Annotated in this window: 52 protein-coding genes and 4 tRNA genes (2 of these 56 running past the window's edge); 23 read left to right on the forward strand and 33 right to left on the reverse strand. The window is 61.8% G+C overall.

Features of this window, described 5'->3' with window-relative positions; all coding sequences use genetic code 11:
• Both KYT97_RS26265 and KYT97_RS26270 read left to right on the forward strand, forming a co-directional pair.
• A protein-coding gene (locus KYT97_RS26265) for a glycoside hydrolase family 13 protein (RefSeq protein ID WP_219111052.1) crosses the window boundary here: on the forward strand, positions 1-502 show its final stretch. It extends 1097 nt beyond the left edge of the window; 502 of the gene's 1599 nt are visible here — the last part of the coding sequence; its start codon lies beyond the left edge, outside the window; its stop codon occupies positions 500-502.
• The gene (locus KYT97_RS26270) at positions 490-1398 is read left to right on the forward strand and encodes a DMT family transporter (RefSeq protein ID WP_116102831.1); all 909 of its coding nucleotides are present in this window, start codon (positions 490-492) and stop codon (positions 1396-1398) included. Before KYT97_RS26265 ends, KYT97_RS26270 begins: the two co-directional genes overlap by 13 nt.
• On the opposite strand, the gene KYT97_RS26275 is transcribed toward KYT97_RS26270, so the two are convergent.
• The 6 genes from KYT97_RS26275 to KYT97_RS26300 form a co-directional block, all read right to left on the reverse strand.
• Entirely contained in the window at positions 1399-2049 is a 651-nt protein-coding gene (locus tag KYT97_RS26275) for a DUF8010 domain-containing protein (RefSeq protein ID WP_219111056.1), read from the reverse strand. It abuts the gene before it with no gap.
• Positions 2042-2461 (reverse strand): acyl-CoA thioesterase, encoded by a 420-nt coding sequence (locus tag KYT97_RS26280; RefSeq protein ID WP_033232832.1) that lies wholly within the window; start codon positions 2459-2461, stop codon positions 2042-2044. The genes KYT97_RS26275 and KYT97_RS26280 overlap by 8 nt, the downstream gene beginning before the upstream one ends.
• On the reverse strand, positions 2458-7305 hold the full coding sequence (locus tag KYT97_RS26285) for an NAD-glutamate dehydrogenase (RefSeq protein WP_219111058.1): 4848 nt from the start codon (positions 7303-7305) through the stop codon (positions 2458-2460). Before KYT97_RS26285 ends, KYT97_RS26280 begins: the two co-directional genes overlap by 4 nt.
• Positions 7306-7389: 84 nt before the next feature.
• Positions 7390-7800 carry an acyl-CoA thioesterase gene (locus tag KYT97_RS26290; protein ID WP_033232828.1) on the reverse strand — a complete coding sequence of 137 codons (411 nt, stop codon included), beginning with the start codon at positions 7798-7800 and terminating at the stop codon, positions 7390-7392.
• A 3-nt stretch (positions 7801-7803) separates the two neighbouring features.
• Positions 7804-9483: an energy-dependent translational throttle protein EttA gene (gene ettA / locus KYT97_RS26295; protein WP_033232826.1), complete on the reverse strand. Its 1680-nt coding sequence runs from the start codon at positions 9481-9483 to the stop codon at positions 7804-7806.
• A gap of 51 nt (positions 9484-9534) precedes the next feature.
• A complete protein-coding gene (locus KYT97_RS26300) occupies positions 9535-11367 on the reverse strand; it encodes an ABC transporter ATP-binding protein (RefSeq protein ID WP_175393700.1) in 1833 nt (610 codons plus the stop codon).
• A 90-nt stretch (positions 11368-11457) separates the two neighbouring features.
• Between KYT97_RS26300 and KYT97_RS26305 the strand changes: the two genes are divergently transcribed.
• Positions 11458-11919 carry a MarR family winged helix-turn-helix transcriptional regulator gene (locus tag KYT97_RS26305; protein ID WP_219111060.1) on the forward strand — a complete coding sequence of 154 codons (462 nt, stop codon included), beginning with the start codon at positions 11458-11460 and terminating at the stop codon, positions 11917-11919.
• Between the two features lie 2 nt (positions 11920-11921).
• Here KYT97_RS26305 and KYT97_RS26310 read toward each other — a convergent pair whose 3' ends face one another.
• The 4 genes from KYT97_RS26310 to KYT97_RS26325 all read right to left on the reverse strand — a co-directional run bounded on the left by KYT97_RS26310 (position 11922) and on the right by KYT97_RS26325 (position 14681).
• Positions 11922-12344, reverse strand: coding sequence for a single-stranded DNA-binding protein (locus KYT97_RS26310; protein ID WP_219111062.1), 423 nt, complete (start codon positions 12342-12344; stop codon positions 11922-11924).
• 166 nt (positions 12345-12510) lie between these two features.
• Positions 12511-13218 carry an SDR family NAD(P)-dependent oxidoreductase gene (locus KYT97_RS26315; protein ID WP_033232818.1) on the reverse strand — a complete coding sequence of 236 codons (708 nt, stop codon included), beginning with the start codon at positions 13216-13218 and terminating at the stop codon, positions 12511-12513.
• A complete protein-coding gene (locus tag KYT97_RS26320) occupies positions 13218-13547 on the reverse strand; it encodes a hypothetical protein (RefSeq protein ID WP_092808716.1) in 330 nt (109 codons plus the stop codon). Before KYT97_RS26320 ends, KYT97_RS26315 begins: the two co-directional genes overlap by 1 nt.
• A gap of 36 nt (positions 13548-13583) precedes the next feature.
• Positions 13584-14681, reverse strand: coding sequence for an aromatic ring-hydroxylating dioxygenase subunit alpha (locus KYT97_RS26325; protein WP_045066921.1), 1098 nt, complete (start codon positions 14679-14681; stop codon positions 13584-13586).
• 101 nt (positions 14682-14782) lie between these two features.
• On the opposite strand from KYT97_RS26325, the gene KYT97_RS26330 reads away from it, so the two are divergent.
• Positions 14783-15358, forward strand: coding sequence for a TetR/AcrR family transcriptional regulator (locus KYT97_RS26330; protein WP_033232812.1), 576 nt, complete (start codon positions 14783-14785; stop codon positions 15356-15358).
• Positions 15359-15362: 4 nt separating this feature from the next.
• On the opposite strand, the gene KYT97_RS26335 is transcribed toward KYT97_RS26330, so the two are convergent.
• The 9 genes from KYT97_RS26335 to KYT97_RS26375 form a co-directional block, all read right to left on the reverse strand.
• Entirely contained in the window at positions 15363-17399 is a 2037-nt protein-coding gene (locus KYT97_RS26335) for a bifunctional copper resistance protein CopD/cytochrome c oxidase assembly protein (RefSeq protein WP_045066920.1), read from the reverse strand.
• A gap of 46 nt (positions 17400-17445) precedes the next feature.
• Entirely contained in the window at positions 17446-18639 is a 1194-nt protein-coding gene (locus tag KYT97_RS26340) for a vWA domain-containing protein (protein WP_045066919.1), read from the reverse strand.
• On the reverse strand, positions 18636-19226 hold the full coding sequence (locus KYT97_RS26345) for an SRPBCC family protein (RefSeq protein ID WP_116102826.1): 591 nt from the start codon (positions 19224-19226) through the stop codon (positions 18636-18638). Before KYT97_RS26345 ends, KYT97_RS26340 begins: the two co-directional genes overlap by 4 nt.
• Complete coding sequence (locus tag KYT97_RS26350; RefSeq protein WP_219111064.1) at positions 19223-20095, reverse strand: AAA family ATPase; 873 nt, start codon at positions 20093-20095, stop codon at positions 19223-19225. Before KYT97_RS26350 ends, KYT97_RS26345 begins: the two co-directional genes overlap by 4 nt.
• Positions 20092-20976, reverse strand: a complete 885-nt coding sequence (locus KYT97_RS26355) for an XdhC family protein (protein ID WP_219111066.1) — start codon at positions 20974-20976, stop codon at positions 20092-20094. The genes KYT97_RS26350 and KYT97_RS26355 overlap by 4 nt, the downstream gene beginning before the upstream one ends.
• 30 nt (positions 20977-21006) lie before the next feature.
• A complete protein-coding gene (locus tag KYT97_RS26360; protein ID WP_116102823.1) occupies positions 21007-23394 on the reverse strand; it encodes an aerobic carbon-monoxide dehydrogenase large subunit in 2388 nt (795 codons plus the stop codon).
• Positions 23391-23864 carry a (2Fe-2S)-binding protein gene (locus tag KYT97_RS26365; RefSeq protein WP_092808723.1) on the reverse strand — a complete coding sequence of 158 codons (474 nt, stop codon included), beginning with the start codon at positions 23862-23864 and terminating at the stop codon, positions 23391-23393. The genes KYT97_RS26360 and KYT97_RS26365 overlap by 4 nt, the downstream gene beginning before the upstream one ends.
• Position 23865: 1 nt before the next feature.
• Positions 23866-24738, reverse strand: coding sequence for an FAD binding domain-containing protein (locus KYT97_RS26370; protein ID WP_219111069.1), 873 nt, complete (start codon positions 24736-24738; stop codon positions 23866-23868).
• A 91-nt stretch (positions 24739-24829) separates the two neighbouring features.
• On the reverse strand, positions 24830-25969 hold the full coding sequence (locus KYT97_RS26375; protein WP_219111073.1) for an XdhC family protein: 1140 nt from the start codon (positions 25967-25969) through the stop codon (positions 24830-24832).
• A gap of 92 nt (positions 25970-26061) precedes the next feature.
• Between KYT97_RS26375 and KYT97_RS26380 the strand changes: the two genes are divergently transcribed.
• Positions 26062-26137, forward strand: a tRNA-Arg gene (locus tag KYT97_RS26380).
• A 10-nt stretch (positions 26138-26147) separates the two neighbouring features.
• On the opposite strand, the gene KYT97_RS26385 is transcribed toward KYT97_RS26380, so the two are convergent.
• Both KYT97_RS26385 and KYT97_RS26390 read right to left on the reverse strand, forming a co-directional pair.
• A complete protein-coding gene (locus KYT97_RS26385) occupies positions 26148-27674 on the reverse strand; it encodes an HNH endonuclease signature motif containing protein (RefSeq protein WP_219111076.1) in 1527 nt (508 codons plus the stop codon).
• A gap of 66 nt (positions 27675-27740) precedes the next feature.
• On the reverse strand, positions 27741-28031 hold the full coding sequence (locus tag KYT97_RS26390) for a putative quinol monooxygenase (RefSeq protein WP_141486159.1): 291 nt from the start codon (positions 28029-28031) through the stop codon (positions 27741-27743).
• Between the two features lie 138 nt (positions 28032-28169).
• Here KYT97_RS26390 and KYT97_RS26395 point away from each other — a divergent pair, with 138 nt between their 5' ends.
• Positions 28170-30347: a glutamine synthetase III family protein gene (locus tag KYT97_RS26395; protein ID WP_092808728.1), complete on the forward strand. Its 2178-nt coding sequence runs from the start codon at positions 28170-28172 to the stop codon at positions 30345-30347.
• Between the two features lie 74 nt (positions 30348-30421).
• Here KYT97_RS26395 and KYT97_RS26400 read toward each other — a convergent pair whose 3' ends face one another.
• A complete protein-coding gene (locus tag KYT97_RS26400) occupies positions 30422-31771 on the reverse strand; it encodes a glycoside hydrolase family 183 protein (protein WP_219111080.1) in 1350 nt (449 codons plus the stop codon).
• Between the two features lie 217 nt (positions 31772-31988).
• On the opposite strand from KYT97_RS26400, the gene gdhA reads away from it, so the two are divergent.
• Complete coding sequence (gdhA, locus tag KYT97_RS26405; protein WP_033232785.1) at positions 31989-33332, forward strand: NADP-specific glutamate dehydrogenase; 1344 nt, start codon at positions 31989-31991, stop codon at positions 33330-33332.
• A 137-nt stretch (positions 33333-33469) separates the two neighbouring features.
• Here the strand turns inward: gdhA and KYT97_RS26410 are convergent, their stop codons facing one another.
• The 3 genes from KYT97_RS26410 to KYT97_RS26420 are packed head-to-tail and all read right to left on the reverse strand — an operon-like array spanning position 33470 to position 35998.
• The gene (locus tag KYT97_RS26410) at positions 33470-33676 is read right to left on the reverse strand and encodes a hypothetical protein (protein WP_033232783.1); all 207 of its coding nucleotides are present in this window, start codon (positions 33674-33676) and stop codon (positions 33470-33472) included.
• Between the two features lie 14 nt (positions 33677-33690).
• A complete protein-coding gene (locus KYT97_RS26415; protein WP_045066911.1) occupies positions 33691-34863 on the reverse strand; it encodes a fatty acid desaturase family protein in 1173 nt (390 codons plus the stop codon).
• 31 nt (positions 34864-34894) lie between these two features.
• Entirely contained in the window at positions 34895-35998 is a 1104-nt protein-coding gene (locus KYT97_RS26420) for a ferredoxin reductase (protein WP_219111083.1), read from the reverse strand.
• 156 nt (positions 35999-36154) lie between these two features.
• Here KYT97_RS26420 and KYT97_RS26425 point away from each other — a divergent pair, with 156 nt between their 5' ends.
• Positions 36155-36787 (forward strand): TetR family transcriptional regulator, encoded by a 633-nt coding sequence (locus tag KYT97_RS26425; RefSeq protein WP_033232777.1) that lies wholly within the window; start codon positions 36155-36157, stop codon positions 36785-36787.
• 46 nt (positions 36788-36833) lie between these two features.
• Here KYT97_RS26425 and KYT97_RS26430 read toward each other — a convergent pair whose 3' ends face one another.
• Positions 36834-37187 carry a VOC family protein gene (locus KYT97_RS26430; protein WP_092808732.1) on the reverse strand — a complete coding sequence of 118 codons (354 nt, stop codon included), beginning with the start codon at positions 37185-37187 and terminating at the stop codon, positions 36834-36836.
• A gap of 159 nt (positions 37188-37346) precedes the next feature.
• Here KYT97_RS26430 and KYT97_RS26435 point away from each other — a divergent pair, with 159 nt between their 5' ends.
• The 3 genes from KYT97_RS26435 to KYT97_RS26445 all read left to right on the forward strand — a co-directional run bounded on the left by KYT97_RS26435 (position 37347) and on the right by KYT97_RS26445 (position 40424).
• Positions 37347-38567: an NAD(P)/FAD-dependent oxidoreductase gene (locus KYT97_RS26435; protein ID WP_219111085.1), complete on the forward strand. Its 1221-nt coding sequence runs from the start codon at positions 37347-37349 to the stop codon at positions 38565-38567.
• Between the two features lie 111 nt (positions 38568-38678).
• Entirely contained in the window at positions 38679-39518 is an 840-nt protein-coding gene (locus KYT97_RS26440) for an alpha/beta fold hydrolase (RefSeq protein ID WP_033232769.1), read from the forward strand.
• Between the two features lie 84 nt (positions 39519-39602).
• Entirely contained in the window at positions 39603-40424 is an 822-nt protein-coding gene (locus tag KYT97_RS26445; RefSeq protein WP_045066907.1) for an acyl-CoA thioesterase, read from the forward strand.
• Here KYT97_RS26445 and KYT97_RS26450 read toward each other — a convergent pair.
• Positions 40414-41775 (reverse strand): MFS transporter, encoded by a 1362-nt coding sequence (locus KYT97_RS26450; RefSeq protein WP_045066906.1) that lies wholly within the window; start codon positions 41773-41775, stop codon positions 40414-40416. The two genes, KYT97_RS26445 and KYT97_RS26450, sit on opposite strands and share 11 nt — an antisense overlap.
• 98 nt (positions 41776-41873) lie before the next feature.
• Between KYT97_RS26450 and KYT97_RS26455 the strand changes: the two genes are divergently transcribed.
• From KYT97_RS26455 to lysA, 5 genes are all read left to right on the forward strand, one after another.
• The gene (locus KYT97_RS26455; RefSeq protein ID WP_045066905.1) at positions 41874-42470 is read left to right on the forward strand and encodes a PadR family transcriptional regulator; all 597 of its coding nucleotides are present in this window, start codon (positions 41874-41876) and stop codon (positions 42468-42470) included.
• On the forward strand, positions 42467-44497 hold the full coding sequence (locus KYT97_RS26460) for an NADPH-dependent 2,4-dienoyl-CoA reductase (RefSeq protein WP_116102810.1): 2031 nt from the start codon (positions 42467-42469) through the stop codon (positions 44495-44497). The genes KYT97_RS26455 and KYT97_RS26460 overlap by 4 nt, the downstream gene beginning before the upstream one ends.
• A 19-nt stretch (positions 44498-44516) precedes the next feature.
• On the forward strand, positions 44517-45320 hold the full coding sequence (gene cmrA, locus KYT97_RS26465; protein ID WP_033232762.1) for a mycolate reductase: 804 nt from the start codon (positions 44517-44519) through the stop codon (positions 45318-45320).
• 126 nt (positions 45321-45446) lie between these two features.
• Positions 45447-45884, forward strand: coding sequence for a hypothetical protein (locus KYT97_RS26470; protein WP_095885875.1), 438 nt, complete (start codon positions 45447-45449; stop codon positions 45882-45884).
• Positions 45885-46008: 124 nt separating this feature from the next.
• Positions 46009-47352, forward strand: coding sequence for a diaminopimelate decarboxylase (gene lysA, locus KYT97_RS26475; protein ID WP_033232758.1), 1344 nt, complete (start codon positions 46009-46011; stop codon positions 47350-47352).
• A 20-nt stretch (positions 47353-47372) separates the two neighbouring features.
• On the opposite strand, the gene KYT97_RS26480 is transcribed toward lysA, so the two are convergent.
• Entirely contained in the window at positions 47373-49118 is a 1746-nt protein-coding gene (locus KYT97_RS26480; protein WP_116102808.1) for a helicase HerA-like domain-containing protein, read from the reverse strand.
• Between the two features lie 99 nt (positions 49119-49217).
• Here KYT97_RS26480 and orn point away from each other — a divergent pair, with 99 nt between their 5' ends.
• Positions 49218-49817, forward strand: a complete 600-nt coding sequence (orn, locus tag KYT97_RS26485) for an oligoribonuclease (RefSeq protein WP_219111088.1) — start codon at positions 49218-49220, stop codon at positions 49815-49817.
• An 84-nt stretch (positions 49818-49901) separates the two neighbouring features.
• Positions 49902-49974, forward strand: a tRNA-His gene (locus KYT97_RS26490).
• A gap of 137 nt (positions 49975-50111) precedes the next feature.
• Here KYT97_RS26490 and KYT97_RS26495 read toward each other — a convergent pair.
• Positions 50112-51326, reverse strand: a complete 1215-nt coding sequence (locus KYT97_RS26495; RefSeq protein WP_219113140.1) for a L,D-transpeptidase — start codon at positions 51324-51326, stop codon at positions 50112-50114.
• A 267-nt stretch (positions 51327-51593) separates the two neighbouring features.
• On the opposite strand from KYT97_RS26495, the gene KYT97_RS26500 reads away from it, so the two are divergent.
• The 3 genes from KYT97_RS26500 (at position 51594) to KYT97_RS26510 (ending at position 53349) form a co-directional block, all read left to right on the forward strand.
• Positions 51594-51666, forward strand: a tRNA-Lys gene (locus KYT97_RS26500).
• Positions 51667-51761: 95 nt separating this feature from the next.
• Positions 51762-53183: an amidase gene (locus KYT97_RS26505; RefSeq protein WP_162487737.1), complete on the forward strand. Its 1422-nt coding sequence runs from the start codon at positions 51762-51764 to the stop codon at positions 53181-53183.
• A gap of 93 nt (positions 53184-53276) precedes the next feature.
• Positions 53277-53349, forward strand: a tRNA-Lys gene (locus KYT97_RS26510).
• 64 nt (positions 53350-53413) lie between these two features.
• Here the strand turns inward: KYT97_RS26510 and KYT97_RS26515 are convergent.
• On the reverse strand, positions 53414-53635 hold the full coding sequence (locus KYT97_RS26515; RefSeq protein ID WP_033232750.1) for a DUF3618 domain-containing protein: 222 nt from the start codon (positions 53633-53635) through the stop codon (positions 53414-53416).
• 151 nt (positions 53636-53786) lie between these two features.
• On the opposite strand from KYT97_RS26515, the gene bcp reads away from it, so the two are divergent.
• Positions 53787-54260: a thioredoxin-dependent thiol peroxidase gene (gene bcp, locus KYT97_RS26520; protein ID WP_033232748.1), complete on the forward strand. Its 474-nt coding sequence runs from the start codon at positions 53787-53789 to the stop codon at positions 54258-54260.
• Here the strand turns inward: bcp and KYT97_RS26525 are convergent.
• Positions 54257-55624: a dipeptidase gene (locus KYT97_RS26525; protein WP_219111091.1), complete on the reverse strand. Its 1368-nt coding sequence runs from the start codon at positions 55622-55624 to the stop codon at positions 54257-54259. The two genes, bcp and KYT97_RS26525, sit on opposite strands and share 4 nt — an antisense overlap.
• 199 nt (positions 55625-55823) lie before the next feature.
• On the opposite strand from KYT97_RS26525, the gene KYT97_RS26530 reads away from it, so the two are divergent.
• Positions 55824-56546, forward strand: coding sequence for a TetR family transcriptional regulator (locus KYT97_RS26530; RefSeq protein WP_033232744.1), 723 nt, complete (start codon positions 55824-55826; stop codon positions 56544-56546).
• Between the two features lie 13 nt (positions 56547-56559).
• Here KYT97_RS26530 and acpS read toward each other — a convergent pair whose 3' ends face one another.
• Both acpS and KYT97_RS26540 read right to left on the reverse strand, forming a co-directional pair.
• Positions 56560-56952: a holo-ACP synthase AcpS gene (acpS, locus tag KYT97_RS26535; RefSeq protein WP_033232742.1), complete on the reverse strand. Its 393-nt coding sequence runs from the start codon at positions 56950-56952 to the stop codon at positions 56560-56562.
• Positions 56953-56963: 11 nt separating this feature from the next.
• Positions 56964-57671: the 3' portion of a type I polyketide synthase gene (locus KYT97_RS26540; RefSeq protein ID WP_219111094.1), read on the reverse strand. Its footprint extends 8598 nt past the window's final position; only the last 708 of its 9306 coding nucleotides appear in the window; the start codon falls outside the window, past its right edge; it ends in the stop codon at positions 56964-56966.

Below are 57671 nucleotides of genomic sequence, written 5' to 3' on the forward strand. Positions count from 1 at the left end.
ACTTCCCGGTGCCGCCTTCATCTACAACGGCGCCGAGCTCGGACTGCCAAACGTCGATCTTCCCGACGACGCCCTGCAGGATCCGGTGTGGGAACGCTCCGGTCACGCCGAGCGTGGCCGCGACGGATGCCGAGTGCCATTGCCGTGGGAAGGCGCCGCTCCGCCCTTCGGCTTCACCACAGCCTCGAGCACATGGTTGCCGATGCCACCCGAGTGGTCGACGCTGACGGTCGAGGCTCAACTCGAGGACGTCGATTCGATGCTCTCGCTGTACCGCAGCGCCCTCGAACTGCGTTCGTCCCGGCCGGAGATCTCGGGTGCCGACATCGACTGGTACGGGAGCCCTCCCGGGTGCCTGGCGTTTCGTCGACGGGGCGGTCTGATCTGTGCCCTCAACACGTCGGATGTGCCTATTTCCCTGCCCGCCGGCGACGTCATCCTCAGCAGCGCTCCCCTGGTCGACGGTCTGTTGCCCGTCAACACCGCTGCGTGGCTGATCTGAGTCGGACCTCAACTCACCGGGGATCGGTCCTGGCCGTTGTAGCCGCGGCCGTGCTGTTCGGAACCACAGGAACCGCACAGGCCTTGGCCTCGGAAAGCCTCGGATACGACCTCGATCCCCTGGCCGTCGGTTCCGCGCGGGTGGTTCTCGCAGGCCTGATCCTCGCGGTGTTTGCGTACGCGCGCGGCGGCCTCGGGTTCACTCGCTCGACCAGCCAATCCGCGCTCACGGGCGGATTCGGTGTCGCCGCATATCAATTGGGGTTCTTCACCGGAGTGCAGGCAGCGGGAGTTGCGGCAGGCACGATGATCGCACTGGGATCAGGTCCGGCGTTCACCGGCGTACTGCAGTACCTGGTGGACCGCCGCATGCCCGGCCCGCTGTGGTTCCTCTCGACCCTGGTCGCCGTCGCCGGTATGACGCTCATCGTCGCCGGCCAACCCGGCGACGGATCGGCGAACGTACTCGCCGGCGCGGTGCCGGCACTCATCGCCGGACTGGGCTACGCGATCTACACCGTTGCCGGCGCACACATGATCACGGCGGGAGTGTCCACGCAGGGCGCGATGGGTCAGATGTTCGGCATCGGCGGGATCCTCCTACTACCGATCCTGATCTGGCAGTGGCCAGGTGGGCTCGATACCGGCGCCGGGACAACCGCGGTGGTGTACCTCGTTGTGGTTCCGACCGTGTTGGCCTACCTGCTCTTCGCGGCGGCACTGCGGCACCTCAACCCGGCAACCGTCGCAACGCTGACGCTGCTCGAGCCGGTAGTCGCAGCTATTCTCGGCGCAGTGGTTCTCGGCGAGACCATCACCACAGTGGCCATGCTCGGCATGGCCACCGTCCTCGCGGCCCTCGGCTTGTTGACGGCAGCGACACTGCGTAACAGCTAGCTAGCGAGCCACCATCAGCGGGATCGACCCGCCGCGGTGGCGATAGATCGAACCGAAGCGCGCGTCGAGACGAATCCACGATCTACTGGCCCGAACCCGCACCAACTCCGTCTCATTGATTCGGTTCACATCGACGAATCCCATTGCGGTCAGCGCAAATATCGCCCGCATCGAGATCCCGGCCGTGATGCTCGGCCCACTGACCTCGAGCACCTCTTGATCGAGCAACGAGACGGGCGGTCCCGAACTGCTGCCGTGCTCCTGCGCCAAAGCATTTCCGCGCTGGGCCAATTCGATCAAGACGTGCGCCGGGACATCGTCGAGGTGCTCGAATCCTTCGGCCGGCGGCAGCGCTCCACGCCACGCCGAGTCCATCGAGAATCCCGGATCGATCAGTTCACCGGATGCGTGGGACAGTGCAGCCAACAAGGTATCCCCGGCCGCCGAGGTGTCGCCGGGATTGACGGTGCCGACGATAGTGCGCGTCGCCAGGGCGTCGAACCCTGTTGCTGCCCACACACTCACGTGATCCGGGCCGCGTCGACGCATCCTGATGACGGCCGATTCGTCCAACCGCAACGCGTGCCCGATGAAGCCGGCCAAGTTCTTGCGCTCGGCTTCATCGGGCACGGTCAGCATTCGCTCATGCACGCTGCCAACGCTCCAGGTACCCACGCTCGGGACCACTGAGCCGCCGCAGTCGTTGCGTATCGATATCGAACGCCGCGATCTGCGTCGACGCGACTATGGACGGCGCGACCGACAGTCCCGCCGACTTGGGGCGCACCTCGTATCCGATCGTAAAGTCCACGGCTCGAATCTTTTCCACCCACATCAACACGTCGAGCGGCGAATCGTCGTGCCGCAGCTGCCCCCGATACCGCACATGCAGATCCGCGACAACCGCACCGTCACGCAATGACACCGTCGGACATCCGTCGTGGAACAGCCACGGAATCCGAGCTTCTTCGAGCAGTGTCACCATGCGCGCATGGTTGACGTGTTGGAAGACGTCCATGTCGGACCATCGAACCGCCACGTCGGCATGAAATCCTTCGCTCAACGCCCTACCTCCGATCGGGTGCCCATGCTGCGCACCATGCTGCGAACCTGCCGCGCCGCTACCGAGAGCGTCGCGAGGTCAAGCGTCCCAGACTCGAAGATCTCACCGAGAGCGGCCCTCGCCCGGCTCAGCCTCGACGAGTTGGTCGCTTCCCATTCGTCGATCTTTTCCTGCGGCGATTCTCCCGGCTCACCGCCGACGAGCACTTCCATCGTGAGCTGCCGCAACGAGCTGTACAGATCGTCACGCAACGCCAGCCGGGCCAGTGAATGCCAGCGATCCCCACGCTCGAGTCCGGACACGGCCGTGAGCAGCCAGTCGATTCCGAGATGCGCGTCAAGCGCGTAGTAGAGCTGCGCGACTTCCGCGATGTCGTGCTCGGCGATGTCGGCGATATCCGCGATGTCGAGGAGGCAGTACACGTCCAGGAGCCGGAAGACTTCGAGCGCCAGAGCTTCGGGGGCTCCACGGTCGATGACTGATTGGGCCCGGGAAAGCAGATCCGTCAATTGATGGCCGGCAAGCAAATCGGGAACAAGGGGTGCCGTCGACCGGTAGGCCGCGGAGTAGCGAGACACTTCTGCCCCCACCGCGATGGGCTGTGGCCGATTGGCGAGAAACCACCGCGAGGCTCGGTCGAGGAGTCTGCACGTTTCCACGATCAGATCGTTCTCGAGATCAGCTGCGAGTCCGGCCGAACGAATCCGCCCCCACACGTCGTCGAGCGCAAACACCTCACGGACGGCTGCGTACGCCCGAATCGAATCCGTACTGCTGGCGCCGGTTTCCTCCGCAAGCCGGTACGCGTAGGTGATTCCGCCGTTGTCGATGACCTCGTTGACCAGCATGGTCGCCACGATCTGTCGGCGCAGTGGGTGGTCCTTGATCTGCGCGGCAAACCGATCGCGCACCGCACTCGGGAAATATCCGGGAATCTGTTGCGCGAAGTACTCGTTGTCCGGCAACTCTGTGGCGAGCAGATCGTCCTTGAGCGCGAGCTTCACATGCGCGGTGAGAGTCGCCAATTCCGGTGACGTCAAACCGGATCCGATAGCCAGGCGCCGATCGATTTCCTTGTTGGTCGGTAGCGCCTCCAGTGCGCGATCGAGTCCGCGTGTAGCGCTCAGATCGCTGATCTGCCGCCGGTGGACGGCAAGCATTTGCGGGGCCGTGACCCGCGAAATACCCAGCAGAGCATTCTGGGCGATGTTGTCCGCCAGAACGAGGCGCGCAACATCGTCGGTCATCAAGGCCAACAACGGGTTCCGCTCATCTGCGGGTAACGCACCCGACCGAACCAACGTGTCGAGCAGGATCTTGATATTGACCTCATGGTCGGAGCAGTCCACCCCCGCCGAGTTGTCGATCGCGTCGGTATTGATGTGTCCACCGTTGGCACTGAACTCGATTCGCCCCAGCGCCGTCACACCGAGATTGCCGCCCTCGCCGACCACCTTGACCCGTAGGTCAGCGCCGTCGACACGGACCGCATCGTTGCTCTTGTCGCCGACCTGCGCGTTGGTTTCGGCCGACGCCTTGATATAGGTACCGATGCCGCCGTTCCACAGCAGATCTACCGGTGCGGACAGGATCGCGCGCATCAATTCGGGCGGCGAGAGTTTGGTGACTCCCTCGTCCAACCCCAGGGCAACGCGCACACTTTCGGCGATGGGGACGGACTTGACGGTACGGTCCCACACACCGCCGCCGTCACTGATCAGGCTGGCGTCGTAATCCGCCCACGACGATCGCGGAAGTTCGAAGAGTCGGCCACGCTCGACAAATGATCGCGCGGCATCCGGGTTGGGGTCGAGGAAGATGTGCCGGTGATCGAATGCCCCGACCAGTCGGATGTGACGGCTCAGCAACATACCGTTGCCGAATACGTCGCCGCTCATGTCCCCGACTCCGACTACGGTGAAGTCCTCGGACTGCGTGTCGACACCGATTTCCCGGAAGTGCCGCTTGACGCTTTCCCACGCGCCGCGAGCGGTGATCCCCATTCCCTTGTGGTCGTATCCCACCGAACCACCCGAGGCAAATGCGTCGCCGAGCCAGAAGTTGTACTGCGCAGCAACGGAATTCGCCAGGTCCGAGAATGATGCCGTCCCCTTGTCCGCGGCGACGACAAGGTATCGATCCTCGTCGTCGAGTCGCACGACCCGATCCGGCGTCACCACTTCCCCGGTCTCAGGATGAACGTTGTCCGTGATGTCGAGCAGACCCGAGATGAAAGTCCGGTAGCAGGCTTTGCCGGATTCGAGTGTGGCACTGCGATCGGTTGCCGGATCTCCGGTCGGGACCGGCGGGTTCTTCACGACAAATCCGCCCTTGGCACCAACGGGGACGATGACCGCGTTCTTGACCGCCTGCGCCTTCACGAGGCCAAGCACTTCGGTCCGGAAATCTTCCCGACGGTCCGACCACCGCAGACCACCACGGGCCACCGCGCCGAACCGCAGGTGCACTCCCTCGACCTCCGGCGAGTACACAAAGATCTCGAAAGCCGGCCTGGGCTTCGGCAATTCACTGATCCGAGAAGGATCAAGCTTGATCGACAGATACCCGCGCGAGCGCCCATCCGTATCCAGGACATAGAAGTTGGTGCGCAGCGTTGCCTTCACCAGCGAAAACATTCCCCGCAGGATTCGGTCGGCATCGAGGCTGAGAACTTCGTCGATCGAGGCCCGCAGTTGCGCCTCCAACTCCTCGATACGCTTCCCACCAGTCAAGTTCGGATCGAACTTCGCTTCGAAAAGTTCCACCAGCGCCGCCGCAGTCCGCGGGTGCGACAGTGCGATCCCCTCGATATGAAACTGACTGTACGGAAAAGTAGCCTGCCGCAAGTATTTTGCGTAAGCCCGCAGGATGACTGCCTGCCGCCACGTCAATCCTGCCCGCAGTACAAGTTCGTTGAACCGGTCAGCCTCGGCGCGCCCGAACCACACGGCACCGAACGCCGCGGTGAACCGCTTCTGCACCTCGGTCAGCGCTACCGTGCTGGTTTCGAGTGGCACTTGGGTGTCGAGATCCGGCTGCACGGATGCCCGCAATTCCGCCGGTACAGACAACCCGAAATCGTAGATCCAGCACTTCACCCCGTCGAGTCGCTGGACCACGTGTGGCCGTTCGTCGAGCACCTCGACACCGAGCGACTGCAGTACCGGGAGAACCTGGCTCAGCGAAATGGCGTCGCCGCCGACAAACAGCGTGAACCGCCACTGACCTGGTTCGGAATCCTCACCGCGATAGAGCAACACGTCGATCGAACCGGGAGCCAACGCTTCGAGCCGAGAGATATCGGACAACGCGCGAGAGGGCTCGAAGTCCTCCTTGTATCCGTCGGGAAGAACCCGGATGTACCGCTGCACCAATTCCAGATCGAGGTCGGAGCGCTCACGGACGAGATCGGTGATGCGGTCGTCCCAACTACGACTGACTTCGGTCAGCAGCGCCTGAACGCGTTCACGGTTTTCTTCGGACACATCGAGTCGAATCGGTGCGCTGCCAGGCTCACGCCGGATCGTCACATGCAGCAAAGCAAGGTCGTTCTCACTCACCCTGGCTGTGTAATCCACTGTGCCTGGACCGAATTCACTCCAGAGCGTGTGCTGCATCGCCAACCGGACACGCGTTGTGTAGCGGTCGCGGGGCAGGTACACCAGGCAGGAGACAAACCGACCGAACGTGTCTTCGCGAACGAACAGCCGCACCTGACGACGCAGGCCGATGCTGTGCACCGCGTGAACAGTCTCGAACAAGGTGTCGGTGTCGCTGGAAAACAACTCCGTGCGGGGGAAGGACTGAATGACCTCGAGCATCGCCTGGCCGGAATACGAATCGAGGTCGACACCGGCGCGGCTGATCACCTCGCGCACCCGGCGCTCGATCAGCGGAATGGCAAGAACGTTTTCGTGGAGGGCCACCACGGTGAAGACGCCGAGGAACCTGTGCTCCCCCACGATGTTTCCGTCGTCGTCGAGTATCGACACCCCGACGAAGTACGGATACACGGCGCGGTGAACGGTGGCGGGGAACGACCCCTGGGTCAGGACGAGCAGCGGCCGATCCGGGAGATCGGCAACCGGCGGCAGGCTCATCGGACCGTCGGTGACGGCGTCGGATCGCAGCACACCGAGTCCACTGCCGTCCACCGTGCGGGAGCCGTCTGCAGTGCCGATGAACCGTCGATAGCCGAGCACGGCGTAGTTGCCGGCAGCCATCCACCGCAGGAGGCCTGCCGTGTCGGAGAATTCTTCCGACGAGACGCGGCCGGTAGCCGAGGCTGCCGACAACTCGAGTTCGTCGGCGATACTCAATTGCAGGGCAGTCATGGACGGGGTGTCGTCGGCGACGACGCGGACATCGGCCAACACCTTGCCCAGGTGTTCTTCGATGGCGTCGAGTTCGAAATCCTGCGCTGCCGCGTCCAACTGCACGTGCATCCAGGATTCCTGGATACCGGTGTCTCCCAAAGACTTCAAATTGCCCGAATTGTCCCGATCCGCTCGAAGGATCGGATGGGCGTACTGACTGATACCCACACCTAGGCGATTGAGCAGCGCGGTGATGGATTCGACCAACAGCGACATGTCGTCGTTGACGATCTGGATCGCCGCACCCAACTTCGCCGGATCCCAGGGCCGATAGACCCGCCACACCGCCGTGCCCGGCACCCGAGTGCGCCCGAGTTCGAGATGCGCTTTCAGTACGCGATTGGATCGGCCGTTGATCACATCGCCGCTGTCACCCTCGTCGATATGTGTGAAAAAAGCCTCGCGAAGGCGCGTGAGTAACGTCGCTTCGTCGAGGCTTTCGGAATTGTGTGGTGCTCGGTCGGTCATTCCTGGCTCACATCCTGTGGGTTCTGATCACCGCGGCCAATCTCATGCTCGAGACTAGCCGCGGTGACCGCTACCTAGGGTGAACTACGCCGGAACAAGCGCTGCTTCCAGCACCAAACGCTCGCTGTCAGCGAGGGGTCTGGACTTTTCGGACACAGTGTCGAATCCGACCATCAATGCGTCACCGGATGCGCACTCCGCACCGGTGTTGTCGCGGACGACGTGCCGGACCGTGAACGAGGAAGTCCCGACATGAGTCGTGAAGATCTCGACATTCAAAGGACCCGAACGATCCGTCACCGGCTTGAGGAACTCGATGGACATCTTCCGGACAACGACGTATCCCGGACGGCCACCATGGGCGGCAAGCTTCGACGTCAGGAACTGAATGCGAGCTTCCTGCATGTACTCGGCATACCTGGTGTTGTTGACGTGGCCCAACCGGTCGGAATCACCCCACCGAACCTGAACCTCACACGTGAATACGTCCGACACCGATCAGTCCCTCGTGAGCTTGCGGTGCGTGACGCGATGCGGACGCGCGGCGTCGGGGCCGAGACGCTCGACCTTGTTCGCTTCGTAGCCTTCGAAGTTGCCTTCGTACCAGTACCACGCAGCTTCGTTGTCGCCGAAGCCGCCTTCCCACGCGAGGATGTGAGTACACGTGCGGTCCAGGAACCAGCGATCGTGCGAGATCACGACGGCGCAGCCGGGGAACTCTTCGAGAGCGTTCTCCAGCGAACCGAGGGTTTCGACGTCGAGGTCGTTGGTGGGCTCATCGAGCAGGATCAGGTTGCCGCCCTGCTTGAGCGTCATCGCCAGGTTGAGGCGGTTGCGCTCACCACCGGAGAGAACTCCGGCCGGCTTCTGCTGATCGTGGCCCTTGAATCCGAACGAGCTGATGTACGCACGCGACGGGAATTCGGTCTGACCGACAACGATGAAATCGAGCCCGTCGGACACGGTCTCCCAGACCGTCTTCTTCGGGTCGATGCCGGATCGGTTCTGGTCGACGTAGCTCAGCTTGACCGTCTGACCGATCTTGACCTCACCGGCGTCTGGCTCTTCGAGGCCGACGATGGTCTTGAACAGCGTCGTCTTACCGACACCGTTGGGGCCGATGACGCCGACGATGCCGTTGCGCGGCAGTGTGAACGAGAGGTCCTTGATCAGGACACGGCCGTCGAAGCCCTTGTCGAGGTTCTTGACCTCGACGACGACGTCACCGAGACGCGGCGGTGCCGGGATCTGGATCTCGTCGAAGTCGAGCTTGCGGGTCTTCTCGGCCTCGTTCGCCATTTCCTCGTAGCGATCGAGACGAGCCTTGTTCTTGGCCTGACGGGCCTTGGCACCGGAACGAACCCACGCGAGTTCGTCCTTGAGGCGCTTCTGCAGCTTTTGGTCCTTCTTGCCGGCAACCTCGAGGCGTGCGGCCTTCTGCTCCAGGTAGGTGGAGTAGTTGCCCTCGTACGGGTAGAGGCGACCGCGGTCGACCTCACAGATCCACTGCGCCACGTGATCGAGGAAGTAGCGATCGTGGGTGACGGCGAGGATAGCGCCGGGGTATGCAGCGAGGTGCTGCTCCAACCACAGAACCGACTCGGCGTCGAGGTGGTTGGTGGGCTCATCGAGGAGCAGGAGGTCGGGCTTGCTCAGCAGCAGCTTGCACAGCGCGACGCGACGCTTCTCACCACCGGAGAGGTGGGTGACCATATCTTCCGGCGGCGGGCAACGAAGCGCGTCCATGGCCTGCTCGAGCTGGGAGTCGATCTCCCAGGCGTCAGCATGGTCGAGCTTCTCCTGAAGCTCACCCATCTCTTCCATGAGCTCGTCGGAGTAGTCCGTAGCCATGAGCTCGGCGATCTCGTTGTATCGCTTGAGCTGAACCATGGTCTCGCCGAGGCCTTCTTCGACGTTCTCGCGAACGGTCTTGGTCTCGTCGAGCTGCGGCTCCTGCATGAGGATGCCGACGGATGCGCCGGGGGCAAGGAAGGCCTCGCCGTTGCCCGGCTGATCCAGCCCGGCCATGATCTTGAGGATGCTGGACTTACCAGCGCCATTGGGTCCGACGACACCGATCTTCGCGCCGGGGTAAAAGCTCATCGTGACGTCATCGAGGATGACCTTGTCACCGTGCGCCTTGCGCACCTTCTTCATCGTGTAAATGAACTCAGCCATGACCGCCAGCCTATCGGTGTTTGTCGCATTACCCACATTGCGTCGACGGGTTCACACGCTCTGCAGTTCGGTCGGCAGTTCCAAGGCTTCGCTGGACGAAGCTGCGAGAAGCTGCGCGTACCGTCCGCCTTGTTGCACCAGTTGGTCGTGTGTGCCCTTCTCGACGACAACACCCTGATCCAGAACAGCGATCAGATCCGCGTCACGGACCGTGGAAAGCCTGTGCGCCACAACCAAAGTGGTGCGTCCGACCATCAGTTCGTCGAGTGCGTCCTGCAGCGCGCGCTCAGTGCGGTTGTCCAACGCACTCGTCGCTTCGTCGAGAACGAGAATCGGCGGATTCCGCAGGACTGTCCGTGCGATGGCGATGCGTTGCTTCTCACCTCCGGAGAAGCGGTAACCGCGCTCACCCACCATGGTGTCGTAACCGTCATCCAGGCCGGAGATGAACTCGTGAATCTGGGCGATCCGCGCAGCTTGCTCGATCTCGTCATCGGTTGCATCCGGTTTTGCGAACCGCAGATTCTCGCGAATCGTCGTGTGGAACAGATATGTCTCCTGCGATACGACGCCGACCAGATCCGAGACCGTCGCCAGATCGAGGTCCCGCAGATCGACGTCGTCGATCCTGACCGATCCCGCCGTCGGGTCGTACAGCCGCGCGGCCAGGTAACCAAGGGTGGTCTTGCCAGAACCGGTGGAGCCGACAAGCGCCAGTGTTCCGCCGGCCGGGACTGTGAGGTCGATGTTGTCGAGAGTCTTGCGCTCTGTTCCCGGATATGAGAAGTCGACATGATCGAATCGCAGTTCGCCCGACAGTGCCGATACGTCGAACTCCTTCGACTCTTCCGGATCAGCGATGTCGATCGGCAGGTCCAGGTACTCGAACACGCGACTGAACAATGCCATGGAACTCTGCACCTCGACGCCCGTGTTGAGCAGCATCATGGTGGGCCGGAACAACTGAGTCTGCAAGGTCGTGAACGCGACCAGCGTGCCGACGGTGATGGTGTTGCCGTGGTCGAGCGTGAATCCCGCAAACCAGTAGACCAGTGCCGGCATGGCCGCAAACGTGATCGACATCGACGCCATGCGCCACTTACCGGCCATCATCGCTCGGAGTTCGACGTCGGCGACCTCGGCCGAGCGTTCGGCGAAGCGGTCGGTCAACGCGGACTTCGCACCGGTTGTCTTTCCCAGCAGAATGCCGCTGACCGAGAGTGACTCCTCAACTTGAACGGACAGATCGCTGAGCAACTTCTGCCGCTTGCCTGAGATCTTGCGGCGCTCGTTACCGATCTTGCGGGCGATCCGAATGAACACCGGCAGGATCGCCAGCGAGAAGATCGCCAGTCGCCAGTCGAGCAGGAAGAGCGCAACTATCGTCGCTGCAACGGTGGTCGCGTTCTGCGCAATCGACGTGGCGGTGTTGGTGACAACCGATTGCATTCCGCCGATATCGTTGGCGATACGTGACTGCACCTCACCGGTCCTGGTTCTCGCGAAGAACCCCAGCGACTGATTCTGCAGGTGCGTGTACACCCGGACACGCAGTTGGTGCATCAGTTTCTGGCCGATGCTGTTGGACATCCACGTCTGCACAACACCGAGACAACTGGTGATCACGGCAATCGCGATCATGCCGATTGCCAGGATGCTGACCAGTCCGAGGTCCTTGTCCGGGATTGCCTTGTCGAGCATTTCGCGCAGGAGCAGTGGGCTACCCAAGGCCACAATGGCACTGAGCGTGATGACCGCCGTGACGATGGCGATCTGTGTCCGATACGGCGTGAACAGCTCGAGGACACGTCGTGGTGATACGGGGTCCGCCGGAGTGGTCTCGACAGCGGAATTTTCGAAATCTCTGATGTGATCTGGTTTCACGTTTACCTCCTGGAGGCTTTCTCACCTTAATTTCATATTGATGAGGTTACCTCACTATGAGGCTGACACCAACAACGCTAGACTGACGCCATGCATTCCCGAGAGCGCGAACTCACCGATGTCGTGTTGTCCGTGGCGCGAACCATTCGACGACGCCAGGTCGCGGCCCTCGAGCCATTTGGCCTCTCCCCGTCACAGAGTCGTGCTCTGAGAGTGCTCACCCGAGTAGGCGAACCGGTCCGATTGGGCTTTCTCGCGGAAAAGCTGCGCATCGTTCCCCGCTCCGCCACGGATGTCGTGGATTCCCTCGAAGCGGCGGGATGGGTCAAGCGCACTCCCGACCCCCATGACCGACGAGCAGTGCTCCTCGAGCTCACCGATGCCGGTGCCGCCCTCGCGGCCGAGGTCGCCCGGGCGCAACGCCGAGAATCCGCAGATATCTTCGACGACCTTGACGACACAGAACGGGTCGTTCTCACCGAACTGCTCGAGCGAGTAGACGCGGGGCACGACCACGGCCGCCCCCGCGACTGCCCGAAAACGCGTGCCTAAACCTACGCCGCCGCAGTCTCTGTCTCTGTCTCTGTCTCTGTCGGTTCGTCCCCTGACACAGGTTTGCTGTGCCGTTCGATCTTTGCGATACACCGGGCAAGGTCGGGCCCCACCGCAGTTGCTCTCATCTCCAGATCGGAACGAGCAATCCCCTCCTTCGTGGTGTATTCGTTGGTGCGCAACTCCCCCGTCGCCATCACCGGATCACCCTTCATGATGGATGCTCCGACGCCGGTGACCAGCCGTCGCCAACACGTGACCGTGAGGTAGAGCGTCGCGCCATCGGTCCATTCCCCGGTCACCGCATCCTTACGTCGTGCGTTGCTGGCCATCCGAAAGCTCAGCACCTCTTCACCATTGGTGGTTTGCCGCTTCACCGGATTGGTGATGACGGTGCCGACAACCGTTGCAGATGTCTCGTACATGTTCCATCCCCCTTGAATCTCTTTGCCCACTGAATCCCACCTGAAAGATTCTGAATCGAAAACAGAATTGCCGTCACAATCAAAATGAACCTGGGGATGAACACAGTGCCTGTGGAAAAACAGCACTGCCCGGACCAGTTGGTCCGGGCAGTGTCGGTGTGTGGTGCTAGGTGTTACGGCCGCCATTGACCCCGAGGATCTGCCCGGTGATGTAGCTGGCGTCGTCCGAGATCAGGAAGGCACAGGCCGCCGCGATGTCTTCGGGCTTGCCGACCCGACGGACCGGCGTCGTCAAGATATGGTCATCGACGCTTCCACCGAGTCGATTGAGTTCCTCGTCGCGTCGCAGCAACGGAGTGTCTACGAATCCGGGTGGCACTGCGTTCACCGTGATACCCAATGGACCGAATTCGAGGGCCAAAGATTTTGTCAGCCCGTTGACCGCGGACTTCGCCGCAACGTAGTGCGCCATGTATGGCTGACCCGAATGTGCACTGGAAGAAGAGATATTGACGATCCGGCCCCACTTTCCCGCGATCATGTCGGGCAGCGCCGCCTGGGTGCAGTGATAGGTCCCGTTCAAGCTGACTCCGATGACCTTCTGCCATTCGTCGAAGTCGATGTCGACAAAGCGGCCGTTTCCGACGATGCCTGCCGCATTGACGAGAACAGTGATCGGACCGAGCCGTTCGCGAATCGCGGCCATTGCCGCATCGACCTGCTCGCGACTGGTGACGTCTGCGGTGTGGGCATTCTCGGAGTCACTTGGCGTCCAATCGATGGTGGCAACCTGATAGCCGTCGGAGTCCAGACGCCGAGCGATGGCCTGACCAATTCCCGAAGCCCCTCCGGTAATGACAGCAGTCTTTGTCATCAGGGCACCGGCTCGAAGATCGCATCCATGGTTGATGCGCCGGTATCCGGCACCCTCGGTTGCGACCAGGCCTCGATGGGAAACGACACGTTGATCAGCGAATAACACAGTTGCAGTAGCCGATAGGCGTCGTCAGGCAATGCATCGAGCGGGAACTCGTCGAGATAACTCCCCGCGTCCAACAAACGAGGCAAGGCTGCGTCGTAGAACGTCTGCAGTTCGGTCATGTTGCTGGACAAGCGCTTTGCATAACGCTCAGCTTCGGTGGGCAGTGCCCACTCCGCGAAGGGTTCGAGATCCGCGAAGGCAACGGGCAAAGTGTTGGGCATCTGTTTTTCTCCTGATTCCTTTTACTCCGTGGCGAGTTACGTGCGTAGCAAAATCTCGTCGACAAACCGCTGCGAGGCGGTGTGCAGGTGACGGACCAGCACTTCCTGATCGCACAGTAGAAAATGCGATACAGCTCTCGACTCGAGCATTGTCTGCGTAGCTTCGAGCGTGTTGCAGTCCTGGAGACCGAACTCCTTGAAGGTGACCGCAGCCATTTCCTGCCGCATACGCTCGGTGGCGTTCTTCGGTGGCGGCATGTACAGCGTGCCTTCAAAGGTGTGCTCGTTGTAGGCGGTTGGCCAGTAGTGGTAGGTGAGGTACCACCCGGGTTCCCACACCACGATCATGAAATTCGGGAACAGGACGTAGGAGTCGAGACCCCAGGATTTATGCTTCGTCGGATTGAGTCCGGTTGGCAGCGTGGCAAGTTCGGGGAAATCGGGTTTGTCCCATGGACCGAAGTTGCCACTACGCAACAGTCGCTCCGTCGGTTTCACCATCATCGGATCCTTCGGCGGAGCCATGCCTCCCCACGACGACACCATTCCGTGTGGTCCGTCGATGTCGTACGCGAGCGCCTCGAAGCCGTAGCTCTTGAGCTTGTTCGACTCGTCGGACACGTACTGCTTCGAATGAAGGATCGGCGCGTGATAGAACTCGGCGAATGCGTCGATATAGAGCTTCCAGTTGCTGCGCACGTGCGCCTGATACTTGTAGACCTGAGTCATCCGGCCGAACGGATAGCCCGTCATGCCGGCAGCGAACTTTCCGAGGTAGTCATCCAGCGAAATCGTGTTTGTATCATCGAAATTGACGAATACGAACCCTTCCCACACATCGACCTGCAGCGGAACCAAGCCGTTCCCGGCACTCGACCAGGCAGTCACGGACTCGTCGGCGCCGCGAGTAACGACTACTGACGCGCGGACTGCGTCGATCACCCGGATGAAGTAACTTCCGGGAACAGGCACCTGCTCGACTCGACCTACGTTGAGCCAGGTGTGGCCGAAGACGGCTTCGCGCTCGACTTCGAAATACTCGGGGCTGATCGAATCCTCGAACGTAATCGGCCCGGTATCCAAGCCGAAATGCTCAGTCCAACTTCCCTCGGGCGGCTTCGGAAAATGCGGCATCTGTGCGTTCCTTTCCAATCCCAACAACATGACCGACGGTCAACTTACGGGTTCCTGTAACATATGGACCGCCGGTCAACTTGTCAATCAAAGGCGTGCTCATGGGTCAGGAATTGAAACGGGAGCGCAGCGATGCAGCTCGAAATCGTCGAGCGATTCTCGACGTGACAGAGTCACTACTCGCGCAGTTCGGGGCCGAACACGTCTCCATCGACCAGATAGCCACAGCGGCAGGGGTCGGCAAGGGCACGATCTTCCATCGATTCGGAAGTCGTGCGGGATTGATGCGAGCGCTGGTTCTCGAGCGCGCTCAGACTCTGCGCGACGCGGTCAACGAAGGCGACCCGCCACTGGGACCAGGCGCACCCGCGTCCGACAGATTGCTTGCTTTTTTCGACGCGATGTTCCGGCTGATCGTCGACAACGTCGAACTGATGATTGCGTACGACAACGCCACCACCGATTCACAAGCCGAAGAAATCAATGCCTTCTGGCATCGTCACATCACCGAGTTGCTCAAAGTGGCCACACCTGATGTCGACGCCGTGGTGATGTCCAGAGTGCTACTGAGCGTTCTCAACCCCGACGTCGTCCTTCACCACATCCGAACGCGACAAACCGAGCGCCTCGCCGCTTCGGTTCACGGCCTCGTCGCAGCCGTGGTCGCGCAATCCTGAGGGATCAGCGCGGGTCCCAGCCCTCACGGTCGCGCCTGGCAAGTTCGGCAAACATCGCATTGTGCGCGGCCAGGTCTGCGTCGTGATCGCGTTCGGCTGCGCGGTCCGTTCGCACGGCCGTTTTCCGGTCGGAGCGTGACCACTGCACCAGCAGGGCGAGCATGACCACCATCAGCGGGATCTCACCCGTAGCCCAGGCGATACTGCCGCCCAATTTCTGATCGCCGAGAAGATCGTCGTTCCAGCCCAAGCCAAGTGAACGGAAGAACTCGCCGCCCATGATCGTGGTGGTACTCATCAAGGCGATACCGAAGAACGCATGGAACGGGAGCGAGCCGAAGACCATGGCCAGTTTGGTCACGGGTTGGAGTTGGCGCGGCGACGGGTCGACTCCGATCGCCACCCAGTAGAAGAGATAGCCGCTGAGAATGAAGTGCAGGTTCATCAGCAGGTGCGCGCTGTGGGAATCGACCGTGGCTCCGTAGATACCGCCGAGGTAGAGCACGTAGAAGCCGCCGACAAAGAGAACCGCAGCAACAATCGGGTGAGTGATGAATCGCGAGAACGGACTGTGCAGGGCAACGAGAATCCACTCACGAATGCCGGGTACACCGTCCTTGCCCGCGGGTTCGAGAGCGCGCAACGCCAACGTGATGGGCGCGCCCAAAACCAGCAGAACGGGCGCCAGCATCGACAGCGCCATGTGTCCGGCCATGTGAACGCTGAACACCGCGGTCGCGTATTTGCCCACGCCCGACGAGGTCGCGATCAGCAGTACCGCGCATCCGATCATCCAGGAGATGGTTCGGCCGACGGGCCAGGAATCGCCACGCTTCGACAGCTTGCGCAGGCCGAGGAAATACAGAACCGCAGCGACGATCGCGGCTGTGCCGAACATCAAATCGAAACGCCACTCGGTCACGAATGCCATGAACGACGGCGGGTCCGGCAGGTTGTAGCCGAGTTCGACCTCGGGAATGGTCGGGATGCTCGTCGGCGGAGGCGGCGGTGTGCGGCCTAGGCCGATTGCCAGCCCGATGGTGGCAGCAAAGATGATGCCTTCGCCGCCGGCAAAACGGATCAGCGCCGAGCGGGAGTTCGGGTTCTCGGCGAGCGCAGGCAACGCGCGACTGCGCTGCAACCACCCGAAGAATCCGAGGACGATCAGCGCAACGATCTTCGCGACGATCAGGCGACCGTACGTCGTCGTGAACAGGTCGTCGAGTGGGAGACGCACAATCGCGTTGATGACACCACTGAAACCCATGACGACAAAACAAATGGTGGCGACCGTCGAAAAGCGCTGAGCAGCGACGTCCGTGTGGTCACCGCCACGGCGAGCGTGAGCCAGGAGCGCAAACAATCCACCAGCCCACAGCGACGCCGCAACGAGGTGCAAGATCAGGCTGTTGGTAGCAATGTCGTGCGAGCCCCCCGACGACGAGTGGCCGGTGAGAGCGAGGGGCATAAGGCCGAGCAGGCCGACCACCAGCAGCAACGGCGTCCACCACCAGCGCAGTGTCAGCCGAGCCAGAATTGCCAGGACCACAGCTATGACGGCCGTCCAGCGCCAGGCACCGGCGATTTCCACCTGATCGAGCCCGGACCACAGATTTGCCGGTTTGATCGCTTCGGAGAACGGCTGACCCGACGTATCGGAGAGCGTCAGCGGAATCAGCACCAGCGAACATGCCGCCCACACGATCGCGGCGTGCGATGCCGTCCGGACCGCACGATAGCCGTCGACGTCGAGCACACCGGACTTTTGTGGTGGCACGAAAAACGCCGCTAACAGAAGGGAGCCGATCGCGATGACAGCGGCAACCTCGGCAACAGCGCGAACTGCGGGCAGCCCATATGTCGTGATCGCGCCGGGGTCGGGAATGCCGAGCAGGGTCAACGCCTGAGATGCGGAAAACCCGACGACGAGAGCTGCGACCATCCCGGCAATCAGTCCACAGACCACAAAGATTGCGGTCGAAGAAGCGCGGACGCTCGTTTGTGGAGGGGACTGCGTCTGCGCAAGGTCGGGTGTAGCCATAGCTACCAGGGTAGGACCTATGGGATCGTCGACGACAATCCACCTACTACTGTGCGTCGGAGATGGTCGTGAACAAGGCCCGCAGAGCGGTCAATCGATCAGCCGGGAGCACGGTGTCGCAGTAGGGCAAGGCCGCTGCCATGGAACCGGTCAGGGGTTCGAACCCGGTCGCACCTGCACGCGGATTGAGCCACACGACCCGGTGGGCGCGGCGCCGGACTCGGGCCAGAGCGCGCACAAGAATGTCGGGATCGTCACTATCCCAACCGTCGGAGGCGATGACGACTACGGCCCCTCTCAAGGTGTGTCCGTGATGTGAGGCGAGCAGTGACGCAACAGATGTTCCGATGTGGGTGCCGCCGTACCGATCGACAACTCGATTATTGGCTTCGGCGATGGCCGCGTCGGCGCTGCGATGCGCCAGGATCGGAGTGAGCCGGGTCAACGTGGTCGAGAATGCAAAAACTTCGGCGTCGCCGCGCCGGGCGGCGACTCGCATCAAATGCAAGTACATGTCCGCGTATCCGTGCATCGAGCGACTGACGTCGCACAGCACCACAATCGTGCGGGGCCGCTGCTGTGGGCGGGCACGGGCGAGGCGAACAAATTCGAATCCGGTGCGCCTCGCGATACTCATACTTGCGCGCAGGTCGACGGTTCCGCGCCGGCCGAGTCTGCGTCTTCTCCGGCGGCGCCGTGGCCAGTCCGACTCCGCTTGTTCGATCCACTGCCCGAGGAGTGCAAGATCGCTCGGGCTCAACTGAGCAAAAGGCTCCTCGGATTTCCCGGCAAGGGCGCTCGGGAGTAGTAGACCCGGCCGAACCTGGTCCGGCACGGCTTCTCGCCCACTCGACGTCGCACGCCCGATCCACGGCACGTCGATGATGTCCGCGCCCCCACTAGAAACACCAGCAACAGGAAGAGTCGCGTCGCCGACCGTGCGGTCACTGCCTACCCGCCGCGCAATCGGGTCCAGGCCCAGAGTCGCACCGACAAAAACTCGCTCGAACTGCGCGTCGAAAATCTCGAGATCTTCCTGACGGTTGATCAGAGTTATCCGCGCGGTCCAGTACAACTGTGTCCGGGTGCGTGGCGAGTGGACATGCACGGCTTCACTGAAGTTCGCGGCCCCGACGGCCGACACTCCAACTCCGTGCCGACGCAACAGGTCGACCAAGGCGGTCGCGAAGGCAGCAACATCCACACCGCGCAATAAAGTCGCGCCCGCGTCAGGAATCATCTGCTTCGGCGACGCAGCAGCACAAACACGACGATCGCCGCGGCCACCGCAACAAGAAGTGGCAGAGCACGTTTCGCGACGGACCCGCCGGCAAGTTCGACTAAGTCGAGAGGTTCGGCATTCGGTGTTTCCACAGCTTGTGCCGGTCCGGCTAGTTTCTCTTCCAACGATTCCGCGAACTCCCCCATCAACTTCTCCGATACCTGCGTGATCATGGAACTGCCGAACTGCGCCAGTTTTCCGACGATCTTCACATCGGTGTCCACACTCACTCGTGTCTGCGCTCCTTCGGGATGTAGCTGCGCGGTGATGGTGGCGCTCGCATTTCCGGATCCGCGCTTGTCACGGCCACGGGCATTGATCACAGCCTTGTGTGTTTTTTCGTCCCTCTCCACGAATGTTGCGCGGCCGGCAAATTCGCTGAGCACCGGGCCTACTTTGACTGTCACGGTGCCCAGGAAATCGTCTCCCTCGCGTCCGGTCATCTGCGCGCCTGGCAGGAGCGGCGCGATTCCTTCGAGGTCGGTGAGGGTTCTCCATGCCTCCTCGACGGGTGCGGTGACGGTGAACTCGTGTGCGATCTTCATGGTGGCCCTTTCATCAACTCGCCGCGCAGTACCGCGCGATCGTCCGGAGTTTTTGCCAATGCACCCAGGCTGACAACGACGTCCTCCCGAACCAGATCAGCCACCCCCAAAGTCACGAGAGCCGACACCCAGTCGATGGTTTCGGCGACGCCCGGCGCCTTGTCGAGATCGGCACCTCGAATCTGTCCGACAAACGCGGTGGCGTGCTCGATCAATGCCAGATTCGCCGACGGCACCATGCGTCGTACGATCGCAACCGCACGCTCCGGCTCGGGATAGTCGATCCAGTGGTAAAGGCAACGCCGCCGGAGCGCGTCATGGAGATCGCGGCTGCGGTTCGACGTCAAGACCACTACCGGAGGGCGCATGGCTGTGAACGTACCCAGTTCGGGAACCGTGACGGCCGATTCACCCAGAAACTCGAGGAGCAACGCCTCGAATTCGTCGTCCGCACGGTCGATTTCGTCGACGAGCAGCACAGGAGCTGCCGGCCCGCGGTGCCGCACACATCGCAGAATCGGGCGTTCCTGCAGGAACTCCTCGGTAAACAGATCGGCTTCGTCGAGCGCATCCCCACGCGCTTCGGACAGTTTGATCGCCAGCAGCTGACGTTGGTAGTTCCAGTCGTAGAGAGCTTCGTTGGCGCTGAGCCCTTCGTAGCACTGCAACCTGATCAACGGCGCATCGAGCGAGAGCGCCAAAGCCTTTGCCGCAGTGGTCTTCCCCACTCCCGGCTCACCTTCCAGCAGCAGTGGCCGCCCCAGTTCCAGAGCAAGATACAACGCCGTTGCCGTGCCCACATCCAAGAGATAGTCATATGCGTCGAAGCGGCGGATCAACTCCGCAACATCGGTGAATTCGCCGCTCATGTCTTCTCGTACTTATGCCGACAACCCGGTGAACAGAACCACACGTCGACGCCGTCATCCTCGAGATGTGGTGTGTCCGCAGTGATGGTGACAGTCATTCCACAGATCGGATCGAGGGCCGTCTTCGCCACCGGGTCATTCCGCGCAACACTCACACCATCGAGACGGATGGCGCGGACCACGTCGACAACGATGGAAAGTGCGATCTCTGCTGGCGTTTTGGCGCCGATGTACATCCCGACCGGGGTGTGAACTCGCGCTCGCTCCGAATCCGTCAACTCCAGTTGTTCGAGCACCGCGGCGCCCCGCACTCGGCTTGCGACCAGGCCGATGTACTGCACTCCGGCATCGAGCGCAGCGCGGATCGTCAGTGCCTCTTCGCCGCCGAGGCTTGCGATAATCACGGCTGTTGCATCGTCAGTCACGGCTTCCGCCGCAGAACTCCGCACAACGTCGAGGTCAAGCACACGGGCAAACTCGACCACCGCATCCGCGATCGGGGTATCGCCGTACAGAGACAGCACATGTGCCGGCAGCGTGGGTTCCAAGAATATTTCCATCGCGCCACCGGACAGACACGGGTTGACCACCACGTCGGCACCGCTGGTTTTCGGAAATGGCGGCGCTCCATCGGGAAGTACTCGCAGCAGCACACTTTCACCGCTGTCCAAAGCACCTCTGGCTGCTTCGCGTACCGAATTCTGAGCACATTGCCCGCCGACAAATCCTTCGATTGTTCCGTCCGAGAACACTATTGCCGTATCTCCGGGATGCGCCGACGTGGGTTGCTGGGCCCGGACGACGGTTGCGGTCACAAAGGGGCGCCGCTCACCGATCAATTGCTCGGCGCGCAATCGCACGTCGTGAGTGGTGCCGTTCATTGCCCAACCCTTTCTCAGATCCAGCCTTTCTCAGATAGGTGGCCTACCTCGACCATTCATCGCTTCCCACACCCGCGACGGTGTCAACGGCATGTCCGCGTGCCGAATCCCGAAGGGCTTCAACGCGTCGACCACCGCATTCACGATGGCCGGCGGCGAGCCGACGGTTGCGCTTTCCCCAATTCCCTTGGCACCGATGGGATGGTGGGGCGACGGGGTCACGGTGAACCCGGTTTCGAGGTTGGGTACTTCCATCGCTGTCGGGATGAGGTAGTCCATGAGGGAGCCGCCGAGGCAGTTGCCGTCCTCGTCGAAGCTGATGATCTCCATCAACGCCATGCCGATACCGTCGACGATACCGCCGTGCACCTGGCCCTCGATGATCATCGGATTGATCCGGGTTCCGCAGTCGTCCACCGCGAGGAATCTGCGAACAGTCACCTGCGCGGTACCCGGGTCGATGTCGACCACACAGAAGTAGGCACCATAGGGATAGGTGAGATTCTCGGGGTTGTAACAGATTTGAGCTTCGAGACCGCCTTCGATCCCCTCGGGCAGATCGGCGGCACCGTGTGCCCGCATCGCAATGTCCGCGATGGTGACCGCTGCCGACGGATCGCCTTTCACATGAAAGGACCCCTTCTCCCATTCGAGGTCCGCGACGGACACCTCGAGCATCCCCGACGCGATGATCTTGGCCTTGTCGCGCACTTTGCGTGCAACCAGCGCAGCGGCGGCACCGGAAACCGGCGTTGATCGACTGCCGTAGGTACCTAGCCCGAATGGAGTGTTGTCGGTATCGCCGTGCACGACGTCGATATCGTCCGGCGGAATCCCAAGCTCTTCAGCCACGATCTGAGCAAACGTCGTTTCGTGCCCTTGCCCTTGTGTCTGAACCGAAATCCTCACTACCGCTTTACCGGTGGGGTGTATTCGCAATTCGCAACCGTCGGCCATTCCCAGCCCGAGGATGTCCATGTTCTTGCGTGGACCCGCTCCGACGGCCTCGGTGAAGAATGACATGCCGATGCCCATCAATTCGCCGCGCGAGTGCTTCTCGGCTTGCTCGCGTCGTAGGGCGTCATAGCCGATCATGTCCATCGCTTTGCGCATGGTTGTCGCATAGTCGCCCGAATCATATTTCCAGCCGGTCTTACTCGTGTACGGAAACTGGTCTGGCGTCAACAGGTTCTTCAATCGCAGTTCCGCGGGGTCCATGTCCAGGTCGAACGCCAGGCAGTCGACCAACCGTTCCACCAAGTAGACCGCCTCGGTGATCCGGAAGGAGCACGCGTAGGCAACTCCGCCCGGAGCCTTGTTCGTGTACACCGCCGTCATTGCGCAGTATGCAGCCTCGAGGTCGTAGCTGCCGGTGAAGACGCCGAAGAAACCGGCCGGGTATTTGGTGGGCGCCGCCGTTCCGTTGAATGCCCCGTGGTCGGCCAGCACATGAGTACGGATGGCCTGGATCTTGCCTTCCTTGGTTGCCGCGATCTCCCCGAGCATGATGTAGTCGCGGGCAAATCCTGTGCTGGTGAGGTTTTCGCTACGATCTTCCATCCACTTGACTGGTTTCCCGGTCACGAGTGAAGCGACTATCGCGCACACATACCCCGGATAGATCGGCACCTTGTTTCCGAACCCGCCCCCGATATCCGGGGAAATTACCCGGATCTTGTGCTCGGGTAAACCTGCCACCAGAGCGTAGAGAGTGCGATGCGCGTGCGGCGCCTGACTGGTGGACCACAGGGTCAGCTTCCCGGAGACACGATCGTAATCGGCAACTGCCCCACAGGTTTCCATCGGAGCCGGGTGTACACGCGGGTAGACGATTTCCTGTTTTGTCACAACATCGGCTGCGGCAAACACCGCGTCGGTGGCAGCTTTGTCACCGGTTTCCCAGTCGAAGCAGTGATTGTCCGTCTTGCCGTCGAGATCGGTGCGGATCACCGGTGCGTCCGGCGACAATGCAGTACGCACGTCGATCACCGGATCGAGGATGTCGTATTCGACTTCGATCAGCTCCAAGGCGTCCCGCGCCGAGTACCGATCCTCGGCCACCACAAATGCGACCTCCTGCCCTTGAAAGCGCACTTTGTCTGTAACCAGTACCGCCTGCACGTCGCTGGACAGCGTCGGCATCCACGCAAGACCTTGCGCGGCCAGATCCGCTCCCGTCACCACCGCCTTCACCTTCGGATGTTCCTGCGCCGCAGTGGTATCGATGCTCACCAGCCGAGCATGTGCCACCGGCGCACGCAGAATTGCGAGATGCAGCATGCCAGGCAGTTGCACGTCGTCGACGTAGTGACCCTGACCTCGAATGAAGCGGGGATCTTCCTTGCGGAGCATTCGCCCATGCCCGCACGGCTTTCCGTCGTTGACCTCCAACTCAGGCGCCGAGTCCACGCTGGTCATGACGCACCTCCTACCGGATGCGCCGCTGCCCACTGCACTGAGCGCACGATCGTCGTGTATCCCGTGCAGCGGCAGATCTGACCGGAAATCGCTTCCCTGATTGTCAGTTCGTCAGGGTCAGGATCGCGATCAAGGAGCGCTCGCGCGGTGATCATCATCCCGGGAGTGCAAAAACCGCACTGCAATCCGTGGCAGTGCATGAAACCCTCTTGAATGGGGTCGAGCACACCATCTCGTTCAAGACCTTCGACGGTTCCGATCTCGTGACCGTCGGCCATAACCGCGAGCATGGTGCACGACTTCACCGGTTCCCCGTCCACCGTCACCACGCAGGTCCCACAATTGCTGGTGTCACATCCCCAGTGAGTTCCTGTGAGCTGCAGTTGGTCTCGCAGGAAATGCACCAACAACATGCGCGGTTCCACGTCTTCCGACACCGGCTCACCGTTGACCGTCATCGATACCCGCATATCAGTCTTCCCCAATCCTGGCCACAGCAGTTCGCAGAGTGCGGACGGTCAGTACGCCGGCGAGGTGGCGTTTGTAGTCGGCACTTCCGCGCTGATCGGTCACGGGATCGCAGGCCTGCTCGGCCATCTCACCAGCGCGTCGGTAGACCTCCTCGGACGGCGCCTTGCCACCCAGATACTCGGAAATCGCGGCCAGCGCCTGCGGATCGGAATTGACCGCAGTAAGGCCGAGCCGTCCTCTCCTAATCGCGCCGCCTTCCATCCACACCGATGCACCCGCAGCCGTGATCGCCCAATCCCCCACGCGCCGTTCCACCTTTGCGTACGCGCTCGAACTGTCGGCCCTGCTCGCAATCCGAACCTCGACCAGAATCTCGTTTGTGCTGAGGGCCGTCTCATAGGGACCGACATGAAATTCCGCCATCGGAATGTCGCGGGTTCCCGAAGGACCACGTACGACGCACGTCGCCTCCAACACCGAGCACACGGTGCTGAGGTCTTCCGCGGGGTCGGCCTGACACAACGAACCGCCGATGGTTCCGCGGTTTCGCACCACCGGATCGGCGATCACTTTTTCCGCGTCCCGAAAGATCGGGAAGGCGCTGGCAAGGTCGTCGGATTCGAGTAACTGACGATGACGCGCCATCGCGCCGATCCGAACGTGTCCGTCCCCGAACGCGATGTAGCCAAGTTCCTCGGCCAAGTCGTTGATGTCGATCAGATACTCGGGGTTTGCCAGTCGCAGCTTCATCATCGGAAGCAGGCTGTGTCCGCCCGCAACAACGCGCGCCTGATCGCCCAGTCGCTCCAGCAATCCGATGGCGTGGTCGATACCGGTTGCCCGCTCGTACTCGAACGGCCCAGGAACCTGCATGTGATGCACCCCACATTCGACTGTCATCTCAGCTTCTGCCGAGCGTCACAGCGAGTCAAGGGTGCCACAGGCGGTAGTGCATTTCCCCAGGTCAGCGACTCTCGGATTCCCCTGAACTGCGGTGAATGGGGCCCGCCAACCCGCTCAGCGGCTTGCCCTCACCACCCCACCGAAGCGCGATGATCTCCGCCGCGATCGACACTGCGGTTTCCTCCGGCGTTCGCGCGCCGAGGTCCAGACCGATCGGACTCGCCAGCCTCGCCAACTCGAGGTCGGTGACACCTGCCGAGCGCAATCGTTCGAGCCTGTCTTGATGTGTGCGACGCGAACCCATCGCGCCGACAAACCCGACTTCCGGTAGTCGGAGCGCAACCTCGAGCAGGGGCACGTCGAATTTCGGATCGTGCGTCAACACGCAGATGACCGTGCGTGAGTCGATTGCGCCGGCCTCCGCCTGTGCTGCCAGGTATCGATGCGGCCAGTCGATCACCACTTCGTCGGCTGTCGGAAACCGTGACGGAGTCGCAAAAACCTCGCGGGCGTCGCACACCGTCACCCGGTACCCGAGAAATGAACCTTGCTTGGCAACCGCGGCCGCAAAATCGATGGCGCCGAATACCAGCATCCGGGCGCGGGGAGCGTAGCTCGCGACAAAAACCCGCATCCCCTCACCTCGACGCTCACCGTCCGGTCCGTACGTCAGCACTTCCGTACGTCCTGCCGCCAACAGGCCACGAGCGTCGTCGGTCACCGCGGAATCCGCGCGCGCCGATCCGATCGAACCGTCCGTGGTGTCCGGTCGTATCACCATGCGTCGGCCCACCCACGACGGATCCGAGTGAGTTATGACGGTTGCCACCGCTACCGGGCGATGCTCCTCGACATCGGCGGCCACACTCTCGAGACTGTCGAACGTCTCCCTCGACACAGCCTCGACAAAGACCTCGATCGTGCCGCCGCATGTCAGCCCCACCGCAAAGGCGTCGTCATCGGCAACGCCGTACCTTTCGAGGGTCGGTACACCGGATTCGATTACCTCCGTGGCTGTTTCATACACGGCACCTTCGACGCACCCACCCGACACCGAGCCGGTCACCGAACCGTCAGGGGCCACCAGCATCGACGCGCCCGGCATCCGGGGAGCTGACCGGAACGTCCGCACCACTGTCCCGACACCTGCCGTACCGTCGGCTCGCCACACCTTCATCAGTTCGGACAGAACATCCCGCATCTGCAGCTCCCATTCGGCGTCTTCTCCTATCGAGCGTATTCCAGACGGGGGTGATCGAGCGCCGTCACGGGGGAAGGTAATATCGTCTCCGCGCCTCCGTAGCTCAGGGGATAGAGCAAGAGCCTTCTAATCTCTTGGTCGCAGGTTCGAATCCTGCCGGGGGCACCATACTTTCTGGTCAGAACGGTGGTGGCTCGTTCACCACGTGGGATGGAATCGCAGCGCGAGCAAGTGGTCGCCGTCGCCGCCATCCCGCCATCGTGGAATCGAGCATGAACTCGAGATCTGCCTCGACGCCACGACCATGGCATCGGAACAATCGCTCAACCACATGACTTTCGGTAAGCCGGAACCGCTCGACTTCATCGGACTGCACATCGGGATCACAAAACGCACCCCGCGGCTTCGTCACGACAAGAGAACCAGTCGGTGCGACCCATTCGAGTGCCCCGCCTCCGATCTGCCGCACGGTCCAGTACCCCCAGGTCTTGAGCCGATGATGCTTGCGGCACACGGACGCCAGGTTCTGCTCGGTGGTGAGCCCACCGCGGTCAGGATTCTCGTGATTGAACGCCACAGTATGATCGAGATCGCAATTCTCGGCCCGCACACCACAATTCGGGAACCGGCACGTACCGTCGCGGGTCCGGACCGTCCGCGCAAGCGCAGCCGAAGGTCGATACGTCCGCTCCTCCCGGTACCGCTTCCGCGCTGCAACGGCGGCAGGTGACACTAATGGTGCGCTCGACCGCCTACCCACTCCGAGTACAGGTCCGCCAGTCTTGAAACCATGTGTTCCCGTGAGGTTTTGGCAGAGAATATGACGATCCTTCTCCGAGAGCGTCAGCACTTGCCGCCACACAGCATCGGCCGCAATTTCCCGCGCCAACTCCGCATCGATAGCACCGTACCCATGCAGAAAAGCCGGTAGATCATCAAAACCGAGCAACGTGGAAACATTGACGCCCACCAGAATTGTCGCTTGCGACGGGGCTGATACCGGCTCCACATCCCGCCCACAATCAGTGCCACATGCACAGGCGAGAACCGCCCGCCCCTCCGACAGCGCTACCAAGGCGTCGGCGCGACGTTGCGCCAAGGTTCGAGGATCGCGCGCACATACCTGCCGCGACATCGTCTGCAGCTTTGCCGCCACAATCTGGGCACCAACCGCCGGCAGCACACCGTCGAGCGTCGACATACCGTCAACGCCTGCACTGATCCGCACATCGCGGTCTTCCTGCGCGCGCCGCCGCCGAGCGCGCACACCTTCCGGATCATGGCGTGCGATCAGGCTGCGCGCTCGGGCCTTGAGCCTGCTGCTGCTGCATTTGTCGGCGCCGTCCAGAAGTAACTGTTCAATGAGGTCAAGTGCATCATCGGACACATTGGCCAGCGCATCCGAAAGCGCTGTCGCCTTACCGAGATCAATCTCTCCCGACGCAAATGCCGCAGACACCCGATGCAACCGCAAGCGCAGATCGCACCCCAACGAGATCATCCGCGTCGCCGCATACTCGGTGATACTCAGAACGAACGCAACTTCGACATGAACGAATTCACCCTGCACCGCGGCATTGCGACCGACGTTCTCATCCTCGGAACACCGCTCGAAGTACAGCGACGTGACGGCATCAACTTCGAGGAACTGGGCGCGCGCAATGGACGCATGTCCTTCGACCAATGCATCCACAATGCCGCTCATCAACACCCCCCAGTTCGAACGTACATTCGATTCTAACAGCAATCAATACCTATGGGAATATCTGCGTCACAACACTTTTGAATAAATCAGCGCCGGCGCGGCCTTCTCCAACCTGTCCAGGGCCGCAACCAACCGCACAAAATGATCGGTGTGCGTGTGAGCGTCCAGGTGCGCTTGGGATTCCCATTCCTCCACCAACATCAGCTCACCGGGATTGTCGCTTTGCTGCAGCAATTCGTAGCTGATGCAGCCGCTCTCCTTGCGGGTCTCGCGAACAAGTTCGCGATAGATACCTATGACCTCCGCGAGATTTTCCGGTTCGACCGCACTGCCCACCAACACCCTGATCGCTGACATTCGGCAATCCTGCCCGAACCCACCGACAAGTCGAGGGCAGGCGCAATGTCTGTGAAACATTCCCGATACAGAAGGTTCGTAAAGTGATCGGCAATCGGGTCGCAACAAGCTGCCCTGGGCCGCGCGAGGGGTACGTAGATGAGTGGAAATGCAGTTCGTCTGCAAGCGATCAAGGACGTCGAGGCCTACACACCTCCCGTCGTGAGTTTCTCAGGCGACGAAGCTCCCGGCGAGGTGTTCGGCGCCAACGTGTTCAACAAAGTGGTGATGCAGAAGCGCCTGCCCAAGCAGATCTACAAGTCCGTGATCGCCACGATCGAACAGGGCAAGCCCCTCGACCCGGCGGTTGCAGACGCCGTTGCATCGGCCATGAAGGACTGGGCACTCGAGAAGGGCGCCACCCACTACGCGCATGTCTTCTACCCACTGACCGGCCTGACGGCCGAGAAGCACGACAGCTTCTTCGAGCCGGTCGGCGACGGGTCTGCGCTCGCCGAATTTGCGGGCAAGACACTCATCCAGGGTGAGCCGGATGCGTCGAGCTTCCCCAACGGCGGCCTGCGCAACACGTTCGAGGCTCGCGGATACACCGGCTGGGACGTCACCAGCCCGGCATACGTTCTCGAGAACCCCAACGGCAATACCCTCTGCATCCCTACGGTTTTCGTATCGATGACCGGCGAAGCGCTCGACCACAAGACTCCGCTGCTCCGCTCGCAGCAGGTGATGGGCGTGCACGCCGAACGCATCCTGAAGCTGTTCGGCCACACCGAACCCGAGCAGATTGTGTCCTTCTGCGGTCCCGAGCAGGAGTACTTCCTGATCGATCGGCACTTCTTCCTCGCCCGCCCCGACCTGCTCAATGCCGGCCGCACGCTCTTCGGCACCAAGCCACCCAAGGGCCAGGAGTTCGACGACCACTACTTCGGCGCCATCCCCGAGCGAGTCCTCGGCTTCATGATGGATACCGAACGCGAACTGTTCAAACTCGGCATTCCCGCGAAGACCCGTCACAACGAGGTTGCTCCCGGCCAGTTCGAGATCGCGCCGATGTTCGAGCGCGGCAACATCGCCGCCGACCATCAGCAGCTGTTGATGACCACGTTCAAGACCGTCGCCAAGAAGCACGGCATGGAGTGCCTGTTCCACGAGAAGCCGTTCGACGGTGTCAACGGCTCCGGCAAGCACGTCAACTTCTCGTTGGGTAACTCGGAACTCGGCAGCTTGCTTGTCCCAGGCGATAATCCGCACGACAATGCTCAGTTCCTGGTGTTCTGTGCAGCTGTGATCCGCGCCGTCCACAAGTACGCGGGACTCCTGCGCGCCTCCGTGGCGTCGGCTACCAACGATCACCGCCTCGGCGCCAACGAGGCTCCGCCCGCGATCATCTCGATCTTCCTCGGCGACCAACTGGCCGACGTGTTCGAGCAGATCGCCAAGGGTGCTGCGACGTCGTCGAAGGACAAGGGCACCATGATGATCGGTGCCGACACGCTCCCCGTTCTCCCCACTGATCCCGGCGACCGCAACCGGACCAGCCCATTTGCCTTCACCGGCAACAGGTTCGAGTTCCGTGCTCCGGGGTCCATGCAGACCGTCAACGGTCCGATGGTGACCATCAACACGATCATGGCCGAAGCTCTCGACTACATGGCAACCGAACTCGAAACGGCAGTTGCCGACGGTGCCGATTTCGACACCGCGGTTCAGAACCTGCTGACCGACATCATCACCAACCACGGAGCCGTCGTCTTCAACGGTGACGGCTACTCGGAAAACTGGCAGATCGAAGCGGAAGCACGCGGACTGCCCAACCTACGGACCACGTTGGACGCTTTGCCCGAACTCATCTCCGAATCCGCTTTGGAGCTCTTCGACAAGTACAACGTCTTCAACCATCGAGAGATGCACAGCCGCTACGAGGTCGGCCTCGAGCAGTACGCGCTGAGCATCGGCGTCGAGGCACGCCTGGCGGTTGAGATCGGCACGACGCTTATTCTCCCCGCAGCGGTCCGCCATCAGACCGAGATCGCCCAGAACTTCGTCGCATTGAAGGCTGCCGGCCTCGAACCGGATTCAGCGCCGCTGACCGAGGTTTCCGAACCGGTGACCGCTCTTCGGGCAGCACTTGCCGCTTTGCGCGCGGCGATCAAGGTGATTCCCCACGACTCGCCGCTCGAAGCTGCCACGCATGCGCAAGAGGCATTGATGCCGGCCATGGCGGATGTTCGCACCGCTGCGGATCTCCTGGAAACCATGGTTGCGGACGACCACTGGCCGCTCCCCACCTATCAGGAAATGCTCTACATCCTCTGACGACAAAGAATATGGCCTGCAACCGAATTCCGGTTGCAGGCCATATTGCTATGCCATATTTCTATTCCATATTGCTATTCTCCGGGCATTCTCATCTCCAGGAGCTGAGCCTCACCGGTTGTCGCTGGGTCCGGCCGGTCGCGCGAATCCGACGACGACATCTTCATGCCCGTCAGGTCTGTCTGCATATAGATCACGTTGTAGCGATCCCACGTTGTCGCGACAAACTCGAGCGTGTTGCCGGTTCGAGAGGTCCACGGGTGCATGAACCCGCCGTACAGGCTCGGCAGGGTATATCCGCTCAGAAGGGTCTGCGTGCCACTCCACGGACCCTCGGGATGATCGGCCTGCCGAATCACCAGACTGCCGTCCGCGCTGGTGTACATCGCGACGTACTTGTCGAGATAGTCGTTCCACTGCACCGCGAGTTCACTGACCGGGGCCTTGATGACCTGCACCGCGTCGTCGGAGTTCGCACTCCAACCCGAACCGTCCCAATACGTGTAGGCAAGGGGGTTTCGCAGTTCTGCACCGAGGACACGCGCCAAAACTGCCTTCCCGAAGCGTCCCGACGGGGTGCCGTACTCGTAGATATAGCCGTCGCCACCGTCGACGAACGCGCTCTGCTGAAAGTTCTCGTTGATCGAGGACACAGCCGGAATTCCCGGAATGTCGAGGCCAGGAGTGTTGGCGCGTACCGTCACGGGATCGATGTCCCAGTTCTCGCCGTTATCCGTCGAGTAGGCCAGCGCCGAGTAGTTGGTTGTCCAGGCGCCCGGCTCGTCCCACGTACGAACCGACATGAACCGGATGTATTGCACACCGCCGTAGGAGATGCCGGCCGTCGGGATCGTGGTGAACTCGAACGGGATGCCGAATCCGGGGATGATCTCCTTGGAGTGGTTCGGAAGGTCCTTGGGTGAACTGTCGATCCGAAGCCGGTCCTGGAAATCGGTGTTACTACTGCGGAAGAGCACATTGCTGCGCCAGTCGTCGCCGTCGACCTCGCAGTCGCCGACAGTGTCACCGAATGCCATCAACACGTTGTGGTCAGCTCCGGAAAGCCCGTTGTCCCACATGATTCCGAGGTCTGTACCCGAGACGTTGAACCGGTTGATCGTGTCGTTCGGGCTGCCAGGGCCGGTCACCATTTCGATTGCCTTGGTCCGGCCGGTCAATACGGGCAATGCGCCGTTCGGTGCGCCCGTGATCCAGGGCAAAGAATTGACCAGCGATCCCGTGCCGGCAGAGCCCGAGAGGGAACCCGTCATCGAACCCGTCAGCGAGCCAAGCGAACCGGTACCGCCTGCCCCACACGGTCCACCTATCGCCGATGCCGCTGGGGCTGACGCGATGGTTGCCGCAATCGTGACTACACCTATGGACAACAACGCTGACACAGACCGTTTCGAGCGCACACGCATCCCCTCTGTCTATTTGTTCGCTCCGCCAGCAAACCACCAGCGCAGTGTTAACAGAGTGAAAGAAGAGCAAATCGTTATAAAACGGTCACTTGATTTCCCGGAAAAACCCGGTGTGGCGGATTTCACCTTCGCCCAACGGATGCCGGATTGGGCAACAAAGGCGCCTACTATGTAACGGAAATGTAAAAAAGTACTCACAATGTCAGGTAGGTGAGCGGTGTCCGTACGTGACCGCGTAGCGCAGATTTATGATCAGGTGTTGGTTCGCAATGCAGGTGAGCCGGAGTTCCACCAGGCTGCAGCCGAAGTTTTCGAATCTCTCCACGTCGTACTCGAGCGCCACCCGCGCTACGCCGACGCCGGGCTGATCGAGCGCCTGTGCGAGCCGGAACGCCAGATCATCTTCCGCGTGCCGTGGACCGACGACAACGGCAATGTTCACGTCAACCGTGGCTTCCGCGTCCAGTACAACAGCGCACTCGGCCCGTACAAGGGCGGCCTGCGGTTCCACCCCAGTGTCAACCTGGGCATCGTGAAGTTCCTCGGCTTCGAGCAGATCTTCAAGAACTCCCTCACCGGCCTGCCCATCGGCGGCGGCAAGGGTGGATCGGACTTCGATCCCAAGGGCCGCACCGACGCAGAGGTCATGCGTTTCTGTCAGTCCTTCATGACGGAACTGCAGCGCCACATCGGTGAATACACCGACGTTCCGGCCGGCGACATCGGCGTCGGTGGCCGCGAGATCGGTTACCTGTTCGGCCAGTACAAGCGACTGACCAACACCTACGAGTCCGGCGTTCTCACCGGCAAGGGCATCACCTGGGGCGGGTCTCAGGTCCGCACCGAGGCCACCGGCTACGGCGTTGCGTACTTCGTCGCCGAAATGCTCAAGGCCAAGGGCGAAGACCTCGAGGGCAAGAACGTCGTGATCTCCGGATCCGGCAACGTCGCCATCTACGCGATCCAGAAGATCCACAAGCTCGGCGGCGTCGCGATCGCCTGCTCCGACTCCTCGGGGTACATCGTGGACAAGAAGGGCATCGACCTCGACCTCCTCAAGGAGATCAAGGAAGTTCGCCGCGGCCGCATCAGCGAGTACGCCGACGCCGTTCCGCACGCACAGTTCATCGCCGGCGGTTCCATCTGGGACGTGCCGTGCGACGTTGCACTCCCCTGCGCAACCCAGAACGAGCTCGATGAAGACGCCGCAAAGACCTTGATCGCCAACGGCGTTCAGGCTGTTGCCGAAGGCGCGAACATGCCCACCACCCCCGGTGGCATCGCACTCTTCCGCGACTCCAACGTCGCGTTTGCTCCAGGTAAGGCAGCAAACGCCGGTGGCGTCGCCACCTCGGCTCTCGAAATGCAGCAGAACGCGTCACGCGATTCCTGGAGCTTCGAGTACACCGACGAGCGTCTCGCCCGCATCATGCGTGGCATCCACAGCCGCACCATCAACACGGCTGCCGAGTACGGCAAGCCTGGCGACTACGTGCACGGCGCGAACATCGCCGGCTTCGTCAAGGTCGCCGACGCCATGATCTCGCTGGGCGTTATCTAAGAAGTACCGTCTAACCGGCAAAGGACGCCTCCACTGAGTGGGGGCGTCCTTTGCGTTGACGAAACAGTGTTGCTGGATCAGTGTTGCTGGATCAGTGTTGACGGATCAGTGTTGACGGATCAGCGTTGCCGGATCAGTTAAGTCGGTGGTTCGGTTGTGTCGTCGGCGGCGGCTTTCTTTGCCGCCTCACGCATTTCGATACCGTCGGATACCCAGTCCCCGATTTCCCGGGTCACGTCGCGGACTGCACCGGCGATGATCATCGCGATGGATCCGACGTGCGTGGCCGCCGATTCCGTCAATTCCTGGACGGTGTCTTTGCGACGTTCAAATTTCCCGACCATCACGTGTGCGCCTCTCAGGCTACGGTTCTCTGGCGTTCGACAATAACACCGGTAAGACTCTGTGACTTGATCATTCCAGGCGGCAAGGCAAACTTGAAGATCTTGCCCCATACCGATCCGATCTGCTTCCAGAAGCCACCCGTGTTGTACGGCAAACCGTACTGCGCGCACAGTGCCTCGACCTCAGGCGCAATCTGCGGGTACCGATGTGCCGGCAGGTCCGGGAACAGATGATGTTCGATCTGGTGGGACAAGTTGCCGGACATGATGTGGAACAACGGACTGCCTTGGATGTTGGCACTGCCGAGCATCTGACGGACATACCACTGCCCCCGAGTCTCCTCGGCCGTCTCGTCCTCCGTGAAACTCTGTACGCCGGTGGGGAAATGGCCGCAGAAGATGATCGAGTAGGTCCATACGTTCCGGACCAGATTTGCGGTGACATTTCCTGCCAGAGTGGTGGCGAACAGCGGTCCGGTAAGAGCCGGGAAGATAACGTAGTCCTTGAGGACCTGCTTGCCTGCCTTCTTCCACCAACCCTTGATCAGCGGTTTGACGTCGTACCATTTCCGCTTGCCGGCGAGGACATTCTCGATCTCCAGATCATGCATCATGACGCCCCACTCGAAGAGCATCATCAAGGCAAACGCCCATACCGGATTACCGAGGTAATAGGGGTTCCATTTTTGGGCTGGGTCGATACGCAGAATGCCGTATCCGATATCCCGGTCTTTGCCCAGAATATTTGTGTAGGTGTGATGCATGTAGTTGTGCGAGTGACGCCACTGGTCCGACGGACACACCGTATCCCATTCGAACACTTCGGAATTGAGGCCTGGTTCACGCATCCAGTCGTACTGACCGTGCATGACGTTGTGCCCGATCTCCATGTTGTCCAGGATCTTCGAGATACTCAGCGCGCCCACCGCTGCGAGCCACACCGGCGGCAGGAAGCCAAGGTACATCAGACCTCGGCCGGCAACCTCGAAACCACGCTGCGCCTTGATGATCCGATAAATGTATTCGCGGTCCTCGGCGCCGAGCGATGCGACCGTGCGATCCCGGATCGCATCCAACTCACGGCCGATTTCCTCGACCTGGTCGTAGGTGAGTACTACCGGAGCGTCGGGGTTCTTATCAGGTCCGTTGCCCAGGAAAGGGAGTGTAGAAAGGGAAAGTCCAAACATGACAGTCTCCAAAAAGTGTTGGTGTCTTCGCTCAGATATCCACGGCGACGTCGCCGACGGGTGCGCTGACACAGAGTTGGATCTTCTTGTCGGGTTCGTCGTCGGTCTCACCGGTGCGAATGTTGCGTGTTCGGCCGAGCTTCTTGACGGAGGTACACGAGAAGCAGATGCCCATCCGGCAGCCGTATTCCGGACTCAGCCCCGCGGCTTCCGCCTGTTCGAGGAGGGTTTTGCCTGAGTTTTCGGCCGCCACTCCACTTTTCGTGAACGACACTTCGCCGCCTGCGTCGCCGGGTTCAGCTGCGGCGGGTGCAAACTCCTCGGTATGGAGCAGGTGCTCGATGTCGAGTTCACGAAAGACCTCGCGCACACCGTGCATCAGCCCGGGTGGCCCGCAGAGGTACGCCTGCGCATCGGCCGTTTCCGGATCGGCAATCCAGGGCGCGACCGCGCTCAGGTGCGTGTTGTCGAAGAAACCGTCCAGGTCTCCCCCACCGGATTCGGTGTACACGAGTACCAGTTTCACATTCCGATGCTGCTCAGCGATGCCCTTCAACGCGTGGAGATACGACACATCCTTCTTGGTGTTCACGTAATGCAGGAACACGATCTCGCCGCGATGTTCTGCGTCGACGAGGGTGCGCAGCATCGACATCACCGGGGTGATTCCACTGCCACCGCTGATCAGGAGTATGTGGGAGGGCCGTTCGATGGGGAGCGTAAAAACACCGTCGGCCTGCGACAAGCTGACTACAAGTCCCGGTTCGGCATGCGCGTTCAAATACTGCGACACCAGCCCACCGGGATGGGCTTTCACGGTGAGTTCGATAAGGCCATCACGGCTGGACGCAGAACCAGCCGGTGAGTAGCAGCGGGTATGACGCACCCCGTCGATCACGACGCCTACCTGGACGAACTGTCCGGCAGAGAATCCGCGCCACTGGCGCGTCGGACGCAGGGTCAATGTCACTGAATCAGCGGTCGGATGGTCGACCGCTACGACCTGCCCGCGAATGTCGCGCACCGTCGCCATGGGATTGACGAGTTCGAGGTACCGATCGATCTGATGCGGAGCAGCCATGGCTTCGATCAGGGCCAGCCCGCGTCTGGCCAGAGTCTTGGAGGTTGATGCCATTGTCAGCCACTCCTTCCAGGTTGCATAATTTCAGTGTACAAATGTTCACTGATAATAGTGTGACAGGTGCACACAGGTATATGTCAAGATGAATGTGACGTGAGTTACGCGATCCACAGAAAGAGTCCACCGTGCCGATATCTACACTCGTACATCGTGACCAAGGCTGAGCCGGAAAATCGCGCAGCCAAGAAGGAGCGCACACGCCAAGCGCTGCTCGATACCGCGATGGATCTCCTCGCCGACCGGAGTTTTGCCGGCATCAGCCTCCGCGAAGTGGCCCGCGAGGCGGGCATCGTCCCCACGGCCTTCTATCGGCACTTCGCCTCGATGGAAGACCTCGGAGTCGTCCTGGTCGAGGAGAGCATGCGCATGCTTCGGCAAATGTTGCGCGACGCCAGGCGCGACCCCAGCCCCAAGAACGCCGGAACCTCACTCGATATCCTTGTCCGCCAGGTTCATTCACACGAGCGCGAGTTTCGCTTCCTCTGCCGCGAACGCTACGGCGGCATCAGCGAGATACGACGCGCCATCAACACCGAGATGCGATTGTTCGTCAGCGAACTCACCGTCGACCTCTCCCGAATGGCTGGGCTGGAAAACTGGCGAAACGACGATCTTGAAATTGCGGCCGACCTGATCGTCGGCGTGATGTTCACCGCCGTCGTGGCACTCCTCGACGCAGGCTCGCCGGGATATCCCAGCGAAGATGCTGTAATCGCGCGGGCCGAGAAGCAGTTGCGGCTGATCATTCTGGGTATGGCTACCTGGGATCCCTCTCGAACCTAGAAACAGAGTCGAACACTACGAACTCGTACACGAGGCGTAGTTCCGGTTAGTAGTGGATCCGGAACCCGCCGATGAATGTCAGCGTGTTGCCGTCAGGATCGCTGATACTCGACAACTGCACACCTTTGTTTGCATCCACCACCGCATCCAGCGTCAGCCCTCGCACACCGACCGCCTCACGGTGCGTCGTGAGGTCGTCCACGGCAAAGTTGAGCAGCGCTAGACCCGCACGGCGAGTGTCCACCGTGACCTGCACCCATCCAGTGTCAGTCACGCGCCATTCTGCCAAGTTCACCATCGGGCGATTGTCAGGCCCGCGTCCGAACAGACTCGAGTACCACTGCACTGCCTCTGTCAGATCTCGAACGGGGACAACAGCGAGAACATGATCGATCGACATAAGTTTGTACCTCTCGACGTAAAAAATGGCGCTCGTACTCAGATACTGACCTGACAGACCGGGCTAAGTCATCGGCGAATTGTTTCTCTTATCGCAGCGTTCTCGACATTCCAACGCAGCACACACCTGTTCTGCCGCGATCCGTGAGACCCTCGACGCATGAGCGATGTCATCATCATCGGTTCCGGATTCGCCGGATTATGGGCCGCGCTCGGCGCTGCTCGGCGGCTCGACGAACTCGGGATACCGGCCGGGCAGGTGTCGATCACGGTGCTCAGTGCCCAGCCCTTCCACGACATCCGGGTGCGCAACTACGAGACCGATCTCAGCGCCTGCCGCATCCCGCTGGCCGATGTCCTCAACCCGGCCGGGATCGCCTATGTCAGCGCGGAGGTGACCGCAATCGACACCGGTGCGCGGACCGTCTCCGCAAACGTCGGTGGTCAGTCACAGACGTACGGCTACGACCGCCTCGTTCTGGCGGCAGGTAGCCGTGTAGCCCGACCCGATATCCCGGGTCTGACGGAGTTCGGGTTCGACGTCGATACCTACGACGGCGCAATGAAACTCGACGCTCATTTGACCCTGCTGGCCGAAGGACCCGTCACACCCGCCGCGGCGACCGTGGTGGTGGTCGGGGCCGGCCTGACGGGCATCGAAACCGCCTGCGAGTTGCCAGGCCGGCTCACTGCCCTGTTCGGCGCCGACGTGACCTCGCGCGTGGTGCTGGTGGACCACAACCCCAACGTCGGATCGGATATGGGTGCGTCGGCGAGGCCGGTCATCGAAGCGGCATTGTCCAACACCGGAGTCGAGACACTGACCGGGATGAGTGTGACCACGGTGGACCAGGGCGGGGTCACGCTGTCTTCGGATGAGATGGTGCCCGCCGCGACGGTCATCTGGTGCGCCGGCATGAAGGCAAACCCGTTGACCGCGCAATTCCCGGTCGAACGTGATCGGCTCGGACGGCTCCCGGTCGACGACTATCTCCAGGTGATCGGCGTACCAGGCGTATTCGCTGCCGGCGACGTCGCCACCGCGAAGATGGATAATCAGCATCAGTCGGTGATGTCCTGCCAGCACAGCCGGCCGATGGGCCGCTACGCCGGGTACAACGTGATCGGTGATCTGCTCGGCAATCCGATGCTGGCCCTCCGCATCCCGTGGTATGTCACGGTTTTGGACCTAGGCCCGGCAGGTGCGGTCTACACCGAAGGCTGGGATCGGCAAGTTGTGGCGACCGGCGCACAGGCCAAAGCCACCAAGAACACCATCAACACCCAACGCATCTATCCGCCGTTGACCCGCGATCGGGCCGCCCTACTGACCGCCGCCGCACCAGAACTACAGACACGGCCGGCCCGCGGACACCAGTAGTCTGCCTTTCGCACACCTTCCCCCAAACGTATCGCCTGCTGAGGCGACCGCCGGTCATCAATTCAGCCCGAAGTGTGGTGTGGATCCGGAGTTGCCTCGTACGGTGGCACCATGTCCTCCACGAATACGTTTCGGATTCCTGTCGGCGACCTGACATTCGACGTCCTGATTTCCGGTCCGGACGACGGCGTCCCGCTTCTTGCCTTGCATGGATTCCCCGAAAGCGCCGCGTCCTGGGGCAAAGTGACTCCCCTACTGACGGCCGCCGGATTTCGCGTCATAGCGCCGCATCAGCGCGGGTATTCCCCCGATGCCCGTCCCTCCGGCGTCGACGCCTATCGCATCGAGCACCTTGTTGCCGATACCGTCGGCCTGCTCGACGCCCTGGGGTTGCCCGACGCTCATCTTGTCGGCCACGACTGGGGATCCGCAGTGGCCTGGCAGGTTGCGGGACGGCATCCACAGCGAATTCGCAGCCTGACCGCAATCTCGGTTCCCCACCCCACCGCTTTCGGTTGGGCGCTGCGCGAAGACCAGGATCAAAAGGAACGCTCGACGTACATCCGACTGCTCCGCCAGGAAGGGAAGGCCGAAAAGGTGTTGTCGGAGGACAACTTCCGACGATTGCGGGCGATGTTCGACGGCCAGATCGATCCCGAGTTCGCCGACGAACATATTCGCATCCTCAGTGGCGATGGAGCATTGACCGGCGCATTGAACTGGTATCGCGCCATGACTCGCGATTTCGGAGACATAGCCCCCACCACTGTTCCGACGACGTACGTCTGGAGTACGGCCGACACCGCACTCGGCCGCGCCGCAGCAGAACGATGCGGTGAATTCGTGGATGCGCCGTACGAATTTGTGGTTCTGGAGGGCGGCAGTCACTGGGTACCCGAGGAACGCGCCGAGGAACTGGCGGACGCGATAATCCGGCGAGCGGGAGCCTGATCCGACCTACACCTGAGCTTCTATGTAGGTTGTCATACATATACTGACTGCCTACTACACCGATTTCACCGTCAGGAGCTTGTCGTGACCACAACCGTTGCACCCCCGCATCCGTTTGATGCCGCAGTCGACCTGGAATCCATTACGCCGGGTCTCTCGACCGGGCACACCAGTACCGCATACAACAACATGGTCGGCCCGTTCGGCGGAATCACCTCGGCCACGTTGCTGGCCTCGGTTCAGCGGCACCCCGAGTGCCTAGGTGAACCACTGTCGCTGACGGTCAATTTTGCGGGCCCGATCGCCGAAGGCCAGTTCGAGATCACTGCGCGTCCGGTGCGCACCAACCGAACGACACAGCATTGGTGGATCGAACTCGCTCAGAACGGCACCGTGGCGACTACCGCAACAGCTGTGTTCGGCCTCCGCCGCGATACCTGGGACTCCACGGAAATCGAGATGCCCGCGGTGCCGGCTGCAGAAGATGTTCCCGCGCAACCGTTCCCCGAGTTCATCGCTTGGGCTCAGAATTACGAAATGCGGTTTATCGAGGGCGCAATCCCCGATCTGGAATCCGGCGAGCATCCCGACTCCGTCTCGACTCTCTGGGTTCGCGACAGCCCGCCGCGCGCGCTTGATTTCTTCTCGCTGACCTCGTTGTGCGATGTGTTCTTTCCGCGAGTGTTCCTGCGCCGCGGCAAGATGGCTCCCGCTGGAACCGTATCGCTGACGATCTACTTCCATGCCGACGCCGCAGCGCTGGCCCGGCAGTCCGATCGCTCCGTCCTCGGAACCGCACGCACCCAGCGTTTCGGTAACGGTTACTTCGATCAGAGCGCCGAATTATGGGGCAGTGACGGCGAACTGCTGGCCACCACTCACCAATTGGTCTACTTCAAGGACTAACAGCCTCCGCACTGTCGCCTTCGGGCGCCTTGACCAGCGACAAGGCAGCCAGACCCACAGCAAGAACCACCAACAGTCCGACGATGCCGGCGCGATCGGCACCGAACATCCACGCAAACAGGCCGAACAGTGTCGGCGCAAGAAACGATACTGCTCGGCCTGTGGTCGCATACAGACCAAAAAGCTGACCTTCACGACCGGGCGGAGTGATGCGCGCCAGGAACGTTCGAGCGGACGATTGTGCCGGCCCGACAAACAAGCACAGCGCGAGTCCGAAGATCCAGAACATCACCGGCCCGGACACCGCGATCAAGATTGCACCGACCACGATCATCGACGCGAGCGATACGGTGATGACCTGCTTGGGCCCGATCCGGTCGTCGAATCGCCCTGCCACCAAGGCGCCGATGGCCGAAATAACGTTGGCCGCAACGCCGAACAACAGTACGTCCGCAGCACTGATGCCGTACACATTCACGGCAAGGACAGCACCGAAAGTGAACACCCCGGCGAGTCCGTCGCGGAACAAGGCGCTCGCGATCAAGTACCAGATAGTGCGACGGTCGACGATCCACAGTTCGCGCAAGTCGCGCCACAGCACGCGGTAGGAATCGAGGAACCCCGCCTTTGCCGCACCCGGATCTGCGTCGGGCGTAGGCAACTCGGGCACCTTGAAGAACACCGGGATCGCGAAGACGGCAAACCATACCGCCGCAAGCAGTGCCACCATCCGGATGTTCAGGCCGCCGTCGGTGGTCAATCCCAGAAAACCTCGCGTGTCGCCGTCACCGACGATGAACCCGAAGTAGCAGAGCAACAACAGAACAATTCCACCGAAATAACCCATGGCCCAGCCGAACCCGGACACGCGGCCCAAGTTCTCCGGCGTCGACACCTGCCGCATCATGGCGTTGTACGGAACTCCGGCCAGTTCGAAGATCACCGAACCGATGGCGAGGAGCACAAGCCCCAGCCACAGATACCGATAGTTGTCCTCGACGAAGTACAACCCAGCCATCGACAGAACGGTGATGCCGGTGAGGATCGCCAACGACCACTTGCGCTTGCCTGACGCGTCGAACCGTTGTCCGGTGACGGGAGCAAGAATCGCGATGAAGAATCCGGCGATTCCGAGTGCCCAACTGAGCCATGTTGTGGCCGACACCGAGCCGGGTAGATCGTCGCCCACTGCGTCGGTGAGGTAAACGGAGAAGACAAAAGTCAAGATCACCGCGTTGAATGCTGCAGATCCCCAGTCCCACAGCCCCCACGCAACCACCTGACTCTTGGTCGCCGCGGCGCCTATCCCTGCGGGCGGTTCCGCCTGCGTACTTGTCGACTCTGCGCTCATGATCGCGAGCCTATTCGAGCGAGAGGGACAAAACAGTGCAAACTTTTCAGGGTATGCACTTGGTTGCATATGAAACGAGGTGCATACATACTTCACTCATGGCACTCGAACACGCGCTCCTCACCTCGCTGACCGAGCAGGAGGCGTCGGGCTACGACCTGACCCGTCGATTCGACAAGTCGATCGGGTTCTTCCACAGCGCGACGCACCAGCAGATCTACCGCGTACTCAAGCGGATGGACGAAGCCGGGTGGCTCGAGGTGGAAACCGTCGCTCAGGACGGGCGCCCGGACAAGAAGGTGTATCGGGTCTCCGGAGCCGGCCGCGCCGAGCTGACGCGCTGGATAGCCGAACCGTCCGAACCCAGCCATCTGCGTAATGAACTGGCCGTGAAGATCCGCGCCGCCGGTAGCGCAGACATCCCCGCACTTCGAGACGAAGTCGCTCGCCACCGCGACGGCCACGCCTCCCGACTCGACGTCTACCGACTTATCGAGAAACGCGACTTCCCCAATCCCACAGCTCTCTCCGGATCACCCCTGCATCAGTATCTCGTTCTGCGCGGCGGCATCCGCGTCGAAGAGGGCTTTGTCGACTGGTGCCAGGAAATTCTGGACGCCCTACCCCCTGCCGACAACAACTCAGCCGACAACAACTCCGCTGCCAGCAACTCGGAAGGACACCCGCAGCCATGACCACTCCGCAGTTCCCCCTCCTGTTCGAACCCCTCGACCTCGGGTTCACCACACTGAAGAACCGCGTAGTCATGGGTTCGATCCACACCGGTCTCGAAGACCGGGCCAAAGACATCGACAAACTTGCCGAGTACTTTGCCGAACGCGCGCGCGGCGGCGTCGGATTGATCGTCACCGGCGGCTACGCCCCCAACCGCACCGGCTGGCTCCTTCCGTTCGGAGCCAAGCTGACCAACAAGATCGAGGCGCGCCGCCATCGCCGGATCACCAAGGCAGTACACGACGCAGGTGGCAAGATCGCATTGCAGATCCTGCACGCCGGTCGGTACAGCTACCAACCGTTCAGTGTGTCGGCGTCGTCGATCAAAGCGCCGATCAACCCGTTCCGGCCACGGCGGCTCACTGATCGTGGGGTGCGCTGGCAGATCCGCAACTACGTCCGTTGCGCCAAGCTCGCTCAATCCGCCGGATACGACGGCGTCGAAATCATGGGTGGCGAAGGCTATTTCATCAACCAGTTCCTGTGCGAGCGCACGAACAAGCGTAAAGATCAATGGGGTGGTAGCTCCGAGAACCGTCGACGCATGGCCGTCGAGATCGTCAGACGCACCCGCCGCGCCGTCGGTCCGAACTTCATCGTCGTGTTCCGCCTGTCTATGGCCGATCTGGTCGAAGGCGGTCAGACGTGGGATGAAATCGTCACTCTGGCACAGGAAATCGAAGCTGCAGGCGCCACGATCATCAACACCGACATCGGCTGGCACGAGTCACGGGTGCCGACTATCGTGACCTCCGTACCCCGCGCCGCCTTTGTCGACATCACCGGCAAACTCGAAAAGCACGTCAGCATTCCGGTGGTCGCATCCAACCGGATCAACATGCCCGAGACGGCTGAGGAAATTCTCACCCGCGGCGACGCGCAATTGATCTCCATGGCCCGCCCGATGCTGGCCGATCCCGACTGGGCAAACAAAGCACAACGCGGAGCACCAGACGAGATCAATACCTGCATCGCCTGCAACCAGGCCTGCCTCGACCACGCCTTTGTGCGCAAACATGTGTCCTGCCTGCTCAATCCACGCGCGGGACGCGAGACGACGCTCGTTCTCTCCGCCACCCGCCGCAGCAAGAATCTTGCTGTTGTCGGCGGCGGACCTGCCGGTCTCTCTGCAGCGTTGAATCTCGCACAACGCGGCCACACAGTCACCCTGTTCGAGGCGTCGGACACGATCGGCGGCCAGTTCGGGATCGCGCAGTTGATCCCAGGCAAGGAAGAGTTCACCGAAACCATCCGGTACTACACCAGGCAACTCGACCTTGCCGGCGTCGACGTCAAGCTTGAAACACGCGTGACTCCAGCCGATCTCATCGGATCCTTCGACGAGGTCGTGGTCGCCACCGGAGTGACGCCGCGAGTCCCGAACATCCCCGGCATCGAGAATCCGAAGGTACTGACGTACGCCGAGGTGGTCCGCGAGGGCAAGCCCGTCGGCAAGACCGTCGCTGTGATCGGAGCCGGGGGTATCGGCGTCGACGTCAGCGAATTCCTCACTCACCCAACATCACCCACCTTGCACCTGAAGGAATGGAAGCAGGAGTGGGGCGTCACGGAACCCGAGATGGCACCGGGAGCGCTCACCACACCCATCCCGGAGCTTTCGGAGCGTGAGGTCTACCTCCTGCAGCGCAAGCCCGGACGCATCGGAGCCGGCCTCGGCAAGACAACCGGCTGGGTCCACCGCGCCGCGTTGAAGAACAAGGGTGTGCACGAACTCTCCGGCGTGAACTACGAACGGATCGACGACGCCGGCCTGCACATCACCTTCGGCGAGAAGCACGAGAAGCCTCGCCTCCTCCAGGTCGACACCATCGTGATCTGCGCCGGACAGGAATCCGTGCGCGATCTCGTCGACGAGCTGACCGTTGCCGGCATGGTGACCCACATCATCGGCGGGGCAGACGTAGCCGGCGAACTCGATGCAAAACGTGCCATCGAACAGGGCACACGACTGGCCGCGAAGATCTGACCGACTACGCTGACTGATCGTGAGCCTGCCGACACCCACCACCACAGCCCGCGCCGTCGTGACCGGTGCCTCCTCCGGAATCGGAGAGGCACTGGCCACTGATCTGGCCTCCCGCGGACACTCCCTGATCCTGGTCGCACGACGCGGCGACGTCATGGAGGGTCTTGCCGAGACACTTCGCGCCAAGCACGGCGTCGACGTCGAGGTTCGTGCCTGCGATCTCTCGGACAGCGCGGCCCGTGCCGTCCTGGTCGAGGAACTGGGCACGCGTGAGATCAGCATCCTGTGCAACAACGCCGGTATCGCCACCTTCGGGCCGGTAGCCGAGCTCGACCCGAGCTACGAGCGCGCACAAGTCGAACTCAACGCCGTCGCGGTGCACGACCTCACCCTGGCCGTTCTGCCCGGAATGGTCGAGCGCAAGTCCGGCGGCATCCTGATGGTCGGATCGGCCGCCGGAAACATGCCGATTCCCAACAATGCGACCTACGCCGCCACCAAGGCCTTCGTGAACACGTTCGCGGAATCCCTGCGCGGGGAACTCAAAGGCAGCGGCGTCAACGTCACTCTCCTCGCCCCCGGACCGGTTCGCACCGAGACCCCGGACCCCGCCGAGGCCTCGATCGTCGACAAGCTGGTCCCGGACTTCTTCTGGATCTCGAGCGAATACACGGCCAAGGTCTCCCTCGACGGTCTGGCCGAGAACAAGATGCGCGTTGTCCCGGGCATCCTGAGCAAGGCGATGTCCGTCGCCGGCGGTTACACCCCGCGCGCAGTTGTCGCCCCGATCGTTGGCACGTTCTACAAGAAGCTCGGCGGCTGAGTCATCCGAACTTCTCGCTCGTTGGCTGTAGGGGCAATCCTTCTCACGACCGGAGGGTTGCCCTTACTGCTACCCACCACGGCAAACGCGTGCTCGTGTGTTTCCTTCGAGTCGCCGCAAGAGGCAGTGAGTGTCTCCAGCACAATCTTCCTCGGCACGCCCACCGAGAAATCCTCGGACGGGTTCGAGGACACCTATCTGTTCGACGTCAGTCGCGTCTACAAGGGTGATGTCTCGTCCGTGACGTCGGTGGGAACACTCGCAAACGGGAATGGTTGCGGCACAAGCTACGTACTCGGTACCGAACGACTGATGTTCCTGTCGGCGCCCTACGACGTCGACGCCGAATACGAGGGATACAGCTGCGCCCCCTATACCGGAACCGATTTCGACGTCCAGGCAACAGTTGAATCCGTCTACGGCGCAGGTTATGTTCCGGAAGCCGGCGGTACTCCGTCTATCGGCGTCTATATCGACAAAACAGCGGTCGTTAGCGGTGTCGCGGCGGTTGCGCTGCTGGCGGCGCTCGGTTGGTTCGGCTGGAAGCGACGACGAACGACATAAAAGGACGCCGTCAAACTCAGTCGTATCCCCGTCAAATACCCGTCAAGACAAGGTCCACCGGCACTTTTCCGGAGTAGATCTGTTGGTAGCCCCGCACCGAGCGGGTCACCCTCAGGAGATCGACGTGACGCTTCTCGACATCTTCCCGTCCCTACGCAGCGCGATGACACCGCGCTTGGATCCGGCTTTGTGGCCCATCAGCACTCGCCACGATCAGAGCGGACGCATCTGCATCGGCGACGTTTCCCTCGAAGAGATCGCCGACCAGTACGGAACCCCCACCTATGTCGTCGACGAGGCCGACGTGCGCCACCGCTGCCGGATGTATCGCGAGATCTTCCCCGACGCGGAAATCGTGTACGCGGGCAAGGCTCTCATGATTCGAGCGATGGCAAAATGGGTCTCCGACGAGGGGCTCGGGGTAGACGTCTGCTCGGCCGGCGAACTCACCATCGCACTGACAGCCGGTGTGGACCCGGCACGAATCATCCTGCACGGCAACGCCAAATCTGTCGCAGAGCTGAGAGTAGCCGTCAACGCGGGTGTCGGGCGGATAGTTCTCGACTCCCACAGCGAAGCACTACGACTGGCCTCGGTCTGCACCCGGCCGCAGAAAGTACTGATCCGAGTCACGCCCGGTATCGACATTCACGGACACAAGGCAGTGGCCACCGGCATCGTCGACCAGAAGTTCGGCCTGCCGGCATTCTCCGAAGAATTGGATCGTGCGGTTGCCGCCGTCAGCGCAGCGCCTCACCTCCAACTTATCGGCCTCCATTGCCATCTCGGTTCGCAGATCACCGATCCCGAACATTTCCGCTCCGGGATCAATACGATGATCGCGCAAATGGACGACATACGTCGTTCTCACGGGATCATCCTCACCGAACTCGATCTCGGGGGCGGGCACGGAATCCCGTACGTCCCCGGTGACGCGCAACTCGACCTGACTCGACTGGCAATTGTCATCGACGAATCACTCGATGACGCCTGCACCCGAAATCGCTTTCCCCGCCCCGAAATCGTCCTCGAACCCGGCCGGGCCATCGCCGCTCGGGCCGGTGTCACGCTGTACCGCGTGGCGAACATCAAGACCATCAGCGGCGGCAGGACATTTGTCTCCGTCGACGGCGGCATGAGCGACAATCCGCGAGTGTCGTTGTACAACAGTCGCTACGACGTCGAATTGGTCAACCGACATTCGAATGCGCCGCTCGAGGAAGTGACCGTCGTGGGGCGGCATTGCGAATCGGGAGACGAAATTTCCGTCGGCATACAACTTCCCGCAGACCTTCACGAGGGCGATCTGTTGGGAGTGCCGTGTACCGGCGCCTATCACCACAGCATGGCATCCACCTACAACAGTGTGTGCCGTCCGCCGGTGATTGCCGTGCTCGGTGGCGTCGCACGACCATTGATCCGACGCGAATCGATCAACGACCTACTCGCCCGCGAGGTCGGCATCTGACACTCGCGGGCGTCGAATCGTCAGCGCCTACGGCGGCTACCGGTTCCGAAGATACTGCGCGAGATTTCCCGACCGGCAGCAGATGCCGCCGATTTGAGGAAGCTCTTGACCGCAGAATTGCCGAGAATCTGCTCGGCGATGTTGGGACCCTCCGGCGCGGCCGGTGGCGGCGGCGGAAACTGCGACAGATCCGGTAACGGCGGCAGATCCAGCGACGGGTCTGCCGTTGGCGCCCCGGCCACCTTGGCCGTCAGCCTCTCGTACGCCGATTCGCGATCGATCGTCTGACCGTACTTCTGGTGGAGCGGACTCGACGCCGCCGCGGCTGTGATGGCGTCGTTGCCGATCGTGTCCATCAGGGAGCGAGGCGGACGAATCTTGGTCCAGGCCACCGGTGTCGGCGCACCCTTCTCCGAGAGGACGGTCACGATGGCCTCGCCGGTTCCCAACGACGTGAGTGCCTTCTCGAGGTCGTAGTGCTCCGTCTTCGGGTACGTGCGGACCGTCTTGTTGAGCGCCTTCTGATCGTCCGGAGTGAACGCACGCAGAGCATGCTGCACCCTGGCACCCAGTTGCGACAAAACAGAATTGGGGATGTCGGTGGGCAACTGCGTGCAGAAGAACACACCGACACCCTTGGAGCGAATCAACTTCACGGTCTGCTCGACTTGCTGAAGGAAAGCCTTCGACGCGTCGGCGAACAACAGATGGGCCTCGTCGAAGATGAAGACCAACTTGGGTTTCTCCAAGTCCCCTTCTTCCGGCAGGGTCTGGAACAGGTCTGCCAGAACCCACATCAGGAACGTGGAGAACATCGCCGGACGCGCGGCCTGCGCGCCGAGTTCGAAGAGTGTGATGACGCCGGCGCCACCGACAACCCGCAGCAGGTCCTCGGTTTCGAGTTCCGGTTCACCGAAGAAGGTGTCACCACCGTCGGCCTCGAGATTGACCAGCGCGCGCAGGATGACCCCAGCCGTGGCCGTTGACACGCCGCCGATTCCCTTCAGATCTGCCTTGCCTTCGGCACTGGTGAGGTGCGCGATGACCGAACGCAAGTCCTTGAGATCCAACAACGCCAGGCCCTGAGTATCCGCCCAGTGGAAAATCAATCCGAGCGTGGACTCCTGAGTCTCGTTGAGCCCCAGCACCTTACTGAGCAGGATCGGCCCGAAACTCGTGATGGTGGCGCGGACCGGAATCCCGATCCCGCCGGTTCCCAGCGACAGAAATTCGACGGGCATACCGGACGGAGTCCAGGAGTCGTCACCCGTCTCGATTGCCCGAGCTGTGATCTTGTCGTTGCTCTCCCCCGCTTTGGACAATCCCGAGAGATCACCCTTCACATCCGCCATCACGACGGGCACACCCGCGGCGGAGAGCTGTTCCGCGATGCCCTGCAACGTCTTGGTCTTGCCCGTACCGGTTGCACCGGCAATCAAGCCGTGACGGTTGACGGTGGCCAAGGGAATACGCACCCGGGCTGCCGGATCTGCAACTCCGTCGACAACAATCGACCCCAGCTCCAGCGCCCGACCCTCCGACGAATAACCCGCGGCGATCTCGGCTGCAGCACCCGATGGAGCCGGGGGCGTCGCTGCGCCTTCGCCGGCAGCACTCTCTGCAGCGAGAGCCTCACGCTCAGCGTCCTCGGCGGCCTGTGCGGCCTCGGCAGCAACCCGAGCAGCTTCGGCAGCAGCGGCCTTGGCCACTTTCGCCTTCTCGGCCGGCGTCAGTGAAACAGCGCCGTCCTTGGGATCCACGGTCATACAAGGCCCTCCTCATTTGCACTACAAAAGAAGATCTACGCGCGTCGAGATGTCACCGCAGACCTTATCCTTCCGGCCGCGCCCACTACTGTGTTCCTGGTGCAGGACAAATTGGTATGGATCGATTGTGAAATGACCGGGCTGCGGCTGGAGTCGGACAAACTCATCGAGATTGCGGCTCTGGTAACCGACAGCGAATTGAACATCTTGGGCGAAGGCGTGGACATCGTCATCCACGCCGACGACGACGCGCTGGCCGCAATGCCGGACGTCGTGAAGAAGATGCACGCCAAATCGGGTCTGACCGAAGAAGTTCGCAAGTCGACGGTCACGCTTGCCGAGGCGGAAAAGGAGGTGCTCGCCTACATCCGTGAGAACGTGCCCGTCGCCGGCACCGCTCCCCTGGCGGGCAATTCCATTGCCACCGACCGCGGATTCATCTCGCGGGACATGAGCGCGCTGGACACCTACCTGCACTACCGGATGATCGACGTCAGCTCCATCAAGGAGCTCTCGCGTCGCTGGTACCCGCGAATCTACTTCGGCCAGCCCGAAAAAGGCCTCGCGCACCGTGCCCTGGCCGACATCAAGGAATCCATCCGCGAACTCAAGTACTACCGCAGTACCGCATTTGTCCCCGCTCCCGGACCGTCCAGCGCGGAGATCGCAGCCGTTGTAGAGGGCCTCGGGCCTGCCTGACCTGCCGATTGGCATCCTGGCCAACTTTCAGGCTAGTATCTTCTACGTCAAAGCAACCGGGTCAAACCGGTCGCCGAGGCAATGGTGGGCGTAGTTCAGTTGGTAGAGCACCAGGTTGTGATCCTGGCTGTCGCGGGTTCGAGTCCCGTCGCTCACCCAAAGGGAACCCCCGGAAATGTCGAAAGATATTTCCGGGGGTTCTTTTGGTTGGGTCCGCAAACACCACTGCGAACGAAAATGCCCCCAACCGATCGGCTGGGGGCATTCTGACGTTTCAGTACTTCAGGGACGCACTCAGACGTCCGCGTTACCGGCCTTCCACACGTTCCACGGGATGTTCCAGTCCCCCAGGCCGTCGGTGCCCGAAAGCGTGCCACCGACGGTGTTCTTCACGATGACGATGTCGCCGCGTTTGGTGTTGTCGTACACCCACTTGGCATTGGCGGGGCTCAGGTTGAGGCAGCCGTGACTGGTGTTGGAGTAACCCTGCTGCCCGACAGACCACGGCGCTGAATGGAAGAAGATGCCGCTGTAGGACATTCGCGTCGCCCAGTCGACCGGAGTCTTGTATCCGTCAGCGGAAGTGACAGGCACTCCGTACGTCGAGGAGTCCATGACCAAGTTCGCGAACCTGTCACCGATGATGTAGACACCGTTGTCGGTGGGGGTGCTGTCCTTACCCATCGACGTGGGCATGGTCATGACAGTCTCGCCGTTAACCTGGAAAGTGACCTGTTTCGTGTTGTCGTCGGCAACGGCAATCACGGAATCACCGATTTCGAAGGATGTCGTGGCGTCCTCCTGGCCGAAGACGCCTTTGCCCAGATCGCGGCCGTAGACGTTGACCTTGACGTCAACCTTGGTGCCCGGCGCCCAGTACGCCTCCGGACGCCACCGAACCTCGCGGTTGTTGACCCAGTAGAAAGCACCTTCGACAGCCGGCGTCGTCGTGACGGTGATCGACTCTTCGGCAGCCTTGCGATCCGGAATGTTCTCGTCGAACTGCACGGCGATCGGCTGGCCGATACCGACCACGGAACCCTCGCCGGGCATAACGTACGGCTTGGTGAGGTTGCCGGGCGCGCTGGTCGTGAACGACGTCACCGTGGTGCTGGCGCCGCCCAATCCGTAGGCCTGGGCCTCGATCTTGTACTTGCGGTTGTAGCCGAGGGGTTCAGCGGTCACCCACGACGCTCCGTCGGCCGCGAGGGTGCCGGCAACGGTCTTACCGTCGGCGTTGACCATCCGAACGTCGGACAGGCTGCCGTCGGCAACGTCGATGCGGACCGGATCGCCCGGGGAGAAACCGATTGCGCCGTCAGCGACGGTGGAGGTGACTTTCGGCTTGATGAGCTCGGTCAACGGGTTGGAGTCGATCGGCGCGGCGCCCTCGTTGTCCACGGCAGCCCCACTGGACGTGCACGCGGTCACCAGAACCAACGCTCCCAACGACACGGCGGCCATGGCGGCGCCCCTCGAGATTCGGCCTGTCCCTCCACGCACGGACATGCCCCACCACTGACGACTCATTTGTTCGACTCCGCTTCACATGTTAACGACCAGCAATTGCGCCAGGTCAATGATGCCAGGCACAGTCGTTACTCACGGTCATGAAAACCCCGTCGAAGAGTAACGTTCGAATATCAATCGTTTCGTACCGATTGGAATGTTACCGATTTCGGTCAATGTCACAGAAACCACCCGTCCAACGACGGCCCACCAGGCGATTTGCTCCCGACGGAACGGTTCGGCTAATGTTCTGTCTCGCAAGAGCGAGCGCCTATAGCTCAGTTGGTAGAGCAAGTGACTCTTAATCACTGGGTCCGGGGTTCGAGTCCCTGTGGGCGCACTTGCAAAGATCCCCATCGTGGAAACACGGTGGGGATCTTTTTTGTGTCCGGGCGGCGAATACACTCCAGCGAACCCGACAAAATGGAGCGAGCCATGACTGATCTGCCCGATTCGGAAGTCGCATTTGCCGGTGTCGTCGGTCAAGCCGAACTGATCCGCAGCGGCCAACTGTCGGCTCGTGAATTGACCGAACATGCACTCAGACGTATCGAACGCCTCAATCCCACACTCAACGCCTTCACCCGCGTCCTCGCCGACGAAGCGATCGCCGAAGCCACCCGACTCGACGAGCGCCAGGCCTCCGGCGACCCTGTCGGTCTCCTGCACGGCGTGCCCATCGCGATCAAGGACGAGAACGACGTAGCCGGAACACCCACCACCTACGGCGGTGCTGCAGTCACTCGGATCGCGAATTCGGACTCCGAGGTGGTACGACGCTTACGCGACGCCGGAGCAGTCATCATCGGAAAAACCACGATGCCGGAGTTCGGCATCTGGCCGTTCACCGAGACCGCCGCGCACGGCTACACCCGAAATCCCTGGAACACAACAGTATCCACGGGAGGATCGAGTGGCGGCACGGCAGCAGCTGTCGCGTCGGGCATGGTTGCCGCAGGAATCGGCGGCGACGGCGGCGGTTCCATCCGGCTTCCGTCGGCATTCTGCGGATTGTTCGGACTGAAAGCGCAACGCGGCCGAGTAAGCACCGCACCGAACGGCAACCTGTGGCGCAGCCTCGGGACGCTCGGCCCGCTTACCCGCTCGGTCGAGGACAGCGCACTCGTCTACGACGCCATTATCGGCACCACACCGGTGGACGACTACAGAGCCGAACCACTCGGGGCCCGCTTCACCGAAGGTGCGGTGTCCCCGCTGCACCCCCTCCGTATTGCCGTGTCCACCCGCTGCCCCGTGCGCGGCGTCACGCCGGCGCCCGAAGTGGTTGCCGGGGTTCGTGCGGTCGCAGAAATGTTGAGCGCGTTGGGGCACCACGTCGACGAACATGATCCCCGATACCCCGATGCAACGGCGTCGTTCCTCCCCCAGGTACTCGGCGGCGTACGCGACGAAGCTTTGCGCGTCGATCGGCCCGATCTTCTCGAAAAGCGAACTCGCGCACTGTCTTCGATCGGCAGAATCGCGTCGCCCCGGCGCGTCGGCCGGGCGGCGTACCGGCGTGGCCAACGGATCGCGCACACCGTCAACCAGGTTTTCGACACGTATGACATCGTGCTGATGCCGACCACACCCGCCTTGCCGCGGCGGATCGGCCAACTCGAGGGCACAGGACTGCTGTCCGCCGTCCGCAAGGCTTTGCCGATCGCGGCGTACTGCTCGATCTGGAATGTGTGCGGCAATCCGGCGGCGGCCGTTCCGGCGGGATTTTCGACCGACGGGCTCCCCCTCAGCGTCCAACTGGTGTCGCGACCGAACGGCGAGCTGACAATTTTGTCGCTCGCACATCAGCTGGAGGGTCGGATCGGGTGGACGAATTCCCGTCCGCCGCAGGCCTGAAAGACACGTGCGATGTAACTGCCGTCACGATTACGACGACGCGTTTTGCAAACTGAGGAGCCCGTCGGCTAATGTTCTGTCTCGCAAGAGCGAGCGCCTATAGCTCAGTTGGTAGAGCAAGTGACTCTTAATCACTGGGTCCGGGGTTCGAGTCCCTGTGGGCGCACTTGCAAGAAGGCCCCCATCTCATCGAGATGGGGGCCTTCTTCATGTCCGACGCCGTTCGGTGATCAGCGAATGATCTTGCGAATGACCAGGAGTCCGACAACGGATCCCACGGCGATCAACGCGTACTTCACGTTCGGCTCGTTGAGCTTGGCGAGCACCGTCTTCTTGGTGTTCTCGACCAGCCGCTTCGGGTTGGTCCGTACCGTCAGTTCGTCGAGTGTGCTCGCGAGCTGGTTACGCGCCTTCTCGATCTCGCGCTCGATGCTCTCGGTGTCCCTGGGCACGTGTCCTCCAACTTGTCTGTGTGCTGTCGCTTGATGTTCGTTGCCGCTACGTCCGTGCAGACGCAAGGCGTCGACACCTGGTTCTACCGTAGAGGAGCAGATTGCCCGCGCGCCCACCTGGCGCGCAATTTCTCGACTAACCTCGATTCCCGTGACCGAGAACAGTAGATTGTCTGCCGGCGATATCGCGCCGGATTTCACGCTCCCCGACGCCGAAGGCAACGAAGTTTCGTTGCACGACTACCGAGGCCGCAAGGTCATCGTGTACTTCTACCCGGCGGCCAGCACGCCGGGCTGCACCAAGCAGGCCTGCGACTTCCGCGACAACCTCGCCGAATTGAACGGGGCGGGCCTCGACGTCATCGGCATCTCGCCGGACAAGCCCGCCAAGCTCGCCAAGTTCCGCGACAACGAGGAGCTGACCTTTCCGCTGCTCTCCGATCCGGAAAAGGCGACGCTGGAGGCCTGGGGCGCGTTCGGCGAGAAGAAGATGTACGGCAAGACCGTCCAGGGTGTCATCCGATCCACCTTCCTCGTCGACGAAGAGGGAAAGATCGAGGTTGCCCAGTACAACGTCCGGGCCACCGGTCACGTCGCCAAGTTGCGACGCGACCTGTCCGTCTAGCTACTCGAACCGGCTCGAGACTCGAACCGACTCAAAAACAGGGCTTCCGCGTACGCGAGATTCTCGATCTCCGACGGGTCGACGCTCTCGTTCGGGGCATGGATGCGGCACTGCGGTTCCTCGACGCCAATCAACGCGATCTCCGCGTCGGGGAACTGCTCCGCCAGCGCGCTACACAGGGGAATCGAGCCTCCCTGTCCGGCAAATCCGACTTCGGCGCCGTACGCCGCACTCAGAGCCGCTGTGAGCTGCTTGAATCTCGGCCCACCCGTGGAAGCACCGAACGGCATTCCCGTCGCCTCCGGGTCCACGCTCACCCGCACGCCCCACGGCGCCGCAGCCAGCAGATGCCCGATCAGCAAGTCCTGGGCCTCGGCGGGATCCGTGCCGGGTGGAACGCGCAGGTTCAACCGTGCGGAAGCTCGTGGCGTAATTGCCGCAGCCGAGCCGACCACGGGCGGGCAGTCGATCCCCAAGATCGTGAGCGCCGGCCGCGCCCACACCTGGTCGGCCACAGAACCCGAGCCGACCAGATCGACCCCTTCGAGGACTCTTGCGTCGCCGCGGAATTGTGTGTCGTCGTACTCGACGCCATTCCAGTGCTGATCGCTGACAAGACCGTCGACGGTGGTGTTGCCTTCTTCGTCGTGCAGGGTTGCCAGCATCTGCACCAACGCGGTCATCGCGTCGGGCGCCGGGCCGCCGAACACCCCGGAGTGCACCTCACCTTCGAGCGCCGAGACGTGGACGACCACATTGGCGATACCGCGCAATGACGTCGTGATCGTGGGCTCCCCCACTGCGGTATTGCCGGTATCGGCGATCAGCATGACATCGGCGTCGAACAGTTCGGGGCGCTGCCGCAGCAGGTCTTCGAGGCCTCCGGTGCCCATCTCCTCCGAGCCTTCGGCGACGATTCGCAGGTTGACAGCCGGCGCCTGCCCGGCTGCTGCGAGCGCTCGGAGTGCGGTCAGGTGCATGACGAGGTTGCCCTTGCAATCCGACGCGCCTCGCCCGTACCACCGTCCGTCGCGCTCGGTCAGCGTGAAAGGTGGCGAATTCCAAAGCTCTTCGTCTCCGGGCGGTTGAACGTCGTAGTGGCAGTACAGGAGAACGGTCGGGGCATCCGCTGGGCCAGACCGAAATCCGATTACCGCAGCGGAACCGTCCGACGTCTCGACCGCCTCGGCGTCCGCAAATCCCTGTTCGCGGAACGCGCCAACCACCCAGGCGGCAGCTGCCGCACATTCTTCCGGCGGGAATTGCCGCGCATCCGCGACCGACCGCAACGCAACCAACCGCGTCAGATCCTCGTGCGCGCGGGGCATGAGCTCGCGTACTGCGGCTCGCAACTGTTCGGCCATTTCGGTCTCCTTTTCTCGCCGACTCCAGTGTGCCCGAATCACCGATGAGCAACCCTCTCCTGCAGCGCACCTTCGGTCACCTAGTATCGAAGAGTGGCAACGTCGTCGGATTTCCAGCAGTCGGTCGGGTGATCTTTCGGTGAGCCCGGATATTCCACAAGCGCCAAATTCTGCTGCAGATGCCGATAGCCTCGAATCTGTGCAGCCCTCTACCCGCAACCGCGTACGCCGTCGGCCGGACCCCGCACTCGAAAATTCTCAGAGCGACGCACCTCAGGAACTGCTTCCACGCAAACGTCCGACGCAGGAACGAAGCCAGCGCAAGTTCGATGCTCTTCTCGCCGCCTCTCGCGAACTTCTCACAGACGTCGGTTTCGAATCGTTCACGTGCGAAGAGGTCGCGGCGCGCGCTGACGTTCCCATCGGGACGCTGTATCAGTTCTTCGCCAACAAGTACGTCATCGTGTGCGAATTGAACCGTCAGGACCTCGTGGGGGTGCAACACGAACTGGCGCAGTTCGGCGGTGAGGTACCGTCACTCGATTGGCTGCGGTTCCTCAACAGTTTTGTCGACCACATGGCCGGACTCTGGACGTCCGATCCGTCGCGCCGCGAGGTGTGGTTGGCAATGCAGTCCACGCCGTCCACGCGGGCAACCGGTGTCATTCACGAGAAGCAGTTCGCGGAAACCGTCGCCAAGATGCTAGGTCCGCTCACACCGCGCTCACCGCGGGATCGCCGCATGATGATGGCGGAAGTGCTTGTGCACGTGGTGTATTCGATGCTGAATTTCTCCGTGCAGGACGGCCAGAGCCACGCCGACGCCGTAGTGGAACTCAAGCGTCTGATGGGTGCGTATCTTCTGGTGGCGGAGAAGGAATCTCGATTGAAGGGCCGCGGCACAGCCGACTACGAGGGCTGACGCCAGCTCGACCCTAAGTCGATTCGATCACGGCAAATGCGCCGGCCATGTCTCCGTCGTGCGTCAGCGAAATGTGAATCTTCACGTCGGTGAGGTGTTTCGCGACGTCGCCCCGCAATCTGATGCTGGGCCGCCCCCACGCGTCGGAGACGACTTCGATTTGATTGTGGATCATCTCCCCCAGCACCGGCGGGCTGGCGAAGAGAGCAGTGGACCACGCTTTGATCACTGCTTCCTTCGCCGCCCACCGGGCCGCGAAATGTCTTGCCGGATCGGAACTCCGAGTATTGGAATCCCGACGCTCACCCGGTGTGAAGTTGTCGAGCATAGCCGTTCCCGGCCGTTTCAGTTGCTCGGCGAACTCCGACACCGTGACGAGGTCGAAACCGATACCCAGAACTCCCATCCTGCGATTATCTACTTGCAGCCAGGCAGATTCGAGCGGTAACGCTGATCTTCACCCAGGCGTGCGTTCTCGCTGAGGAGAACATCCGCTTCGAGCTGACGCGAAGCCTTTGCGGGCGTTCCGTCGGCGCCGAGACGACGATCGGCGGGACGCTCGTACAGGCTGTCGCCACCGCACATCGCCTTGGCGAGGCGACGCTGACCGTCGATGGTGCGCTGCTGTGCGGCTGCAACATAGTCCGCACGCTTGTCGGCGGGCACCGACTCGACAAATGCCTGCGGGTGAACGACGGCGATCAGTCCGGAGACGTGACCGAAGCCCAGGCTGGTCAGCAGGCCGGCGCGCAGCGGGAGCTGCTCGCCGAACTTGAGCGGCTGACGTGCCCACACGAGGTGCTCGAACTCGGCCATCTTGTCGTCGACGCAGTCGAGGCTGCGGTTCGGCGGGATGACGCCCTGGCTGAGCACCTGGCACAGACCGATCAGCTGGAAGGCAGCTGCGCCGCCCTTGGCGTGGCCGGTCAGGCTCTTCTGCGACACCACGAACATCGGAGCACCGTCACTGCGACCCAAAGCCCCGGCGAGACGCTCGTGCAGTTCTGCCTCGTTGGGATCGTTTGCCGCGGTGGACGTGTCGTGCTTGGAGATGACCGCGATGTCGTCCGCGCTGACGCCGAGGGCGTTGAGCGAGAGTGCGAGCTGCGAATCCGCTCCGCCGCG

Source organism: Rhodococcus globerulus (assembly GCF_019334125.1).
GTDB lineage: Bacteria > Actinomycetota > Actinomycetes > Mycobacteriales > Mycobacteriaceae > Rhodococcus_F > Rhodococcus_F globerula.

Excerpts from the sequence above, each read along its gene's own strand:
- KYT97_RS26285 (WP_219111058.1), bottom strand. The coding sequence starts at position 7,305 with ATGACCGACCGAGCACCACACAATTCCGAAAGCCTCGACGAAGCGACG.
- ettA (WP_033232826.1), bottom strand. The coding sequence starts at position 9,483 with ATGGCTGAGTTCATTTACACGATGAAGAAGGTGCGCAAGGCGCACGGT.
- KYT97_RS26305 (WP_219111060.1), top strand. The coding sequence starts at position 11,458 with ATGCATTCCCGAGAGCGCGAACTCACCGATGTCGTGTTGTCCGTGGCG.
- KYT97_RS26310 (WP_219111062.1), bottom strand. The coding sequence starts at position 12,344 with ATGTACGAGACATCTGCAACGGTTGTCGGCACCGTCATCACCAATCCG.
- KYT97_RS26315 (WP_033232818.1), bottom strand. The coding sequence starts at position 13,218 with ATGACAAAGACTGCTGTCATTACCGGAGGGGCTTCGGGAATTGGTCAG.
- KYT97_RS26320 (WP_092808716.1), bottom strand. The coding sequence starts at position 13,547 with ATGCCCAACACTTTGCCCGTTGCCTTCGCGGATCTCGAACCCTTCGCG.
- KYT97_RS26325 (WP_045066921.1), bottom strand. The coding sequence starts at position 14,681 with ATGCCGCATTTTCCGAAGCCGCCCGAGGGAAGTTGGACTGAGCATTTC.
- KYT97_RS26330 (WP_033232812.1), top strand. The coding sequence starts at position 14,783 with ATGGGTCAGGAATTGAAACGGGAGCGCAGCGATGCAGCTCGAAATCGT.
- KYT97_RS26335 (WP_045066920.1), bottom strand. The coding sequence starts at position 17,399 with ATGGCTACACCCGACCTTGCGCAGACGCAGTCCCCTCCACAAACGAGC.
- KYT97_RS26340 (WP_045066919.1), bottom strand. The coding sequence starts at position 18,639 with ATGATTCCTGACGCGGGCGCGACTTTATTGCGCGGTGTGGATGTTGCT.
- KYT97_RS26345 (WP_116102826.1), bottom strand. The coding sequence starts at position 19,226 with ATGAAGATCGCACACGAGTTCACCGTCACCGCACCCGTCGAGGAGGCA.
- KYT97_RS26350 (WP_219111064.1), bottom strand. The coding sequence starts at position 20,095 with ATGAGCGGCGAATTCACCGATGTTGCGGAGTTGATCCGCCGCTTCGAC.
- KYT97_RS26355 (WP_219111066.1), bottom strand. The coding sequence starts at position 20,976 with ATGAACGGCACCACTCACGACGTGCGATTGCGCGCCGAGCAATTGATC.
- KYT97_RS26360 (WP_116102823.1), bottom strand. The coding sequence starts at position 23,394 with ATGACCAGCGTGGACTCGGCGCCTGAGTTGGAGGTCAACGACGGAAAG.
- KYT97_RS26365 (WP_092808723.1), bottom strand. The coding sequence starts at position 23,864 with ATGCGGGTATCGATGACGGTCAACGGTGAGCCGGTGTCGGAAGACGTG.
- KYT97_RS26370 (WP_219111069.1), bottom strand. The coding sequence starts at position 24,738 with ATGCAGGTTCCTGGGCCGTTCGAGTACGAGCGGGCAACCGGTATCGAC.
- KYT97_RS26375 (WP_219111073.1), bottom strand. The coding sequence starts at position 25,969 with ATGCGGGATGTTCTGTCCGAACTGATGAAGGTGTGGCGAGCCGACGGT.
- KYT97_RS26385 (WP_219111076.1), bottom strand. The coding sequence starts at position 27,674 with ATGAGCGGCATTGTGGATGCATTGGTCGAAGGACATGCGTCCATTGCG.
- KYT97_RS26390 (WP_141486159.1), bottom strand. The coding sequence starts at position 28,031 with ATGTCAGCGATCAGGGTGTTGGTGGGCAGTGCGGTCGAACCGGAAAAT.
- KYT97_RS26395 (WP_092808728.1), top strand. The coding sequence starts at position 28,170 with ATGAGTGGAAATGCAGTTCGTCTGCAAGCGATCAAGGACGTCGAGGCC.
- KYT97_RS26400 (WP_219111080.1), bottom strand. The coding sequence starts at position 31,771 with ATGCGTGTGCGCTCGAAACGGTCTGTGTCAGCGTTGTTGTCCATAGGT.
- KYT97_RS26410 (WP_033232783.1), bottom strand. The coding sequence starts at position 33,676 with ATGGTCGGGAAATTTGAACGTCGCAAAGACACCGTCCAGGAATTGACG.
- KYT97_RS26415 (WP_045066911.1), bottom strand. The coding sequence starts at position 34,863 with ATGTTTGGACTTTCCCTTTCTACACTCCCTTTCCTGGGCAACGGACCT.
- KYT97_RS26420 (WP_219111083.1), bottom strand. The coding sequence starts at position 35,998 with ATGGCATCAACCTCCAAGACTCTGGCCAGACGCGGGCTGGCCCTGATC.
- KYT97_RS26430 (WP_092808732.1), bottom strand. The coding sequence starts at position 37,187 with ATGTCGATCGATCATGTTCTCGCTGTTGTCCCCGTTCGAGATCTGACA.
- KYT97_RS26435 (WP_219111085.1), top strand. The coding sequence starts at position 37,347 with ATGAGCGATGTCATCATCATCGGTTCCGGATTCGCCGGATTATGGGCC.
- KYT97_RS26440 (WP_033232769.1), top strand. The coding sequence starts at position 38,679 with ATGTCCTCCACGAATACGTTTCGGATTCCTGTCGGCGACCTGACATTC.
- KYT97_RS26450 (WP_045066906.1), bottom strand. The coding sequence starts at position 41,775 with ATGAGCGCAGAGTCGACAAGTACGCAGGCGGAACCGCCCGCAGGGATA.
- KYT97_RS26455 (WP_045066905.1), top strand. The coding sequence starts at position 41,874 with ATGGCACTCGAACACGCGCTCCTCACCTCGCTGACCGAGCAGGAGGCG.
- KYT97_RS26460 (WP_116102810.1), top strand. The coding sequence starts at position 42,467 with ATGACCACTCCGCAGTTCCCCCTCCTGTTCGAACCCCTCGACCTCGGG.
- KYT97_RS26480 (WP_116102808.1), bottom strand. The coding sequence starts at position 49,118 with ATGACCGTGGATCCCAAGGACGGCGCTGTTTCACTGACGCCGGCCGAG.
- KYT97_RS26495 (WP_219113140.1), bottom strand. The coding sequence starts at position 51,326 with ATGTCCGTGCGTGGAGGGACAGGCCGAATCTCGAGGGGCGCCGCCATG.
- KYT97_RS26505 (WP_162487737.1), top strand. The coding sequence starts at position 51,762 with ATGACTGATCTGCCCGATTCGGAAGTCGCATTTGCCGGTGTCGTCGGT.
- KYT97_RS26525 (WP_219111091.1), bottom strand. The coding sequence starts at position 55,624 with ATGGCCGAACAGTTGCGAGCCGCAGTACGCGAGCTCATGCCCCGCGCG.
- acpS (WP_033232742.1), bottom strand. The coding sequence starts at position 56,952 with ATGGGAGTTCTGGGTATCGGTTTCGACCTCGTCACGGTGTCGGAGTTC.